The organism is Haloimpatiens massiliensis (genome assembly GCF_900184255.1).
GTDB lineage: Bacteria > Bacillota > Clostridia > Clostridiales > Clostridiaceae > Haloimpatiens > Haloimpatiens massiliensis.
This window is the reverse complement of the sequence record NZ_LT854637.1, coordinates 57,672-115,342: the sequence shown is the minus strand read 5'-3', so window position 1 is coordinate 115,342 and position 57,671 is coordinate 57,672. Positions and strand designations below refer to the sequence as shown.

54 protein-coding genes, 8 tRNA genes, 1 pseudogene and 3 riboswitches are annotated in these 57,671 nt (G+C 30.7%); of the genes and pseudogenes, 14 read left to right on the top strand and 49 right to left on the bottom strand.

Annotated features, from left to right (window positions below; all coding sequences use genetic code 11):
• Positions 1-41 precede the first annotated feature (41 nt).
• Positions 42-314 carry a cysteine-rich small domain-containing protein gene (locus tag C1715_RS03765; RefSeq protein ID WP_102399319.1) on the top strand — a complete coding sequence of 91 codons (273 nt, stop codon included), beginning with the start codon at positions 42-44 and terminating at the stop codon, positions 312-314.
• A gap of 85 nt (positions 315-399) precedes the next feature.
• Here C1715_RS03765 and C1715_RS03760 read toward each other — a convergent pair whose 3' ends face one another.
• The gene (locus C1715_RS03760; RefSeq protein WP_102399318.1) at positions 400-1,083 is read right to left on the bottom strand and encodes a response regulator; all 684 of its coding nucleotides are present in this window, start codon (positions 1,081-1,083) and stop codon (positions 400-402) included.
• A 196-nt stretch (positions 1,084-1,279) separates the two neighbouring features.
• Here C1715_RS03760 and C1715_RS19255 point away from each other — a divergent pair, with 196 nt between their 5' ends.
• A complete protein-coding gene (locus C1715_RS19255) occupies positions 1,280-1,423 on the top strand; it encodes a hypothetical protein (RefSeq protein ID WP_180963979.1) in 144 nt (47 codons plus the stop codon).
• Positions 1,424-1,604: 181 nt separating this feature from the next.
• Here the strand turns inward: C1715_RS19255 and C1715_RS03755 are convergent, their stop codons facing one another.
• Positions 1,605-2,141 (bottom strand): ribonuclease FAU-1 family protein, encoded by a 537-nt coding sequence (locus C1715_RS03755; protein ID WP_102399317.1) that lies wholly within the window; start codon positions 2,139-2,141, stop codon positions 1,605-1,607.
• 676 nt (positions 2,142-2,817) lie between these two features.
• Here C1715_RS03755 and hsp18 point away from each other — a divergent pair.
• Positions 2,818-3,258 (top strand): heat shock protein Hsp18, encoded by a 441-nt coding sequence (gene hsp18 / locus C1715_RS03750; RefSeq protein WP_102399316.1) that lies wholly within the window; start codon positions 2,818-2,820, stop codon positions 3,256-3,258.
• A gap of 171 nt (positions 3,259-3,429) precedes the next feature.
• Here the strand turns inward: hsp18 and C1715_RS03745 are convergent, their stop codons facing one another.
• The 23 genes from C1715_RS03745 to C1715_RS03635 form a co-directional block, all read right to left on the bottom strand.
• Positions 3,430-4,227, bottom strand: a complete 798-nt coding sequence (locus C1715_RS03745; RefSeq protein WP_102399315.1) for an acetyl-CoA carboxylase carboxyltransferase subunit alpha — start codon at positions 4,225-4,227, stop codon at positions 3,430-3,432.
• Positions 4,228-4,243: 16 nt separating this feature from the next.
• A complete protein-coding gene (gene accD / locus C1715_RS03740) occupies positions 4,244-5,107 on the bottom strand; it encodes an acetyl-CoA carboxylase, carboxyltransferase subunit beta (protein ID WP_102399314.1) in 864 nt (287 codons plus the stop codon).
• Positions 5,108-5,122: 15 nt separating this feature from the next.
• A complete protein-coding gene (locus tag C1715_RS03735; RefSeq protein ID WP_102399313.1) occupies positions 5,123-6,466 on the bottom strand; it encodes an acetyl-CoA carboxylase biotin carboxylase subunit in 1,344 nt (447 codons plus the stop codon).
• 153 nt (positions 6,467-6,619) lie between these two features.
• The gene (gene fabZ, locus C1715_RS03730) at positions 6,620-7,060 is read right to left on the bottom strand and encodes a 3-hydroxyacyl-ACP dehydratase FabZ (RefSeq protein WP_102399312.1); all 441 of its coding nucleotides are present in this window, start codon (positions 7,058-7,060) and stop codon (positions 6,620-6,622) included.
• A 185-nt stretch (positions 7,061-7,245) separates the two neighbouring features.
• A complete protein-coding gene (gene accB / locus C1715_RS03725; protein WP_102399491.1) occupies positions 7,246-7,746 on the bottom strand; it encodes an acetyl-CoA carboxylase biotin carboxyl carrier protein in 501 nt (166 codons plus the stop codon).
• Between the two features lies 1 nt (position 7,747).
• Positions 7,748-8,989, bottom strand: a complete 1,242-nt coding sequence (gene fabF, locus C1715_RS03720; protein WP_102399311.1) for a beta-ketoacyl-ACP synthase II — start codon at positions 8,987-8,989, stop codon at positions 7,748-7,750.
• A gap of 109 nt (positions 8,990-9,098) precedes the next feature.
• The gene (gene fabG / locus C1715_RS03715) at positions 9,099-9,839 is read right to left on the bottom strand and encodes a 3-oxoacyl-[acyl-carrier-protein] reductase (RefSeq protein WP_102399310.1); all 741 of its coding nucleotides are present in this window, start codon (positions 9,837-9,839) and stop codon (positions 9,099-9,101) included.
• 101 nt (positions 9,840-9,940) lie between these two features.
• Positions 9,941-10,873, bottom strand: coding sequence for an ACP S-malonyltransferase (gene fabD, locus C1715_RS03710; RefSeq protein ID WP_102399309.1), 933 nt, complete (start codon positions 10,871-10,873; stop codon positions 9,941-9,943).
• 84 nt (positions 10,874-10,957) lie between these two features.
• Positions 10,958-11,896, bottom strand: a complete 939-nt coding sequence (fabK, locus tag C1715_RS03705; protein WP_102399308.1) for an enoyl-[acyl-carrier-protein] reductase FabK — start codon at positions 11,894-11,896, stop codon at positions 10,958-10,960.
• 200 nt (positions 11,897-12,096) lie between these two features.
• On the bottom strand, positions 12,097-12,330 hold the full coding sequence (acpP, locus tag C1715_RS03700) for an acyl carrier protein (RefSeq protein ID WP_102399307.1): 234 nt from the start codon (positions 12,328-12,330) through the stop codon (positions 12,097-12,099).
• Positions 12,331-12,415: 85 nt separating this feature from the next.
• Entirely contained in the window at positions 12,416-13,402 is a 987-nt protein-coding gene (locus tag C1715_RS03695; protein WP_102399306.1) for a beta-ketoacyl-ACP synthase III, read from the bottom strand.
• A 77-nt stretch (positions 13,403-13,479) separates the two neighbouring features.
• Complete coding sequence (locus C1715_RS03690) at positions 13,480-13,932, bottom strand: MarR family winged helix-turn-helix transcriptional regulator (protein WP_102399305.1); 453 nt, start codon at positions 13,930-13,932, stop codon at positions 13,480-13,482.
• A gap of 370 nt (positions 13,933-14,302) precedes the next feature.
• Positions 14,303-15,091, bottom strand: coding sequence for a lysine 5,6-aminomutase subunit beta (gene kamE, locus C1715_RS03685; protein WP_102399304.1), 789 nt, complete (start codon positions 15,089-15,091; stop codon positions 14,303-14,305).
• On the bottom strand, positions 15,091-16,647 hold the full coding sequence (kamD, locus tag C1715_RS03680) for a lysine 5,6-aminomutase subunit alpha (RefSeq protein ID WP_102399303.1): 1,557 nt from the start codon (positions 16,645-16,647) through the stop codon (positions 15,091-15,093). The genes kamE and kamD overlap by 1 nt, the downstream gene beginning before the upstream one ends.
• Positions 16,637-18,118: a lysine 5,6-aminomutase reactivase ATPase KamC gene (gene kamC / locus C1715_RS03675; RefSeq protein ID WP_102399302.1), complete on the bottom strand. Its 1,482-nt coding sequence runs from the start codon at positions 18,116-18,118 to the stop codon at positions 16,637-16,639. Before kamC ends, kamD begins: the two co-directional genes overlap by 11 nt.
• Positions 18,119-19,147, bottom strand: coding sequence for a lysine 5,6-aminomutase reactivase subunit KamB (kamB, locus tag C1715_RS03670; RefSeq protein WP_102399301.1), 1,029 nt, complete (start codon positions 19,145-19,147; stop codon positions 18,119-18,121).
• Positions 19,137-20,396 (bottom strand): lysine 2,3-aminomutase, encoded by a 1,260-nt coding sequence (kamA, locus tag C1715_RS03665; protein ID WP_102399300.1) that lies wholly within the window; start codon positions 20,394-20,396, stop codon positions 19,137-19,139. The genes kamB and kamA overlap by 11 nt, the downstream gene beginning before the upstream one ends.
• A gap of 102 nt (positions 20,397-20,498) precedes the next feature.
• A complete protein-coding gene (gene kdd, locus C1715_RS03660; RefSeq protein WP_102399299.1) occupies positions 20,499-21,533 on the bottom strand; it encodes an L-erythro-3,5-diaminohexanoate dehydrogenase in 1,035 nt (344 codons plus the stop codon).
• Between the two features lie 13 nt (positions 21,534-21,546).
• On the bottom strand, positions 21,547-22,368 hold the full coding sequence (gene kce / locus C1715_RS03655; RefSeq protein ID WP_102399298.1) for a 3-keto-5-aminohexanoate cleavage enzyme: 822 nt from the start codon (positions 22,366-22,368) through the stop codon (positions 21,547-21,549).
• Between the two features lie 122 nt (positions 22,369-22,490).
• Positions 22,491-22,871 carry a 3-aminobutyryl-CoA ammonia lyase gene (gene kal, locus C1715_RS03650; RefSeq protein WP_102399297.1) on the bottom strand — a complete coding sequence of 127 codons (381 nt, stop codon included), beginning with the start codon at positions 22,869-22,871 and terminating at the stop codon, positions 22,491-22,493.
• 88 nt (positions 22,872-22,959) lie between these two features.
• A riboswitch (Lysine riboswitch) is annotated at positions 22,960-23,139 on the bottom strand.
• A 212-nt stretch (positions 23,140-23,351) separates the two neighbouring features.
• Positions 23,352-23,579 (bottom strand): small, acid-soluble spore protein, alpha/beta type, encoded by a 228-nt coding sequence (locus tag C1715_RS03645; protein ID WP_423240820.1) that lies wholly within the window; start codon positions 23,577-23,579, stop codon positions 23,352-23,354.
• A 184-nt stretch (positions 23,580-23,763) separates the two neighbouring features.
• Complete coding sequence (locus C1715_RS03640; RefSeq protein ID WP_102399296.1) at positions 23,764-24,636, bottom strand: DegV family protein; 873 nt, start codon at positions 24,634-24,636, stop codon at positions 23,764-23,766.
• Between the two features lie 293 nt (positions 24,637-24,929).
• A complete protein-coding gene (locus C1715_RS03635; RefSeq protein WP_102399295.1) occupies positions 24,930-26,108 on the bottom strand; it encodes a peptidoglycan DD-metalloendopeptidase family protein in 1,179 nt (392 codons plus the stop codon).
• Positions 26,109-26,388: 280 nt separating this feature from the next.
• Here C1715_RS03635 and C1715_RS03630 point away from each other — a divergent pair, with 280 nt between their 5' ends.
• Both C1715_RS03630 and C1715_RS03625 read left to right on the top strand, forming a co-directional pair.
• Complete coding sequence (locus tag C1715_RS03630) at positions 26,389-27,381, top strand: DnaD domain protein (RefSeq protein WP_102399294.1); 993 nt, start codon at positions 26,389-26,391, stop codon at positions 27,379-27,381.
• Complete coding sequence (locus tag C1715_RS03625; RefSeq protein ID WP_102399293.1) at positions 27,378-28,358, top strand: ATP-binding protein; 981 nt, start codon at positions 27,378-27,380, stop codon at positions 28,356-28,358. Before C1715_RS03630 ends, C1715_RS03625 begins: the two co-directional genes overlap by 4 nt.
• Positions 28,359-28,438: 80 nt before the next feature.
• Here C1715_RS03625 and C1715_RS03620 read toward each other — a convergent pair whose 3' ends face one another.
• From C1715_RS03620 to C1715_RS03570, 11 genes are all read right to left on the bottom strand, one after another.
• Positions 28,439-30,049, bottom strand: a complete 1,611-nt coding sequence (locus C1715_RS03620; RefSeq protein WP_102399292.1) for a hypothetical protein — start codon at positions 30,047-30,049, stop codon at positions 28,439-28,441.
• A gap of 220 nt (positions 30,050-30,269) precedes the next feature.
• Positions 30,270-30,345, bottom strand: a tRNA-Thr gene (locus tag C1715_RS03615).
• A gap of 5 nt (positions 30,346-30,350) precedes the next feature.
• Positions 30,351-30,427, bottom strand: a tRNA-Asp gene (locus C1715_RS03610).
• A gap of 21 nt (positions 30,428-30,448) precedes the next feature.
• A tRNA-Val gene (locus C1715_RS03605) sits at positions 30,449-30,524 on the bottom strand.
• Between the two features lie 5 nt (positions 30,525-30,529).
• Positions 30,530-30,604, bottom strand: a tRNA-Glu gene (locus C1715_RS03600).
• A 13-nt stretch (positions 30,605-30,617) separates the two neighbouring features.
• Positions 30,618-30,693 (bottom strand) — tRNA-Thr (locus C1715_RS03595).
• A gap of 6 nt (positions 30,694-30,699) precedes the next feature.
• A tRNA-Asp gene (locus C1715_RS03590) sits at positions 30,700-30,776 on the bottom strand.
• 8 nt (positions 30,777-30,784) lie between these two features.
• Positions 30,785-30,860, bottom strand: a tRNA-Val gene (locus tag C1715_RS03585).
• A 6-nt stretch (positions 30,861-30,866) separates the two neighbouring features.
• Positions 30,867-30,941: transfer RNA gene (locus C1715_RS03580), tRNA-Glu, on the bottom strand.
• A gap of 155 nt (positions 30,942-31,096) precedes the next feature.
• On the bottom strand, positions 31,097-31,909 hold the full coding sequence (locus C1715_RS03575) for a pyruvate, water dikinase regulatory protein (RefSeq protein WP_102399291.1): 813 nt from the start codon (positions 31,907-31,909) through the stop codon (positions 31,097-31,099).
• A 131-nt stretch (positions 31,910-32,040) separates the two neighbouring features.
• Positions 32,041-32,412 carry a CoA-binding protein gene (locus C1715_RS03570; RefSeq protein ID WP_102399290.1) on the bottom strand — a complete coding sequence of 124 codons (372 nt, stop codon included), beginning with the start codon at positions 32,410-32,412 and terminating at the stop codon, positions 32,041-32,043.
• 547 nt (positions 32,413-32,959) lie between these two features.
• Here C1715_RS03570 and C1715_RS03565 point away from each other — a divergent pair.
• Positions 32,960-33,817 (top strand): annotated as a pseudogene (locus C1715_RS03565) (RNA-guided endonuclease InsQ/TnpB family protein); the annotation flags it as partial.
• A 160-nt stretch (positions 33,818-33,977) separates the two neighbouring features.
• The gene (locus C1715_RS03560; protein ID WP_102399289.1) at positions 33,978-35,207 is read left to right on the top strand and encodes a BaiN/RdsA family NAD(P)/FAD-dependent oxidoreductase; all 1,230 of its coding nucleotides are present in this window, start codon (positions 33,978-33,980) and stop codon (positions 35,205-35,207) included.
• 1,024 nt (positions 35,208-36,231) lie between these two features.
• On the opposite strand, the gene C1715_RS03555 is transcribed toward C1715_RS03560, so the two are convergent.
• Complete coding sequence (locus tag C1715_RS03555) at positions 36,232-36,975, bottom strand: acyl-[acyl-carrier-protein] thioesterase (protein ID WP_102399288.1); 744 nt, start codon at positions 36,973-36,975, stop codon at positions 36,232-36,234.
• A gap of 293 nt (positions 36,976-37,268) precedes the next feature.
• On the opposite strand from C1715_RS03555, the gene C1715_RS03550 reads away from it, so the two are divergent.
• On the top strand, positions 37,269-37,883 hold the full coding sequence (locus tag C1715_RS03550) for an ECF transporter S component (protein WP_035293043.1): 615 nt from the start codon (positions 37,269-37,271) through the stop codon (positions 37,881-37,883).
• A gap of 202 nt (positions 37,884-38,085) precedes the next feature.
• On the opposite strand, the gene C1715_RS03545 is transcribed toward C1715_RS03550, so the two are convergent.
• The 3 genes from C1715_RS03545 to C1715_RS03535 all read right to left on the bottom strand — a co-directional run bounded on the left by C1715_RS03545 (position 38,086) and on the right by C1715_RS03535 (position 41,407).
• Positions 38,086-38,268 (bottom strand): DUF1858 domain-containing protein, encoded by a 183-nt coding sequence (locus tag C1715_RS03545; RefSeq protein ID WP_035293045.1) that lies wholly within the window; start codon positions 38,266-38,268, stop codon positions 38,086-38,088.
• Between the two features lie 287 nt (positions 38,269-38,555).
• Positions 38,556-39,842: an adenylosuccinate synthase gene (locus C1715_RS03540; RefSeq protein WP_102399287.1), complete on the bottom strand. Its 1,287-nt coding sequence runs from the start codon at positions 39,840-39,842 to the stop codon at positions 38,556-38,558.
• A gap of 155 nt (positions 39,843-39,997) precedes the next feature.
• Positions 39,998-41,407, bottom strand: a complete 1,410-nt coding sequence (locus tag C1715_RS03535) for an NAD(P)/FAD-dependent oxidoreductase (RefSeq protein ID WP_102399286.1) — start codon at positions 41,405-41,407, stop codon at positions 39,998-40,000.
• Between the two features lie 277 nt (positions 41,408-41,684).
• Here C1715_RS03535 and pgsA point away from each other — a divergent pair, with 277 nt between their 5' ends.
• A complete protein-coding gene (pgsA, locus tag C1715_RS03530; RefSeq protein WP_102399285.1) occupies positions 41,685-42,206 on the top strand; it encodes a CDP-diacylglycerol--glycerol-3-phosphate 3-phosphatidyltransferase in 522 nt (173 codons plus the stop codon).
• Between the two features lie 69 nt (positions 42,207-42,275).
• On the opposite strand, the gene C1715_RS03525 is transcribed toward pgsA, so the two are convergent.
• Both C1715_RS03525 and C1715_RS03520 read right to left on the bottom strand, forming a co-directional pair.
• Positions 42,276-42,488 (bottom strand): DUF3006 domain-containing protein, encoded by a 213-nt coding sequence (locus C1715_RS03525; RefSeq protein ID WP_102399284.1) that lies wholly within the window; start codon positions 42,486-42,488, stop codon positions 42,276-42,278.
• Between the two features lie 215 nt (positions 42,489-42,703).
• Positions 42,704-43,513, bottom strand: coding sequence for a M48 family metallopeptidase (locus tag C1715_RS03520; protein ID WP_102399283.1), 810 nt, complete (start codon positions 43,511-43,513; stop codon positions 42,704-42,706).
• 263 nt (positions 43,514-43,776) lie between these two features.
• On the opposite strand from C1715_RS03520, the gene C1715_RS03515 reads away from it, so the two are divergent.
• Together C1715_RS03515 and C1715_RS03510 are read left to right on the top strand one after the other, a co-directional pair.
• Complete coding sequence (locus C1715_RS03515) at positions 43,777-44,145, top strand: HsmA family protein (RefSeq protein WP_102399282.1); 369 nt, start codon at positions 43,777-43,779, stop codon at positions 44,143-44,145.
• 447 nt (positions 44,146-44,592) lie between these two features.
• Positions 44,593-45,783 carry an MFS transporter gene (locus C1715_RS03510; RefSeq protein WP_180963978.1) on the top strand — a complete coding sequence of 397 codons (1,191 nt, stop codon included), beginning with the start codon at positions 44,593-44,595 and terminating at the stop codon, positions 45,781-45,783.
• A gap of 586 nt (positions 45,784-46,369) precedes the next feature.
• On the opposite strand, the gene C1715_RS03505 is transcribed toward C1715_RS03510, so the two are convergent.
• The 5 genes from C1715_RS03505 to C1715_RS03485 form a co-directional block, all read right to left on the bottom strand.
• Positions 46,370-47,302: a MerR family transcriptional regulator gene (locus C1715_RS03505; RefSeq protein WP_102399280.1), complete on the bottom strand. Its 933-nt coding sequence runs from the start codon at positions 47,300-47,302 to the stop codon at positions 46,370-46,372.
• A 952-nt stretch (positions 47,303-48,254) separates the two neighbouring features.
• Positions 48,255-48,482 carry a hypothetical protein gene (locus C1715_RS03500; RefSeq protein WP_102399279.1) on the bottom strand — a complete coding sequence of 76 codons (228 nt, stop codon included), beginning with the start codon at positions 48,480-48,482 and terminating at the stop codon, positions 48,255-48,257.
• Positions 48,483-48,549: 67 nt separating this feature from the next.
• On the bottom strand, positions 48,550-49,374 hold the full coding sequence (locus tag C1715_RS03495) for a MetQ/NlpA family ABC transporter substrate-binding protein (protein WP_102399278.1): 825 nt from the start codon (positions 49,372-49,374) through the stop codon (positions 48,550-48,552).
• A gap of 93 nt (positions 49,375-49,467) precedes the next feature.
• A complete protein-coding gene (locus C1715_RS03490) occupies positions 49,468-50,109 on the bottom strand; it encodes a methionine ABC transporter permease (protein ID WP_180963977.1) in 642 nt (213 codons plus the stop codon).
• Complete coding sequence (locus C1715_RS03485) at positions 50,110-51,066, bottom strand: methionine ABC transporter ATP-binding protein (protein WP_102399488.1); 957 nt, start codon at positions 51,064-51,066, stop codon at positions 50,110-50,112.
• 136 nt (positions 51,067-51,202) lie between these two features.
• A riboswitch (SAM riboswitch) is annotated at positions 51,203-51,306 on the bottom strand.
• 135 nt (positions 51,307-51,441) lie between these two features.
• Positions 51,442-51,546, bottom strand: a riboswitch (SAM riboswitch).
• 268 nt (positions 51,547-51,814) lie between these two features.
• On the opposite strand from C1715_RS03485, the gene C1715_RS03480 reads away from it, so the two are divergent.
• Entirely contained in the window at positions 51,815-52,681 is an 867-nt protein-coding gene (locus C1715_RS03480; RefSeq protein WP_102399277.1) for a tRNA 2-thiocytidine biosynthesis TtcA family protein, read from the top strand.
• A 97-nt stretch (positions 52,682-52,778) separates the two neighbouring features.
• Here C1715_RS03480 and C1715_RS03475 read toward each other — a convergent pair whose 3' ends face one another.
• Positions 52,779-53,402, bottom strand: coding sequence for a DUF1836 domain-containing protein (locus C1715_RS03475; protein ID WP_102399276.1), 624 nt, complete (start codon positions 53,400-53,402; stop codon positions 52,779-52,781).
• Between the two features lie 505 nt (positions 53,403-53,907).
• Between C1715_RS03475 and trhA the strand changes: the two genes are divergently transcribed.
• Positions 53,908-54,558: a PAQR family membrane homeostasis protein TrhA gene (trhA, locus tag C1715_RS03470; protein WP_102399275.1), complete on the top strand. Its 651-nt coding sequence runs from the start codon at positions 53,908-53,910 to the stop codon at positions 54,556-54,558.
• 1,333 nt (positions 54,559-55,891) lie between these two features.
• Entirely contained in the window at positions 55,892-56,359 is a 468-nt protein-coding gene (locus C1715_RS03455; protein ID WP_102399272.1) for a DL-endopeptidase inhibitor IseA family protein, read from the top strand.
• Between the two features lie 85 nt (positions 56,360-56,444).
• Here the strand turns inward: C1715_RS03455 and C1715_RS03450 are convergent, their stop codons facing one another.
• Complete coding sequence (locus tag C1715_RS03450; RefSeq protein ID WP_102399271.1) at positions 56,445-57,332, bottom strand: 4Fe-4S binding protein; 888 nt, start codon at positions 57,330-57,332, stop codon at positions 56,445-56,447.
• Positions 57,333-57,671 lie beyond the last annotated feature (339 nt).

Below are 57,671 nucleotides of genomic sequence, written 5' to 3'. Positions count from 1 at the left end.
ATAATTTATGTAGAAGTATATTATAGATTGGAGTGAGAATCATGAGTGAAAACTATAAATTTTTCCAACACAAAAACTGCGAATACTTCCCTTGTCATAAAGTTAAAGATTCTTCTACTTTTAACTGCTTATTTTGTTTTTGCCCACTATATGGCTTAGGAGATAAATGCGGTGGAAACTTTAAATATACAGATAATGGTATAAAAGATTGTAGCAATTGTTTAGTTCCTCATTCTAAAAATGGTTATGAATATATAATGTCTAAAATGCCCGAGGTTATGAAACTAGCTTCAACTAATAGAAATAAAAAATAAGATTAAATTTTTACTGATTTACAATAATAAAAGCATATGTTGAATAGCTTGAATTCAACATATGCTTTTATTATATTTAAATACATTACTCAAACCTATCGTCAGAGTACTGCTTTCTATATTTATTCATTATATCCCTAAATATCTGTGCTGTAGACGGAGGTGTGACAGTTATAGCATTAGCCCCTGCATCTATGGCTCTCTTTATACTATCTTCATTAGGTCCACCTGTAGCTATTATAGGAATTTCTTTAAACTGTTCCCTTATTTTCTTTACTATCATAGGAGTTCTTTCTGCTCCACTTACATTTATTATATTAGCCCCCGCTTCTATACGTGACTTAATATCTTCATATTCTGAAACTACCGTTACCACTATAGGAATATCTATGGTTTCTCTCATATTTCTTATAACTTCATTAGGTGTGGGATTATTAACTACTACTCCCATGGCTCCTTTAAATTCTGCATCTAAGGCTAAGTTAACAACTCTTTTACCTGTAGTTATTCCCCCTCCAACTCCACAGAAAATTGGTATATCTGAAGATACCACTAACGCTTGAGTTATAATGGGTTGAGGAGTAAATGGATACACCGCAATAACAGCATCAGCATTAGTATTTCTTATTATGGCAACATCAGTTGAGAAAATAAACGATTTTAATCTTTTTCCAAATACTTTTATACCACTAGCATCTCTTATAACTGGCGGCAATTCTATGATATGATTTCTTAAAGCCCCCTTAACTTCTGGAACGAACTTTGCCAAGTTTTTCCCCTCCTTATACTTTATTTTTGGGACATTCAAATATTATTTTTAAGTTTATTTATTCATTTATTTTTTTATCTAATATTCAATAATTTACACCAAAAACGAATGAAAATCAATAATTTAACTAATAATATTACTATAGTTTTTTTAGTGTCCATAATCATTTGAAAATAACAATAAAAGGAGATAAATTATGTCTAAAAACCATAATAAAACCAACAAAAAAGTAGCAGAAGATATAGAAAATGCTTTTAAAGAACATAAAAGTAGTGAAACCTCTGTAAGTGGATTTAAAGAAAGGGATTTAGAACCTTCGAGAAAAAATTTAAAAAGATAAAACTATTTGTTTATAAAATGCATTAAATATTATTTATATATAATTTTACAATAATTATCAAAGGGAACTATAAAATTTTTTAATAGTTCTCTTATTTTTCTAGCTAATTTCTAGATTTTCATATTGATAATTATAACTCATAGCTATTCCCCTATAACTCCAAAGCTAATTTTACATATATTTATAATTTTTCTATATAATCCAAATATTGTTTACTTGAATTTAATATATTATTCTTACCCTCATTTATTTCTTTCACCAGTTTTTTAGTCTCATCCCAAGCTAACTTATATTCTACTTCGGTTACATCTCCCTTTTTAAAGGCTTCTTCCAATTCATCTCCATCTAAGATTACTAATTCACCTCTAGGAAGCACTACTATATCTAAATATAAATCGTCAAAATAAGGTATACCTTTTCTATTTATTCTAGGTTCTCTACATATATCAAAATACCACTGTATAATTTCTTTTTTATCATTTACCATAGTTGTAAGTGCATAGTTTTTTCCTTGTGGAAACTGCTGCATCCATAAATATCCCTTATCAGCTAAAAGCAATTGTTTCCCTAAAACTTCCTTTTTTAAAGGATCTGTAACCTCATCTATGTATATTGCTGAGATATACCCCTTAAAGTCTTCATTGTCTATATATGTTAATTTAAATCTCTTTTTTAGAACTCTTATCCAATTCTCTTTATCTGCAAATTTTCTTTTCATAAACTAACCACCTAACCCTTTATTAACCCTATTATTTACTTATATTATACCATTAACTCTTATTAGTTATAATTACTTATATATTTTTTTTAGATATATTTGTATTAGTTTCATATTAAAATTATATATTTGTAAATAAATTCAATTTATTTACAGATAAAGAACTTGTCAAAAACATACTTTCATATTCAAATATATTGATAAAAATTTTAATACTTAAGTTAGTAGCATACTGGCAACCTAAGTATACTATTATTGGAAATGTACATAATACTATCATAAATGTTTTTAATAACTAAATACATGCGGTTATGTCAAGAATACGAATATAGTAAAACCTAAGCTTTTACCTTCACCTGGTAAAATATCTAAGACAACTTAAAAAACTGAAAATAGGTAACTACCCTTCATATTAAAGGATAGTAAGACTTTGAAAAAATAAAACTAAAAATAGGTAATATTTTATGCTGTTGATACTATATTAAGTTTTACAAATACAAAACTTAAATATTAAGATTTCTGCAAAAATGTTAAAATACTTAAAATTAATACGATTTTCTAAGATTATCTTTTAAAATATCTTTATATCTAAATTTTATAGACTTTGACTTTCTTTGACCTTTATTGTATTATATATTTGTAATAAAAATTAAATATTTTGAGGAGGTTGTTATTTATGTTTGATTTAGTTCCTTTTAAAAGAAATAATATAGTGAAAAGAGATGATTATTTTAATAAATTCTTTGACAACTTCTTTAAAGATGATTTCTTTAGCTCCAATGAACTAATGGGAAATTCTTTTAGAGTTGATGTTAAAGAAACAGATACAAATTATATGATTGAAGCAGAATTACCAGGCATAAACAAAGAAGCTATAACTATAGAATATGCTAATAATTATCTTACAATTTCTGCTAAAAAACAAGATAGGCTAGAAGATAGTACTTCAAATTACGTAAGAAGGGAAATTTCCTATGGTGAATTTAAAAGAAGTTTCTATGTAGATAATGTAAATGATAAAGATATTAAAGCAGAATTTTCAAATGGAATACTAAAAATAAATCTTCCTAAAAAAGAAAAAGAAAGAACTAATACTAAAAAAATAGAAATTCAATAATCACTAAAAACTTCATCCCCCAATTAAATTAAAGACTTGAAGTTAAATTTAAAAATTCAAAGAGAGATAAGGACTTTAATCTTATGAAGTCCTTATCTCTCTTTACTTATATTTATCATATATTATCATAGAATCTAAATTAGCCCTCTAGACCTCTGACACTCTAGCCCTCTAATATACTCCCATTTCTCTAAATTTATTATATCTTCCTTCTAAAAGTTCTTCTGTAGATAATTTCTTTAACATTTTTAAAGTTTCTAATAAATTATTTTTAATATCTAAAGCAACATCCTCAACAGATTCGTGAGCTCCGCCTTGGGGCTCCTTTATTATCTTATCTATTATTCCTAAATCTTTAAGATCCTTAGCTGTTATTTTCATAATGTTAGCAGCTTCTTTTGCCCTAGAAGAATTCTTCCACAATATAGTTGCAAGTCCCTCTGGTGACAATATAGAATATATAGAGTTTTCAAGCATCCACACTTGGTCACCTACTGCTAGGGCAAGTGCTCCTCCGCTGCCACCTTCACCAATAACTATAGATATAATTGGTGTTTTTAATTTAGACATTTCTAATAAATTTCTAGCTATAGCTTCTCCTTGACCTCTCTCCTCAGCTCCTACACCACAAAATGCACCTGGAGTGTCTACAAAGCAAATTACAGGCCTTTTAAATTTTTCTGCCTGCTTCATAAGTCTTAAAGCCTTTCTATATCCTTCTGGATTTGCCATGCCAAAATTTCTCTTTATATTTTCTTTAGTATTTTTTCCTTTCTGCTGCCCTATTATGGTAACTGGAATATCCTCAAGCTCACCAATACCACCCACTGTGCAGCTGTCATCTCCAAAATATCTATCTCCGTGCAACTCTATAAAAGAATTAAATATTATATCTATATAATCAAGAGCGGTAGGTCTTTCTACCATTCTCGCTATTTTCAGCTTTTCCCAAGGGGTTATATTGCTCATTTTTTCACCTCCACAGCTATTTATGCATCCTAAGAATTTGTCCTAGAGTTCTCTTTAAATCAGCTCTACCAACTATTTTATCCACAAATCCTTTTTCTAGTAGAAACTCTGCAGTTTGAAATTCTTTAGGTAATGTTTGATTTATGGTTTGCTGAATTACTCTCTTTCCTGCAAAGCCTATAAGAGCTCCTGGTTCTGCAAGAATTATATCTCCAAGCATAGCAAAACTAGCTGTCACTCCACCTGTAGTTGGATCCGTAAGTACTGTTATATACAAAAGTCCTTCATCACTATGTTTGCCTAGAGCGCTACTAGTTTTAGCCATCTGCATAAGTGATACCATTCCCTCCTGCATTCTGGCTCCCCCTGAAGTGGTAAAAATTATTATAGGGAGTCTTTCTTTCGTTGCTCTTTCGATAGCTCTAGTAATTTTTTCACCTACTACAGCTCCCATACTTCCCATCATAAAATTACTATCCATAACTGCGATTATAGCTTTATATCCATGAATTCTACAAATTCCAGTAACTACTGCATCTTTTTCTCCGGATTTTTTTTCTTCCTTTGCTAACTTCTCCTGGTATCCCGGGAAATTAAGTATATTTTTACTTTCTATATTTGTATCCATCTCAATAAAAGTGCCTTCATCACAAATTAACTTTATTCTTTCTCTAGCACCTAATCTAAAATTATAATTACAATTTGTACATACATTTAAATTTCTTTTTACGTCTTCTTTATATATAATACTTCCACAGTTCTCACATTTTATCCACATTCCATCAGGTATACTAGGCTTTTTATTAACATTATCCACAATATTTTTCTCTTGAACTTGAATATATTTATCCTTTTTTAAAAGCTTTCTAAATTCAAACATAGGCCTTTACCTACCTTACTTTAAAAATTGACTTTCTATAAAGCCTGTGTGAAAATCTCCAGATACAAATTTCTCATTATTTAATATGTCGAATTGAAAATCTATATTTGTATCTACTCCCTCTATTATAAATTCTACAAGGGCCCTTCTCATCCTCATTATAGCTTCATCTCTAGTTTCTCCATAGACTATTAACTTTCCAATCATGGAATCATAGTTTGGAGGTATCTTATAACCTTGGTATACTGCAGAATCAAGTCTTACTCCTAATCCTCCAGGTACATAAAGATATTCTATCTCTCCAGGGCAAGGCATAAATCCCTTATTAGGATTTTCTGCATTTATTCTACATTCTATAGCATGACCTTTTATTTTTATATCTTCTTGCCTTAAAAGTAGCTTCTCTCCACTAGCTATTTTTATTTGCATTTTTATAAGATCTACTCCTGTAACCATTTCAGTTATAGGATGTTCTACCTGTATTCTAGTATTCATCTCCATAAAGTAGAAATCACCTCTACTATCTACTAAAAATTCAATGGTACCTGCATTACTATATCCTGCTGCCTTAGCTGCCCTAACAGCTATTTCTCCCATTTTGTTTCTAAGTTTTTCATCTATTACAGTAGATGGTGCTTCTTCTAGCACCTTTTGATTTCTTCTTTGAAGTGAACAATCTCTCTCTCCCAAATGAATCACATTTCCGTAATTGTCGGCTAATATCTGAAACTCAATATGTCTAGGTTTTTCTATAAATTTTTCAATATACATGCTGTCATCCCCAAAGGCTGCTTTTGCTTCACTTTTAGCACTTCTAAAGGAATTTAAGAATTCTCCCTCTTCTCTCACTATTCTTATTCCTCTTCCGCCTCCACCTGCAGAAGCCTTTATCATTACAGGAAAACCTATATCTTTGGCAATATAAAGTCCTTCTTCTTCATCACATACAGCACCCTCTGAACCTCGTATAACTGGAACCTGTGCCCCTTTCATCATTTCTTTTGCCTTTGATTTATTTCCCAAATTTTCTATTACATCAAAATCTGGTCCTATAAATACTATATTACACTCTTTGCACATGTGAGCAAACTTGCTATTTTCTGATAAAAATCCAAAGCCTGGATGTATAGCTTCTGCTCCTGTAAGCACTGTGGCACTTATTATATTTTCCATATTTAAATAACTATCCTTAGATTTAGCTGGTCCAATGCAAACTTTCTCATCTGCTAATTGAACATGAAGAGCATCCTTATCAGCTTGTGAATAAACCGCTACAGTCTCTATTCCCATCTCTCTACAAGCCCTTATTATTCTAACTGCAATTTCTCCTCTATTTGCAATTAATATCTTACTAAACAATTAAATCACCTCACCTTTTCTATTAATGTCCAATCACTAATCCTTATTTCTAAATATCTAATCTATAATAAATAACTAATAATTCTTCATTCTAATCCGTAACGCAATTACAATTTAGGGATTGGTGATTGTTGACTAGTGACTACCTTAAAACTAGCCTATAGCAAAAGTAAGCTCTCCTTCTGCTGCCTTTTCCCCATTTACTGTAGCTACTGCTTTTCCTATTCCCATAGGGCCTTTTCTTTTTATTATTTCCACTTCTAGTTTAAGTACATCTCCCGGTACCACTTTTCTTCTAAATCTAGCCTTATTTATTCCACCGAAATAACCTATCTTTCCTTTATACTCTTCTAAACTTAAAAGGGCTACTGCTCCCACCTGCGCCAATGCTTCTATTATTAAAACTCCCGGCATAACAGGTTCACCTGGAAAATGTCCTTGAAAAAAATATTCATTCATGGTGACATTTTTATATCCTACTGCTTTAATTCCTGGTTCCAATTCTTCTATTTTATCCACTAATAAAAATGGATATCTGTGAGGTATTATTTCCATTATTTCTTTTATATTAAGACTCCTACTTATAGTTTCCATAAATTATTACCTCCAAATAATATAGTTAGTGAATGAATTTAAGATTTTATATAAATAATATAATTTCTTAATTAATCTAGTATTTTTAGTTTACTTAATAAATTTATTACCTTGGGTAGATTTAGTTTATTTAATACTTTTAATCCTCAATCCTTAGAGTATCCCTTAGGACTGAGGATTTTATATTACCTTTTTCTTATTTTAAAAAGTGGTTGACCATATTCTACCATGTCTTCATTTTTCACAAGAATATCCACTATTTCCCCATCTACTTCCGCTTCTATATCATTCATAAGCTTCATAGCCTCTATTATACATAGTGTTTCTCCCTTTTTAACCACTGAACCTATATTTACAAAGTCATCCTTATCTGGAGATGGTGCTGCATAAAAAGTACCTACTATAGGTGATTTAACAATATCTATATTTTTATCATCCTGCTGTTTTAATTCTTTCTCTGTTTCTACCTGAACTTCCCTTTCTAATGCAACTTCCTTCTTAAAAGAATTTTCTTTTTTATTGTTTGCTGATATATTATGTGATATTAACTTAGAATTATTTTCTTCTACTAATACCTTTTCTTCTTTACCCATTTTTAGATGTATTCCATCTATCTCTATTTCAAAAGAAGTAAGCTTTGACTCACTAACAGTATTTATCAAATCACATATTTCTTTGTAATTCATACTATTTGTCATCCCATTTCTTTATTATTATAGTTGCATTATGACCTCCAAATCCAAGTGAATTGGATAATGCATAAGTTATATCTTCTTTTCTTCCTACATTAGGAACATAATCAAGATCACATTCTTCATCTTTTACCTTGTAGCCCACAGTTGGAGGTATAAATCCCTCTTGTACAGCCTTTATGCAAATTATAGCTTCTACTGCACCTGCAGCGCCTAAAAGGTGTCCTGTCATAGATTTTGTTGAACTTACAGGTATATTATAAGCCCTCTCTTTAAATACATTCTTTATAGCTGCTGTTTCAAATTTATCATTATATGGTGTACTTGTTCCATGAGCATTTATATAATCTATGTCCTCTTCTCTTATTCCTGCATCTTCTATAGCAAGCTTCATAGCTCTAGCGCCACCTTCTCCATCTGGTGCTGGTGAAGTTATATGATATGCATCACAAGTCATACTATAACCTTTCATTTCAGCGTATATTTTAGCACCTCTATTTTTAGCATGCTCTAGTGATTCCAATACAACAATTCCAGCTCCCTCACCAATTACAAATCCATCTCTCTCTTTATCAAAAGGAATAGATGCTCTCTTAGGATCTTCACTTTTACTTAGAGCAGTAAGTGACGCAAAACCTGCCACTGTAAGAGGCGTTATGGACCCTTCACTTCCCCCTGCTATTACTACATCCGCATAGCCATGCTCTATAAGTCTGAAAGCATCTCCTATGGCATTAGTACCTGTGGCACAAGCTGTAACTACAGTAGTGCATGGACCTTTAGCTCCAAATTTTATAGCTATATTTCCTGCAGCCATATTTCCTATTAACATAGGTATCATAAAAGGTGACACCCTAGAAGGTCCTTTTTCTAAAAGCTTTTTATGCTCCCCTTCCAATGTAAGTATTCCACCTACTCCTGAACCTACTAAAACCCCGACTCTTTCCTTATTTACTTTTTCTAAATCTAATCCTGAATCCTTTACTGCCTCTTCTGCAGCTACCATAGCTAGCTGACAATATCTATCCATTCTCTTAGCTTCTCTTCTATCCATGTAATCTTTAGGATCAAAATCTTTAACTTCTGCTGCAACCTTTACCTTTTGATCACTAGCATCAAATCCCTTTATAAAATCTATTCCTGACACTCCATTTTTTATATTATTCCAAAATGTATCTACATCATTACCTACAGGAGTAATTGCTCCTACTCCTGTAACAACTACTGCTCTCTTCATAACTTATCATCCCTCTATTCTTGATTCTCAATTCTTAATTCTTAATTTGTTAAAATTCCCTTATATGTTTTGACACCGTTTTTTCTATATAAACTGTCTACTTTAAATTCTACATAACCATTCCGCCATCTACATTTATAACCTGACCTGTTATATACTCTGCCTCATCACTAGCTAAAAATGTCACTGCATTAGCTACATCTTCTGGATTTCCTAATCTCTTTAGTGGAATAGTATTTACAGCTCCTTCTTTAACCTTTTCAGATAATACCGCTGTCATATCTGTGCTTATAAACCCTGGAGCCACTGCATTTACATTTATGCCTCTTGAAGCTAGTTCCTTAGCCGCAGATTTAGTCATACCTATAATTCCTGCTTTAGCTGCTGCATAGTTTATTTGTCCTTGATTTCCCACAAGACCAACTACAGAGGATATGTTTATTATTTTTCCACTTCTTTGCTTCATCATTATCTTGCTGGCATGTTTTAAACAGTTAAAAGCCCCTTTAAGATTTACTTCTATTACTTTATCAAACTCTTCTTCCTTCATTCTAAGTATTAAAGTATCCTTAGTTATTCCTGCATTATTTACAAGAATATCTACTGAACCCAACTGTTCAAAAGCTGTATTTACCATACTTTCTGCCTCTGAAAAAATGCTCACATCTCCTTCTATAGCTAAAGCCTTTACTCCTTTGGCTTCTATTTCTTTTACTAACTCTTCCGCTTTTTCTTTATTACTTCTATAATTTATAACTATATTAACTCCTTTTTCAGCCAGCTTTAAAGCTATTGCTCTTCCTATTCCTCTGCTAGCTCCTGTTACTATAGCATTCTTGCCTTTTAACACATAATCCACTCCTTTACCAAGTGATTCTTAGAAAAACTTATTCAAAGTGGTATTGGCTCTTATCTCTTTTGAGTATAGAGCCAACACACAGGGGATAAAAACTAACTTTCTAAAACACTTATAGCTTTTTCTAGTGAATCTAAATCCTCTATATTTACTACTCTTAACTTCCTATCTATCTTTTTTACAAAACCACTTAAAACTTTTCCTGGACCTATTTCTACAAATGTATCTACTCCATCTTCTATCATTTTATTAATAGTATGCTCCCACATTACTGAAGACATCACTTGCTTTTTTAAGTTTTCCTTTATTTCCTTGTATTTAACATAATCTCCTGTAACATTTGTTATAAGAGGAATTTGTAGTTCATCTATATGCACATGCTCCAATTCTTTATATAAGTTTTCTGCAGCATCCTTTAACATAGATGTATGAAAAGGTCCACTTACATCTAGCAATATAGCTCTTTTAGCCCCTTTGTCTTTTAATATATCTACTGCTAGCTCTACAGCCCTTATTTCCCCGGCAATTACTATTTGTCCTGGACAATTATAATTAGCAACTTCCACTATGCCTTCTTTTGAAGCTTCCACGCAACACTCTTTAACTATATCTTTGTCTAATCCTATAATAGCTGCCATAGTTCCTACTCCTTGAGGCACAGCTTCTTGCATCAATTTTCCTCTAGTTTTTACAAGCTTTACTGCATCTTCAAACTCAATTGCTCCACTAGAAACCAGTGCTGAATATTCTCCCAAACTTAGCCCCGCTACTATATCTGGCTTAATGCCCTTTGCTTCTATAGCTTTTAAAGCGGCTATACTTGTAGTCAATATAGCAGGTTGAGTATTTTCGGTTTTATCTAATTCTTTTTTAGGACCCTGAAAACATACATTCCTTATGCTAAACCCTAAAACTTCATCAGCCTTTTTAAACACTTCTCTAGAAGCATCTATATTTAATGCTAATTCCTTTCCCATGCCCACATATTGAGCACCTTGTCCTGAGAACAAAAACGCTATTTTGCCCATATTTAATCCTCCTAAAGTGTTCCTTTACATAATTAAATAATCTTTATATTAAAAAACGTCATAATTATAAAACTATTTATAAGACTATTTTTTTGCCATACTATTTATTATTTGTTCTGCTTCACTAAACATCTCCTGAACAATTTCCTTACAACTTCCTTTTTTAGATACAAGACCTGCTATTTGGCCAGCCATAACTGATCCACCTACCATATCACCCTCACGAGCAGCTTTTCTCAAAGCCCCTGCTCCTAATTTTTCAAATTGTTCTAAGGACGCATTTTGTTTTTCTAAAGTTACATATTTTCTTGATAGCTGATTTCTAAGTACTCTAACTGGATGACCTGTACTTCTTCCTGTTACTACTGAATCTATGTCCTTAGCTGCTATTACTTTTTCTTTATAATTTTCATGAACTGTACATTCATCTGCTACCAAAAATCTAGTTCCCACTTGTACACCTTCTGCTCCTAGCATAAAGGCTGCCGCCAATCCTCTTCCGTCTCCAATACCACCAGCACCTATTACTGGTATATTAACTGAGTCAACCACTTGTGGAAGTAGCGCCATAGTAGTTAGCTCCCCTATATGGCCACCTGCTTCACAGCCCTCAGCTATTATAGCATCGGCCCCTGCTTTTTCCATCCTTTTAGCTAGCGCAGTGGATGCAACCACTGGTATTACCTTTATATCATGTTGCTTCCACATGTCCATATACTTACCTGGATTACCTGCTCCTGTGGTTACAACCTTAACTCCTTCTTCGCAAACTAACTGAGCTATTTCATGTGCATTTTCGCTTAAAAGCATGATATTAACTCCAAAAGGCTTATCTGTGAGTTTCTTTGCCTTTCTTATTTCTTCTCTAACATAATCTGTTGGAGCATTTCCTGCTGCTATTATTCCAAGGCCTCCTGCATTGGCTACTGCTGCTGCTAAAGTTCCATCTGCAATCCACGCCATAGCTCCCTGAATTATTGGATACTTAATATTTATAATTTCACAAAATTTTGTATGAAACATCATAACACCTCTATATTTTCTGCTATAATATATTTGAACTATAATACCTAAACTTTTTTATTTTATATTTGGGGAAACCTATTTTGGTTTCCCTCTTTTTTATATATTTTATTAATTGCTATAAATATACCAAGCGGAATAGTCGTTACTAATTTATACTCTTATATAAATGCCAGCAATACTATTCCGTCTTAAATTTTTTACTTTTCTATTTTTAACTCTACGTACTTAACTATGTCGCCTACTGTTTTCATATTTTCAATGTCTTCATTTGGTATCTCAATACTGAATTCATCCTCTAAAGACATAACTATTTCAAATATTTCTAATGAATCTACTCCTAAATCATCTGTAAAAGTTGAACTTAATTGTACTTCCTCTTCTTCTATTGATAATTGCTCTGCTACTATTTTTTTTATTTTTTCAAAAACCATTTTTACTCCTCCTAAAATAATGAAATATTTTTATATATTTTATAAAACCATACCACTTTTATGAAATTTTATTTTTTTATTTGTGTTACCACTGTATAAGACTATAACCCCAAGTAAGTCCTCCTCCAAAAGCCACAAGTATAATTTTGTCACCTTTTTTTAGAAGTCCCTCCTTATTCATTTCATCTAGGGCAATAGGAATACTGGCACCAGAAGTATTTCCATATTTATTTAAGTTGATATAAAACTTACTTTCATTTACTCCTAATTTTTTAGCTGCAAAATCTATTATTCTTAAATTTGCTTGATGAGGAACTATATATTTTATATCTTCAATACTGCACCCAGTATTTTTAATTGTTTCCTTTACACTATCCACTATAGTAGTAACTGCAAATTTAAATATATCTTTTCCATTCATTCCTATCTTTAAGCTGTCTTGCATCTCTTTTTCTAAAAATTCCTTTTCTATATATGGATTTTCCACAAAAGCTGTTTTACAAGTTAAAGAAGACCATTTATCACCTTGTGATCCTAACTTTATATCTAATATTCCTTTCTTATCACTACAAGAAAGAACTGCAGCTCCAGCACCATCCCCAAATAATACACAAGTACTTCTATCCTTCCAATCCAATATTTTAGATAATACTTCTGCTCCTATTATCAATGCTTTTTTATATCTTCCACTTTTCATAAAGTTACTAGCTATCTCCATAGCATAAATAAATCCTGAACAAGCTGCAGATATATCAAAACATACTGCATTATTAGCTCCTATTGTGCTTTGAACAACACAAGCAGTAGATGGTACAAAATAATCTGGAGAAGTAGTAGCCACTATCATCAAATCAATATCTTCAACACTTATATTTGCATCTTTAATAGCCTCAATAGCTGCTTTAGCTGCCAAATTTGAAGTATTTTCTTCCTTAGTTATTCTTCTTTCCTTTATTCCAGTTCTACTACATATCCATTCATCATTAGTATCCATTATTTTTGATAAATCATCATTGCTTACAATTAACTCAGGAAGATAACTTCCTGTACCTATAATCTCTATATCTTTCATTTTTATACCTCTTATCTAAAGATATTTTACTTTTATAGCTATCTAAAACACTTAGTCTACCACTAAAACTTAAATAACTACTTATGAAGATGATATTTTTCTTTAAAGAAATTATTTAATTTATCCAAAGATTTTATTAGTATACCCTCTTCTTCTTTTGTCAATCCCTCTATAGTAGCTTTAACCATATCAGAATGAAATTTTTCGTGGACTCTGTAGGCTAATTTACCTTTTCTTGTTAGTTCTATCTTTACCACTCTTCTGTCCATTTCATCTCTTTTTCTTTCTACATAACCTTTTTTAACTAGATTATTTATAGCTGTAGTAAGAGTTCCTACTGTTATATCCAATGTTTTAGCTACTTCTGTCATAGTTTTCCTTTCATACATTCCTATAGCTTCTATAGTGTGTATTTCTGTAATAGATAATTCACTAAATGCCCCTTCTTTTAATGCCTTTTGCTCTATTTCCAATATATCGTTAAAAGTTTCTACTAAAAGTTCATTTAAAATGTTGTATGCTTCTTTCATGTTTATCACCACCATTAATTTTGACCATCAAATATTTTGATAATCAAAGTATATATGAATTAGGTTTTTATGTCAATAAATTTTTTGATTATTCTTCTAATTTTACCCAAAACATTTGAAAATTAATTCTTTGTTCACAAATAAAAGGCCGTGTAACTCTAGAACCTACCTTCTAAAGCCACACAGCCTCCTCAAAACTTTTATTATTTGCTTTCCTACCTATCTCACTAAATCACTAGCAAACTGGCACACTAGCCCTCTAATTTACTTCCTAGCACTCAGCCACCTAGCCAACTGGCCCACTAGCACTCTAGCACACTAGCCCTCTAAATTGCTTCCTAGCCCTCTAGCCCTCTAGCACACTAGCCCACTAAATAAGTCCTCTCTCCACTATATCCGTCACCGCAAAAGTAGCTACATCATCCGCATATTTTCCTGGTCCAAAGCCAGCATCATATCCTAATTCTTTAGCTAATTCATGAGTTATTCTTGGCCCTCCACATATCAAAACTATCTTATCTCTTAAACCCTCTGCCTCTAAAAGTTCTACAAGATTTGTTAAGTTTTGAATGTGTATATTCTTCTGCGTTACTGTTTGAGATACCAAAAGTACATCTGCTTTTACTTCTATCGCTTTCTTTATGAAGTCTTCATTTTCCACTTGGCTTCCTAGATTATACGCTTCTATCATCTGATATCTTTCAAGTCCGTAATGTCCTGCATAACCTTTCATGTTCATTACTGCATCTATTCCAACGGTATGAGCGTCTGTGCCAGTACTAGCACCTAATATTACTATCTTCCTCTTTATATGCTCTCTTACATACTTATCTACTTCTTCCATGGACATTGTATCAACTTCCACTGATTGAACATGAATAGATTCATAATCTATAGCTTCAACACAGCTTCCATAAGCTACAAAAAAAGTGAAGTTTTTGTCTAGAGCCTTATGATGTACTATAGATGGCTCTAACAAACCCATTTTTTTAACCAATTGTTTTGCTGCTTCTACAGCTTTATCTCCATCAGGCACCGGTAAAGTAAAGCTTAATTGTACTTTACCATCGTTCATGGTATCTCCATAAGGCTTAACCTTAGTTAGATCCAATGTTTTATCGAAATCCTTTTTATCTGTTGAATATAATCCCGCACTCATTACTTTTCACCTCCAAGCATTAGGTCAATAAATGGATTAAAGTACTTGGAATCTTTCTCCATAACACCTTCACGACCTTTTCCCCCATCTACAGGTCTCTTTATGTTTGCAAATTTACCTTTTTCTATGGTTGTAAATAATCCCTCTTTTTCTATATCCCTCAAAAGATTATATGCATTATTTAAAACCTCATCTGCTCTTTTTTGAATTATTCCCCCGTCCTTAAAGGTGATTTCACTTCCAAAGTCCTTCATGTTACTGAATATATATCTTGCATTTTCAATAGATAGAGCTCTATCAGACATAAATGGAGTATGAATTGCCTCTGTTAACATTCCAAGTAAATGAATCTTTTGTCCTGTCATTATAGTTACCATATTAAATAATGCATCCTGTACCTGACCTTTAAATATATCCCCTGTCATAAATTTAGTTGGAGGCATGTACTTTAAAGGTGCCTTAGGGAATATTTCTCTTGCCATTTGCGCTTGAGCTAATTCATATAAAAATCCATTTTCTAATTCTGGATCCATTTCAAAGGCATGACCTAATCCTTGTTGTTCTTCTGGCAATCCAGCCATTAAAGCAAATTGCTCATTTATTAATTGAGAAGCTAACACTGTGTGAGCTTCCTCTACTGCATCTGAAGTAGTTAAGTAGTTATCTTCTCCTGTGTTTATAATTACCCCTGCATACCCATTTATAGCTCTTGAGAAAAATTGATCTACTAAAGTTCTCTTCATATTTATATCTCTAAACAAAATCCCGTATAAAGCATCATTAAGCATTACATCAAGTCTTTCAAGAGCTCCCATAGCTGCTATTTCTGGCATACAAAGTCCTGAACAGTAATTACAAAGCCTTATATATCTATGAAGTTCTTCTCCCACTTCATCCAAAGCTTTTCTCATAAGTCTAAAATTTTCTTGAGTAGCTACAGTTCCGCCAAATCCTTCAGTGGTTTCACCATATGGTACATAGTCAAGAAGACTTTGACCTGTAGTTCTTATAACAGCAATTACATCTGCACCTTGTCTTGCTGCAGCCACTGCTTGCGTTATATCTTCATGTATATTACCTGTAGCAACTATTAAATATAAATAAGGTCCTTGTTTATCACCGAATTCTTCAAGCTTTGCTTCCCTTTTATTTCTGTTTTCTTTTATTTTCTTTACGTACTTTTTTGCTTCGGAAATTACTGCCATTTTTATTTCAAATTCATCATTCATAGGAAGTTTAGTTAAATCTAATTCTCCTTTAGACACCTTCTCAGCTATCTCTTGAGGTGTCAATTTTGTTTCAACCATAGCATTTCCTATAAAGTTAGCTGCTCCTAGTGAAAGTCCATTTCCTTTTTTAATATTATCTACTACTACATTTGGAAGTGGAACATTTAATTCATCTACTCCATCTATTCCTAAAAGCCTGCATACAGTTCTCTCTACAGCTACTGTTGTATGCCTATCTATAAAATTTTGAGTATCCTTAGCTATGTTTCTAGCACATTCTCTAGCTTTATTTACAACTTCCCAGTCTAAATTTAATTTACTTTCCATAGTCATCCCCCTTTTTATAAAATTCTTTTATGATGTCCACTATACCCTCTTCAATTCCAAGAAGCGTAGCTATATTTAAAGCGTCCTTAGGCACTTTATTTTTCCTAGATACCTTCTCCAACCTGTAATCCATATGCTCTTGGATTATTTCTACTGATGCCCCTTTATTTAAATCTATTTTTCTTTTCAAAATTTCAAAATTCACATTTTTAAGTCCTATAACTTGGTAGTGAACCATCCCCTTTTCAACTACCCCATCATAGTGAGTCGATATTAATGTTACTGAGTTAAATTTGTTTAAATATCTGCATAGCGCTTTTACAAGATAACATCCTTCCTTAGGATTTGTGCCCCTTGCAAATTCATCTAAAACAATAAATCCTTGCCATCTCTTAGCACATTCCATAACAGAATTAAGTTTAATTATCTCAGCACCAAAAGTACTTAATCCTTTAGATATAGACTGCATATCATCTGATATAAATCCTATAAAGTCAATATTTGGAATAATAGCCTCTTCACAAAACACAAAAAAACCCATATTGGCTAAAAAAACATTCAAAACCGTTGTTTTCAATGTTACACTTTTCCCCCCCATATTTGCTCCTGTTATGATAGATACTCCTTCTTTTAAGTCCACACTTATAGGGGTAAACTCCTTATCTTTCTTTTCTAGTAATTCCTTTATTTGAGGGTTTACTGCATTTTTTAAGCATATTCTCATATCATCACATATACATGGTTTTATTCCTCCATATTTTATTGATAGTTTCCCCTTAGCCATCAATAAATCTAGTTCCCCAATAATACGGATATCCTTATCCAATCTTTCTGTATATGAAGACAATTTTTTTGTTAATTCTTTTCTTATTCTAAATTCTTCCTTATCCTCTAAAACTACGTAATTTAGACGTTCCTCTTTCAATGTTTTTATCTTTTCTTCGTCCATCTCTATTAATATCCGCTCTTCTAAAGTCCTTTTCTTTTCTCTTATTTTTTTTAGATTATAAGAATACCCATCATAAATATAAAAAGTAGGCATTTTTTTATTTTCCGGATCCAATAATTTAAAAGCCTCATCTAGCCCTTCTAAATAAAGCTCAGGTATATCTAAATGTAAATTATCCATAGCATCTATAATTTCATTAACTAAGCTACAGAAACCTTTCATTTCAAAAAGCTCCACATCATCTAATGGATTTAGCTCATTACATCTCTTTATAGAACTTCTTATGTCCTTTACTTTACAAAAGGCACATTCAATTTTTCCGTACTCCACCTCATATTCCTGTAAGCTATTAGCTATTTTCTGTAAATTATTCAGCTCATGTATAAGCTTTTCTTTATCTTTTCTAAGGAAAGGCCTTAAATTTTTCTTTTCATCTCTTCCGTAACAAGTCATTACATTTAGCTCATCCATTATAAATTCAAATCCAACTTGAGTCTTTTGATTTTCATCTAAAAATCTCATTTAATCGCCTCCCATTACATCTACTACTGGTATACTTACTTTCCTTCTTATTTTTTCTATAAATTCATCTCTAGGAAACTCATATCCATAAGGAGACGTAGGGTTTACAGTTACACATATTACATTTATAGTGTTTATACCTTTTATTTTTCCCCCTAGTTTTTTAAATTTATGTAGAGTATCTTTTTTTATAAATATTTTCGTACCATCTTCTACTAATATAGTTTTGTCTTTGATTTTATCTGGGTATTTACATATATCCTCCAAAAACTTATCCGAAAGAATTCCCTTTACTACAATATATTTTGAATTTCCCCCTAATTTGTCTATCAATAGCTTAGCTCCTTCTAAAGCCATTAAAACATCTATCTTTTCTATACTTCCATCCCCATTTATTATTCCCAACTTATAATTTTCATATATTAAACTTGCCTTTTTCTTTATTTCTTCATCTTTTATACCTTCTATTGATAAATTTTTCAGTGTACTTACTGTACTGTCTACCACTTTGTTCATGTCTTTATCTAATGCTGCTCCCGTAGATAATATAGCAGCTTCCGTAATTATAGGACATGCACTACTTTTTCTGCTTATAGCACCATCTACTAAAACAATTTCACAACCAAATTCTAAAAGTTTATTGCATACATATGATATATATGCATTTATTGAAGGCCCTCCTAATTCTATATATCCGTCACTTAATGCTTTAACTATTATAACCTCTCCCATGGGCGTATTTATGCCCGTAGTATAAATTATTTCCCTTGTTATATCTCCATTTAATAGGCACTGTTTCGCTGTAGCTATTAACGTGCCCTTTTCTACATATATTTTAGGTTTCTCAGTGCTTGTAACCCTATCTACTTCTTCTCCATCTCTGCCTATGGAAGTAAGTCCAAGGGAGAGCTTCCCCCTTGAACTATCAATCAAATGATTTAATACAGTAGTTTTACCTACATTCTTATCCATACCTATTATAGATAAGCTATTGTATTTGTCTACAATATCTAGTAGGCTAATCTTCATTATGCCTACCTCTTAAATTTCTCTCAAGTCCTACAGGTTCCAATGACATTTTTTCATCTTTTATAAGTGAAACAACTCCTATTAGTTTATCTTTTCTCTTTTTCTCGCATACTTGACAATGACATTCTGAATGATAATTTTTCGGTTCCTTGTAAGTGGTTATAACACCTTCAAAATTTCTAAGGATAACTCTATTTTCTCCTTGAGATACTACATAGTTTGGCATTACAGGTATCTTACCACCACCACCAGGAGCATCTACTACAAAAGTAGGAACGCAGAAGCCTGATGTATGTCCTCTTAAACCTTCCATTATCTCTATGCCCTTAGCCACTGAAGTCCTAAAATGTTCAAGACCCATGGATAAGTCACATTGATAAATATAGTAAGGTCTTACTCTTATTTTTACCAGTTCATGAACTAGCTCTCTCATTACATGCACGCAATCGTTTACGCCTTTTAATAGAACTGATTGATTTCCAAGAGGCACCCCTGCATCTGCAAGTTTTGCACAAGCTCTTTTTGAATCCTCTGTTATTTCATTTGGATGGTTAAAATGAGTATTTAACCAAACCGGATGATATTTTTTAAGCATATTTACAAGATCGTCTGTAATCCTCATAGGAAGAACTACAGGTGCTCTTGAACCTATTCTTACTATTTCCACGTGAGGTATTGCTCTTAATTTCTTTATTATGTATTCCAAAACATCATCAGAAACTAAAAGAGCATCTCCACCGGATAATAAAACATCTCTTACAGAAGGTGTATTGGCTATATATTCTATAGCTTTATCTATTTGCTCCATTGGAAGAGATTTATCATTATGCCCTGCAAATCTTCTTCTTGTACAATGTCTACAATACATAGAACATTGGTCAGTTATTAAAAAAAGTACTCTGTCTGGATATCTATGTGTTATACCAGGCACTGGTGAATCTGTGTCTTCATGTAACGGGTCAAGTAAATCAGCCTCTGATTTATGCACTTCTAAAGCTGTTGGAATTGCTTCTTTTCTTATAGGGTCAAAAGGATCATTAATGTCAATTAAGGATAGGTAATATGGAGTTATTGCCATTCTTAAAGTGTTTGTACAAGTTCTTACTCCTTCCTCTTCTTCTGCAGTAAGAGGTATATATTTCTTAAGTTCCTCAACGTCTTCTATTCTATTCTTAACTTGCCACTTCCAGTCATACCATTCCTGGTCACTTACATTCGGAAATAATTCCTGCCTTCGATTTACCTTCAAGATAATTCCCCCCAATTATTACTTTATTACTTTTTTGCAACATTCCCCGTTTTTATGATTAGTTATAAAATATCCCTCTTGCCTAGGAAACTAGCTAATATTTTAGATATATCTTTCTTCAAATATTTTTCTTAAAGTTTCACTTTCTCTTAATTCTTGTAATGTTATCTCTGCATGATCTTTAGTATATCCATTTCCTACTATCATGGTAACGTCTTTTCCTACACCTTCTGCTCCAAGTGCCGCTTTTGTAAAACTTGTAGCCATTGAGAAGAAGTAAACTACCCCATTATCTCTAACTGGTAATATACAAGACATTTCAGTATTTGGTATATTTACACAACTTATAGATATGTCTACTTCTTTTCCTTTATTGACTTCCAATGTTTTATTTAAAACAGCCATTGGTTCTTGTGCACTAGTCACTATAGCTTTATGGCAAAATCCCCATTTTATTAGATTATCAGCTTGTTGTTGTTTTCTTACTAATGCTATTACATTACCAGTTGGTCCAACTCTCTTTTTAGCTTCATAGCAGCAAAGCATACCGGATTTCCCCGCAGCTCCCAATACTAAAACACTGTCTCCTGGTTTAACTAATTTGGCAGTTTGAGCTGGTGCTCCTGCTACATCTAAAGCTGCAAGCGCAAGGTTTTCTGACATGTCACTTGGAAGTTTTGCATATATTCCACTTTCAAATAATATTGCCTGTCCCTTTATGTCCACCCTATCTATTTCTGGTTTAACATCTAATATTTCTTGTATTTTCAATGGAGTAAGTGATAATGAAACTAAAGAAGCTATTTTATCCCCAACTTTTAAATCTCTATCTTTTAAATCTTCTCCTATTTTAGCAACTGTTCCTATAAACATTCCGCCTGAACCAGTTACAGGGTTTTGTTGTTTTCCTCTTTCACCTACTATTTCCATTATTTTCGCTTTAATTTTTTCTATGTTTCCACCGGCTTCTTCTTCAATTTGCGTAAAACTTGCTGAGTCTATGTTTAATGATTGAACATCTACTAATATTTCATTGCTGTATATTTCCATATTGTTGTCAATTTTATAAGCCGCTTGAGTTAACACTCCTTGTGGCTCAAGTACTCTGTGAGAACCGTATTTGCATCCTTTTTTCATAATGAATCCCCCTTTATTTTTTTAATCCTAATATTTCTCTTGCTTCATCTGGTGTAGCTATTTCTCTTCCAAACTCTTTTGCAAGTCTGACAGCTTTTTCTACAAGCTCTGCATTAGATTTAGCAAGTACTCCCTTTGATAAATAAATATTATCTTCATATCCAACTCTTACGTGGCCACCCATTAGTATAGCCATCACTGCCATTGGGAATTGATTTCTCCCTATACCAGATACTGTGAATGTGGAACCTTCTGGTATACTGCCTGCCATAAATACGAGATCTCTAGGCTCTGCACTTATGCCTCCATTAACACCCATAACAAAATTAAAATGCATTGGAGTCTTTATATATCCCTTTTTACAAAGTCTTTTAGCCATATCTATCATACCTTTGTCGAAAACTTCTACCTCTGGTTTTATTCCTAGAGCTATCATTTTTTCGCCAAATTCTTTTATTGTATTTTCAGTATTTACAAATATATCATCTCCCCCAAAATTACATGTACCGCAATCTAATGTAGCCATTTCGGGATTTAACTCTGTAGGTTGAAGTCTTTCAGCATTTGTCATGCCTACAGCTCCTCCAGTAGATGGTTGTATAATTACATCTGGACATCTTTTCTTAATTTCATCTATGCATGCCTTAAATCTTTCTTTTGATTGTGTTGGTGTGCCATCATCTTCTCTGACATGTAAATGGATTATACTTGCTCCTGCTTTATAAGCCTTTTCTGCTTCATCTCCTATTTCCTGCACAGTGTAAGGTACTGCAGGATTGTGTTCCTTAGTAACTTCTGCTCCACATATAGCTGCCGTTATTATAAGTTTTTCCAATGTATACACCCCCAAATTAGTGAGCTAGTGGTCTAGTGAACCAGTGGTCTAGTAAAACTTAACCTTATAGCTAATTACTACACTGGTATACTAGCTTACTAGCATATTATTATATTATTTTTTTACTTTCTCTGTTTTTCTTTTGGAACTACGCAAGTTCCACTGGCTTTACATACAACTATCGGTTTCTCTAAAACCTCTGCTGCTGAATCATTTAAGTCTGTTCTTGGTATTATAACCTTTCTTGCTTCAAAAACCATTTTCCTTGATGTGTTTCCTTCGCTTACTATTTCTCCCTCTGCCTCTATATAATCTCCTGCATAAACTGGTGCTAGAAACTCTACACTGTCGTAAGCTCTAAATAACCCTTCATCTCCATCATGTCTTATTAATAGTTCTGTAGCCACATCTCCGAAAAGCTGTAGCATTCTTGCCCCATCTACTAGATTTCCACCATAATGAGCGTCATGACTGCTCATTCTCATTCTTATTAAAGCTTTCATTTACATACCCCCAAGAAATATTTTATTAGCACTATAAAATATAAAGAGCTATTTATGCAATGAAAAGATTATATGCTCCCCTTTTCATTACATAAATAGCTCTTCACAACAAGAGTCATGACAATTAAGAAATATTTCCACTTCTTAACCAAAGGCATACTTAAGAACAAATAAACCCTTTCGGCAGGTAAACCCTTCATTTTTAACTTTGGAGGTTCTTCTCCTTAACATTTAAAAATTACCGTAAACCCGCTCCTCTATTTATGTACATTTTTTTAAGTTTGTTTTTTAATTCACAATATTATTATAATATTACTACTTATGGTAGTCAATATATTTTTCAGAAAATTAAAATGTTTATCATTATTTAGAATACATTGATTATTAAATAAAATAAGGATATAAGCCTATGTATTATGCTTATATCCCATACTTATATATACACTGTAATTAGTGATTTTAATTCTTTATATTTTTAATTTATTTTTTTCTCATTCTTTTTTCATTAGCGCTTTCTTTTTTACCTAATTTTTTTGATTCACCATTTGCACCTATTTCCTTTGACATTTCAACTTCCATGTCTCTCATTTCTGACTTTGTTTTTGGATTTACCTTCTTGTTATCCTTATTATTTTTATTGTTTTTATGTGCCATGAATTTTGTTACAGATGATGCCAAGCAGAGTACCTGTAACATTCCTCCCTTCATTTATGATTTTTATTTTGTAGCCACTTTCTCTTATAAATATATATTCCTTGGCATTTCAACGTGACTATAAACCATTAATTTTAATTTACCCTAAAAATAAAAAAGTATACATAAAAAATAGTTGCCCTGCTTTTACATATGCTTTAGGCAACTACTATCAACATTTTAAATTATATATAATTTTCTAAATTTCTCTACCTTTTCCTATAAAACATAAAGATAGCATGTCCGGCCCTGTATGAGAGGCTATAACTGGACCTACAAAATTTATCATAGTTTCTTTAACACCAAACTCTTCTTTAACTGACTTCTCTAAATATAGTGCATCCTCTAAGCAATCTCCATGACTTATCATAATTCGCTGATCTCCAGATTCTACAATCCTTTCTTTAAACTTCTCTAAAAGGTACTTTATAGCCTTCTTTCTTCCCCGTACATTTGTAACATTTACAAGCTTTCCTTCATTGTTTATAAATATAATTGGATTTATTTTCATTAATGTACCTATGGTAGCAGCAGTAGCAGATATCCTTCCCCCATACCTTAAATGCTTCAAAGTTCCTACCATAAACCAATGATTTATATTTAATTTATTACCTTCAATCCACTTTATTATTTCTTCCTTTGAGCACCCTTTTTTCATCATTTCTACTGCATTATATACCAATATGCCTTGGCCTATACACGCACTTTTACTATCTATTATAGTAATATCTGCATCCTTGTATTCTTCCAGTACACTTTCTCTAGCCATACTAGCACTGTTTACAGTACCACTTATACCAGAAGACATGCCTATATATATAATGGACTTATTTCCCTTAACAAGCTTAGTAAAAACTTCAGTAAACTGGTATATATTCACTTGAGAAGTAGTTGGCATTTCTCCATTTCTTAATCCATCATAAAATTGTCTATAAGTAAAGGTTTTTCCAAAATCATCTTTATAGTCACATTTATTGAAATGACAAGTTAGACTTACAAAGGGAACTTTATTTTCTTCAATATATGATAAAGGTAAATCACAACTTGAATCAGTCATTATTATAACGCTCATACGACCTTCTCCTTTTATGTAGATTTATTATTATATAATTACATTATATAGGAATTCTATATAATTTCAAAATATCCTTTAGGTACATGAAAATAAATAACAAGTCAAAGATGCTGGTATATTTTGTGCCAGACAAGGAAGCAGGTTCCGTCGCTAGTAGAACTATCGGTGGGTTCTGCTGACGCAGTATGACGCAAAATAGACTAGCATACTGACTTGTTATTTATTTGAATGTGCCTTACTTAAATTTAAATAAAACCACTATCTAAACATAGATAGTGGTTTTATTTAAGCTATTTCAAATACTCTATTGGATTTACAGGAGTGCCATTTTTTCTAACCTCAAAATGTAAATGAGGTCCAGTACTTCTTCCCGTACTCCCTACTCGTGCAATTAAATTATTTTCTTTTACTATATCGCCTTTTTTAACTAACAATTCACTACAATGGGCGTATCTCGTTTCTAGCCCCTCCCCGTGCTCGATTATAACAATCTTACCGTATCCATCCTGCCATCCTGCAAAAGTAATATTGCCTTCATATGCAGCATATATAGGACTTCCTGAACTTGAAGCAATATCTATTCCATTGTGCATTCTTCCCCATCTTCTACCAAAGCCAGAACTTACACTTCCTCTAGAGGGTTTTGAAAAACAAGCTATACCTAATACTGCAGGATTTTTACTACCTATCAATATTACTTTATCCTTACTACTTTTTAAAATTTTTTCCTCTACTGTTTTCTTACTAACTATTTTTTCATTTTTTACAGTTATTTTAGAGAATACATTTTTTAATCCTTTTTCACCTTGTTGTTGAATTTTTCTTTCCCCTTTCAGCATTTCACTAGAGGATTTCATTACAGTACTGGGCTCAATATCCTTTTTATCTTCTATTACTGATGTAAACTGAACATTTATAGTCTTATGATTATTTAAAATCTCTCCAGCAATTTTTTCTCTGGAAGATTTTCCATCAATACAAACTCTCCTTAAAGGCACTCTACATTTTTTCAGTTGCAAATTATCTATTTTAAAATCATTTATATCCTTTAATTTCAATATTTCCTTGTATTTATTTTTAACCTTATCTATGGCTATATTATATTCCGTAGAATTATCTAATGCCCCTAAATAATTTTCTTTACAAAATACACCATAAGTTTCTACAGTAATATTACTGTATTTAAAGTAATTCTTTATTATACTTTCCTCAGAAGATAACCTCTTTCTTTTCTTATTACTTTTAAAAATCACTTGATCCTTTCCTTCAATATTTGCAAATCTTCTATTTATACATTCATTTATCTCCTTTTCTACTTTAGCATAGGCTTCTTTATCTTGAACTGTACCTATGCTATTACCATTTAATAATACGTCATAAGACTTGTCACTAAATATGTTATAATATAATAAACATAAAGAAACAGTGACCAAGCATATGATAAAATAGTTTTTGCTTTTTTTACTCAAAACTTTTACCGTCTTTTCCGGTACAATATCTTTTAGGTGATATTATACAGACTTAACGGTCTTCAGCTCCTTTCACAATAATTTTGACCTCATAGGTCTAATAATTTATTTAGTAACTTTCTTAATATACCCTAAAAATGAAATTTTTATTTAATAATACAAATTTATTATTTGATATTTTAAAGATTTTGAGTTAAAATTCATTAGCAAAGATTATAATATTTTATCTAATAAAATTAATGCACACTATGTTATATAATTTAGGAAGGGTTGATTTTCCATGGGTACTTTCGTATTTAAAAATAAAATACATGAATATACGCCTGTAAGTAACATTTTTATAGAAAAATATATGCCTAAAGCTAGAGGTGAATTTGTTAAAGTTTACCTTTTAGGATTAAAATACTGCATTTCTGGTGAATTAGGAGTAAATTCTTCCATGATGGCCTCTACTCTGAATCTTTTAGAAAGTGATGTAATGAATGCACTAAATTATTGGAATGAAGAAGGCGTAATAAAACTAATTCCTATAGATAATATGGGTAACTTTAATATAGACTTTTTAGATTTAAAGGATAGTGGTGATGAAGAAGATATAGAGAAAATTAACTTATTAGAGGAACTAAATAAAAACTCTATAAAAGATATGCTTCAAGATATAGAAAAGCTTGTAGGAAGACCTCTATCCCCTAAGGAAATGACTATGTATTTAAGCTGGCAAAAAGACTTTAGCTTTACTCCTGAAATAATACTTCTTTTAATTCAGTATTGCATTTCTAAAGGTAAAACCGACTATAGATATATAGAAAAAATAGCTTTAGCTTGGAATGATGAAAATATAAAAAATGTAGAAGATGCTCAAAGCTACATAAAGAAACATGAAGATAAATGGATTAGAATAAGAAAAATATTAAATTATTTAGGAATAAAATCTACTGATATAATGAAACCTCAAGAACAAATGATGGATAAGTGGATAAATATTTATAAATTTCCTGTAGAAATTATATATAAAGCTTGTGACATTTGTTTTGAAAGAATAAACAAAGCTGACTTTAAATATATTGACGGAATACTAAACAGCTGGTTTAAGGAAAACTTAAAGACTTTAGAGGATATAGAAAAAAAAGATAAGAAAAAAACTAGCTCCTATTCACCCGCAAAAAAAGTATCATATAACAATGGTAAAAATAGTACCTTTAATGACTACTCTCAACGTAAGTACGATTACGATGATCTAGAAAAAAAATTATTAGGATGGGATAATGAATGATTAACACATACCAATCTCAAATACTAAAAATGTATGAAAACATAAGAGAAAAGGAAGAGAAAGCCTTAAAAGATAGAAAGGAAGAAGTATATAATAAAATACCTGGAATAAATGCTATAGAAAAAGAAATAGCTAAACTTTCTATACATTTATCCATAAATATATTAAATAATATTGAAAATAGGGATGAATACTTAAAGAATTTAAAAGAAAAGATAACAGATTTAAGAGTTCAGAAAACAGAACTTCTAGTTTCATCAGGATATCCACTAGACTACTTAGATATGCATTATAGATGTAATAAATGTAGCGATACTGGTTTTATAGGAAATATGAAATGTTCTTGTTATAAGAGATATCTAATTAAACTCCATTATAAAAATTCTGATCTAGAGACCTCCTTTAAAGAAAATAATTTTGATAATTTTAACATAAACCTATATGGTACTAGAAGAACTGACTCAGAAATAAAAAGTCCTAGAAAAAATATGGAAGAGATATTATATAGAGTAAAGTCTTATTTGAAAAATTTTTCTAAGGAAGATACAAATTTATTATTTTACGGTAGCTCTGGTACAGGTAAAACCTTTTTATCTCACTGTATAGCCAAATGGCTTATAGACAGAGGCTACTTTGTAGTATATAGAACTGCAAAAGAATTAATAGAGAATTTGCGTGATGCCCGCTTTAATGAAAATAAAACACTGGAGGATTTAATATTAAACTGTGACGTACTTATAATAGATGATTTAGGTACAGAACAAATAACAGACTTTTCTAAATCTGAATTATTTAATTTAATAAATTGGAAACTCCTAAAGGACAAAAGGATGCTTATTTCCACAAACTTATCTCTTGAAGAACTCTCCAAACACTATTCAGAAAGAATTACTTCAAGACTATTTGGTAACTTTGAACTATATAAATTTTATGGTGACGATATTAGAGTAAAAAAGAATTTAAATAAAATACGTTAATGAAATGTAAAATCCCAGCTTATAACAAACTGGGATTTTTGTATTAATATTGTTCTCAATTTACTTTTTATAAAATATATTTAATTTATTATATAAGGAGAAAAAATTAATACAGAAATAAATGTATCCATTACTAGAAATGGAAGATACTTCGCCACCGGAAGATCCTCTGTAAATTCCCTATAAAATAAGTATGAGTATACATAACAAAATAAACTTATACATACTAGGATAAACACTCCTACCATAGGAGAAACTAATTCTTTAGGCAAGAACATAAAGCTATTTTTATATACAGAAACATACATAGATAGAACTTTTATAAATGTTGTAACTACAAGAACTCCAATATATATGCCTTTTCTTTGCTTATCTGAAAATCTACTTAATAATAATGTGAATATACCCATTAAGGTTAGCCCTGGAAAAATCCATGCAGCTCCTATTAACAGTATAGATATTATACTATATGTAACTCCAGTAACCGTTTCTTGTAATGACATACTTTTTTCAAATTTTTTAAGTTTATTATTTTCCTTTTTATATTGTTCATTTGTTGAAGTCATATATAAGTTGTATGGACACTCAAAACCCTCATCTGATTTAGCTTGGAAATCACAGTATATTCCTATTTCTCCACAAATGTTTGCAAAAGTGGACAATTGTTTTGATTTTGAAAGAATTCCTTCCTGCTCATACTTACCATTACTTAATCTATATTCCATTACATCATCTTGCTCTTTATTTATGCCAAAAATTCTCCTCCCCTCTACTAGAATTTTCGCCTTGCCATTTATACAATTTGCACTGTTTATTTTTTTTAAGCCGATTCCAGGAAATTTAAGCTCTTTAAATTTATACTTAAATTCATCTTTGTTCTTTGGAATATTATCAATAGGAATCTGATATACTATATCGCCTCCGGTTTTAGGTACAAAGAAATACATAATTCCACCCTCTACAGCAAATTTAGTTTCAGGTGTAACTTGACCAAATCTAACTATCATATTGAATAAATCTCTTGAATGAGAAAATTCCCCATTCTCATAAAATGTACACATTTGAGTAACTTCCTGTACCTCCTGCCCTGTATAACATATTACATATTTACCATTATAATCTATTCCACTTATTCCTCCTGCACTTGGAACTTTTATAGATTTCTTATTTCCGGTTTTTATATCTATAAATTCCACTGAATCCTCATAAGTTCTTAAAATCATATTATCATTTATTTGTTTTAATTCTCTTAACTCTCCTATATTTTCTCTTTTTATTATATTAAACTTTTTGTCTAACTTAATCCGCTCTGAGGAATTACTATTTGAATGCTTTCCTACGTACTCAATGTAAAAATTATTCTCTTTATCTTTTACTAGTATTATTCCGTTTATACTATTTGCTTTTATACCTAAACTTTTTTCCTTTTTTTTATGTCCTAAATAATCTATTACTAAGATTTTTAATTTATTTTTGTCATTATAGGCAATAATATAATTTTTGTCTTCTTTGATAATTGCAGGAGTAGCACTTATGTAAGCTTGATCTAGAAACTTCCCCTTCCCCCACTTATTAGAAGGAGGCTGATTATTAATGTTCAAATTAACACTGTATTGATATGCTATTATACCGATTATTAATATTATACTTATTATTATAAAGCTCTTCGTTTTGACTCTATTTTTTTCCATACTCATACCCCCAAGTAATATATTATTGTAAAATATTATGTATTACTTACAAGATTCTATATTTATACTAATTTATCCTTTAAAAGATAGTATAAATCTTTATATGCAAACTCCCATCTTATACATAATAATACTATTAAATACTTAATATTATCTATAACATTAAATATTTAATATTACAAAAAAATAAAAAGTCTTAAGTAAAAATTACTTAAGACTTTGGAGCTGGCAATAGGAATCGAACCTACAACCTGCTGATTACAAGTCAGCTGCTCTGCCAATTGAGCCATGCCAGCTTATATGGCGACCCAGAAGGGACTCGAACCCTCGACCTCCGGCGTGACAGGCCGGCACTCTAACCAACTGAGCCACTGGGCCATATATATTTTTATAAATAAGTGGTGGGCACAACAGGGCTCGAACCTGTGACCCTCTGCTTGTAAGGCAGATGCTCTCCCAGCTGAGCTATGCGCCCACATATGGTGACTCCTAGGGGAATCGAACCCCTGTTACCACCGTGAAAGGGTGGTGTCTTAACCGCTTGACCAAGGAGCCAAATTATTTTTATTGGAGCTGGCAATAGGAATTGAACCTACAACCTGCTGATTACAAGTCAGCTGCTCTGCCAATTGAGCCATGCCAGCTTATAATGGCGACCCAGAAGGGACTCGAACCCTCGACCTCCGGCGTGACAGGCCGGCACTCTAACCAACTGAGCCACTGGGCCATATTATGTGGTGGGCACAACAGGGCTCGAACCTGTGACCCTCTGCTTGTAAGGCAGATGCTCTCCCAGCTGAGCTATGCGCCCACATAATGGTGACTCCTAGGGGAATCGAACCCCTGTTACCACCGTGAAAGGGTGGTGTCTTAACCGCTTGACCAAGGAGCCAAATTATTTATCAACGCTTTTTTCATTCTAGTCTGCCGCGCTGACAAATAATATAATACAAGATTATTCTCCATATGTCAACATATTTTTTTAAAACTTTTTAGCTTTTTTTAAAATTCCTTTTAATTTCTTCTCTAATTAATAGGATAGCCATGTTAGATACTCTTTTCTACCCATCCTATACTCTCCATTATAATAAGAGCAGTATCCTCTATAGCTCTTTGAGTTACATCTATAACCCTACATCCAAGTCTCTTAAATACTTTATCTAAAAAATCAAATTCTTCTAATATCCTTTCTTCATTGGCATAATTTATGTTAAAATGATCTCCTCCAAATTTTAAAAGTCTATGCTTGCGAATTTCAATAAGATGTAAAGGATTTATTGTAAGACCTATTATTTTTTTTCTATCTACTTGTAATAATTCATCTGGTACTGGAACTTCTGGCATTAACGGTACATTGAGAGCTTTTATACCTTTATTGGCCAAGTACATACATAAAGCTGTTTTCGAACTCCTAGAAAGACCTACTATAACTACATCTGCATTCTTTATTCCACTTACATCCTTACTATCATCATACTGCACGGCAAATTGCATAGCTTCAATTTTTTCATAATATTCATTATCTATATTCCACACAGCACCTGGCTCATATATAGGTTGCTCTCCTGTAATTTTAGCTGCTATATTCATACAGGGACTTAACACGTTATATACAAATATACCCTTTTCCATACATCTTTGTACTAAAAAATCTCTTATCTCCGGCAAAATTATATTTGAAATTACCATACATTTATCTGGCACATCTATAGTATTCATAAATTCATAAACATCTTCTAATGTCTTTATGTATGGAACTCTTTTTACATGCATTTTTACTTTAAATTGACTTGCTGTACCCTTAGCTACAAGTTCTGCTGTTTCCCCTATAGAGTCAGAGACGGCATATATTTTAAACATAATAGCACCCCCTGTTTTTTAATAATTTACACTGTCAATAATTCATACAAATTAAACACCAGTAATCACCAGCGCTTAACCTAAAAAGACTTTGCAGCTATGTATTTTTTTAAATACGTAAATCTAAATACTTACATATTAGATAACTGTACTAGCGCACAATCCTCTATAGCAATTATATTGTTTTCTTTGCAATAATTAATAATTTCTTCACTTTCTGCCCCAGGCTGAATTAGTACCTTATTAATAATTAAAGTCTTTGCTTCCTTAAGTATTTCTATACCTAAAGCAGGATTTATACATAAATCTATAACTTCTATTTGAAAAGGCACATCCTTTAAACTTTTATAAACGCCTTCCCCCTCCTTCTTAGGATGAATTCCCACTGCATTAAAACCTTTATTCCTTAACTTGTCTAAAATTTTATATGCATATTTACTCTGGTTTATAACGTCTCCTACTACTACCCAATTTTTATAATTTAATAATTCACTAGCTACCATAAACTCACTTGATTATTGATATTTTATAGTCCAAATATTTATCAAAAATCAAGTTTTTCACCTTCCTTTTTTATTATATTTACGTTTATTATATCCTAATTTTTATAATTGTATCAATGATGCACTTCTCATTTACTAATTCATCCATACAAAATCAACCAATGAATTAAAATGATCAATACTCAATGCTTAACTATTCCTTTCATTGAAAAAATATTATAAAATAATTATAATTAAACTAAATAGGATAAAATATTATTTGTATACTCTAATGCTTGTTGGTACCCTTCAAGCTTTTTTCTATAAATAGCCAAAAGGAGATATCTTTAGTTGTTTAAAATATAAATAAAAGTAATTAACTATAGTAAAATGTACTTATGAAAAGGAAGTGAGTACATTTGAAAAATAATAATTATAAACCAAATGAAGTTGTAGAGTTAATTAATGTATCAGTTAGAACATTACAAAGATAGGATAACGAAGGAATATTAAAAGCATTTAGAACACCAACAAATAGAAGATAGTATACTTACGAACAATATAAAGAAAATATAAGAAAAAGAAAAATCAAGATGTTAAAGCTTACTTTCCAAAGAACAATAAAACAGATTGGACTATTGAAAGACATAGGGTTAAAGTACCAACTTTAGGTTGGATTAGATTAAAAGAATTTGGATACATTCCAGTTAACTCTATAGTTAAAAGTGGTACAGTAAGTCAAAAAGCAGATAGATATTTTGTTTCAATTTTAGTTAAAGAAGCTATTAAAGTAAATAATAAACCTTACTCAGAAGGAATAGGCGTAGACCTTGGACTAAAGAATTTTGCAATTTGTAATAATGGCTTAACTAAAAAGAATATTAACAAAACTGAAACAGTTAAAAAAGAAGAAAAGAAACTAAAACGTGAGCAAAGAAAACTTTCAAGGAAATATGAAAGTTTAAAATTAAGAAATAAAAAAGAGAAAGGAGAAGCTACTCGTCAAAATATCCAAAAACAAATAGTAAAGGTACAAAAACTTCATCAAAGACTTACAAATATAAGAACTGATTACATAAATAAAACAGTAAATGAGTTAATAAAACAAAAACCAAGTTTTATAACTATTGAAGATTTAAATGTAAGTGGAATGATGAAGAATAGGCATTTAGCAAAGGCAATTGCTGGGCAAAAATTTTATGAATTTAGAATTAAACTTATTTCAAAAGCTAAACAAAATGGCATTGAGATAAGAATAGTTGATAGATTTTATCCAAGTAGTAAAATGTGTAGCTGTTGTGGAGCATATAAGAAAGATTTAAAACTATCTGATAGAGTTTATAAATGCAGTTGTGGGCTTTCTATTGATAGAGATTTAAATGCTTCAATAAATTTAGCCAATGCTAAAGAATATAAGATAGCTTAATTAAACAAGCACTTATATGTGTACCCAAGGCTATTTGGGGAATTAACGACTGTGGAGTGCTATACAAACTGTAGTAGCTTAGGCAAGGCAGAGTACGTTGAAGCAGTAACAATCTCAATATGGATACATTTGACCATGTTTTGAGTAGCAGCGATTGACTTTGAAATACGATATTATAATCATAGGTGCTGGTGCCTCTGGTATCACTGCTACCATCACAGCTAAAGATATGGGCTGTAATGTGGCACTTTTAGAAGGCAGTGATAGAATAGGTAAAAAAATACTCACCACAGGAAACGGCAGATGCAATATAACTAATGAGAATATAATTTCTTTAAGATATCATAGTAATAACCCTAAATTCTTTATGGATACTTTAAATAAGTTTACCTATGAGGATACTGTTAACTTTTTTTCCTCTCTAGGACTTCCTTTAGTAACCCTTGATGATGGCAAAATGTACCCTATGAGCCTACAGGCTTCTTCAGTTTTAGATGTGCTTAGACTTTCCATAAGTGAAAAAGGTATACCCTTGTATTTAAATACAAAAGTTAAGGAGGTAAGGTGTACTACAAATGGCTTTAAAATATACTCAAATAATGCCGAAATATTTCAATGCAAAAAATTAGTAATAGCTACTGGAGGGAAGTCTGCTGCTACCACTGGTTCAGATGGCTCTGGATTTAACATAACCAAATCACTAGGCCACCATATAATAAATCCTGTACCAGCTTTAGTACAACTTAAGCTTCAATATAATCATTTAAAGGCTCTCTCTGGAGTGAAATTTGATGGTTTTGCAGAAATTTTTGTAAATAGCAAGTCTATGAGAAAAGACTTTGGAGAAATACTTTTTACAGACTATGGTATATCAGGCCCTCCTATTTTACAACTAAGCAGGGTTGCTTCTTATAATTTAAGTGAAAAAAATGAAGTTACATTAAAAATAGATCTTATGCCCAAATTCTCCAAAGAATCATTAATAGAGTTCTTGGAAAATCATTGGGGCACCTTCAGCTATAGAGCTGTACAGGAATCTTTTATAGGAATAATAAACAAAAAGATAATACCTATACTTTTAAAAGAAGCTGGAGTTATAAATATACATAAACCTTGCTGGGATTTAGATTGGAAAGAAAAAAGTAATATATTTTCTCTACTTAAGGAATGGACCTTCACCGTATCAGGTACAAATGGCTTCAAGAATGCTCAGGTAACCGCCGGAGGAGTTGACACTACTGAGGTTAACCATATCACTTTAGAGTCTAAAATTGTACCTAATCTTTATTTCTGTGGAGAGGTTTTAGATGTGGATGGTGACTGTGGGGGATTTAATCTGCAATGGGCATGGAGTTCTGGAGTTGTAGCCGCTAAAAGCGCCGCAAAATGAGAAAATTATGATGTAAGTGCCATAAGAAAAATCTGTCTTTAAGTCCACAATAAATATATTTTATTAGACTGTTCGCAATACGCTAAGAAATTCTAATGTTTTCAAATTTCAATATCCTAAAGCTTTCAAACTCGCTTCTAACGGCGCTCAAACATGAAAGCTTCTTAACGGGTATTGAAATTTGAAAACAAAGAATTTCTAAGGCTAGCTCAATAGTCTAAAAAAATATATTTATTGTTACCTTAAAGACAGATTTTTCGGTTCATGCATAAGCTATCAAATGAGGAAGACAGCTAACTAAAGGATGATTTTCCTCCGCTATGCTACAGAAAATCTTTAATTGAATAAAAAATGTATAAATACAATAATTTGATAATAAAAACTATAATTACACTATTAATCGAATAATTATAGCTTTTTCTTTTAAGCCTTTACAATCTTTTATTGGCGTTAGCCAGTCTAAATATTAAAGCTAAGATTTATACAAGCCAATGCATTATGGCAAAATATATTAAATTTTATCCAATATTTTATTTTAATAATTATGTATTTACTAGTACCTAATTAAAGTGATTAATTGTATCTCCCAATTAGTGAAAATATTATTAATAACCGGGATTTAAGTTCTAAACGAAAGGCTACGCCTAAAAAGATTATGGGAGCCTTTTTATTTGTTTTATAAATTAAAGATTTTCCGTAACGTAGTGGAGGAAAATCATCCTTTAGTAGGCTTCTCCTCTCCAGCCATAAACATATTAAACTAAAAATCTGATTTTAATGTAGTAATAAATGTGGAATTGGAGACTATTGAACTAGCCTTAGAACTTCTTATGTCTCACAGTTAAAGAACCGTTAAGAAGCTTTCATGTTTGAACGAGGAACGAGTGAGTTTGAAAGCTTTAGGGGCTTTAACTGTGAGACATTTAGAAGTTCTTGGCGTATTGTGAACGGTCCCAAATTACACATTTATTACGGAATTAAAATCAGATTTTTCTTCAATGTATTATGTCGCAATTTATGCTTTCTATTTCCACATAGTTTGAAGAATTGCCAGCTCATTGTCACTTTTATCTTGTATCTTATGTAAACATACTATTCCATCTTCCTCTTCTAGAATTTGCGTACGAGCTTTTACAATATTTCCATAGGAAGTTTCCTTTTGGTAAGTTACTTTTACATTTTTAAGCTCATATTTTGTAACTACATCTCTAGGAACTGTTTCTATAGCCCAAGCTACATATTTTACGTTATTAACATGCCTATTAGTATCTATATCACCATATCTCACACTAAATTTATTTTCTACATCAATTTTATTCATTTTCTTTATTTTATCTATTTTAAGAGTCCTTTTTTCTTCTTTGTTGGTTTTAAATATATCATACATATAATCTGGTACACTTATAGCTTTTCTCTTCTCTGTATCTATTAAGAACCATATAGAATTTGCTTCCACTATCACTTCTCCGCTGCTATCTGTTATAGTAAATTTTCTGTAGGCGTAGAATTTTTTTATACCATAGGCCCAAGTTTTTACCTTTACTCTCTCATTATATGTTGGATATCTATTTATATCTATATCCCACTTATAAAGTACCCAAGCTATATGATGCTGATTTAAAAACTCCATGCCTATTTTTAGATCTTCAGTTTGTACCATAGCTATATCACCAAAATAATTCATAAGAGATGATATGAGTGCTCTTCCTTTATAATCTACTTCATAATAATGAACATTATACTCCTTTTCTGTTACTATTCCAGACATTTTAACACCCCCAGTAGTAAAATTTTATATATTTAATATGATACCAAATTTATGGGGATTTTAATACGTTTAATGAAAGTTTTTACTAAAAATTAAAAAAAAGTATTATAAAATACTTTTTTTTAATTAAACATTTTATTTACAGTTAAAACTATATTCCATTTATCATAGAAAAGTGGTAAAATACAATATGTTCAGCAGGTATTCTTTTGAAACTTAACTGAATAAAATTTAATAAGGATCACAGCAAATTCGTCTTGTATCCTTAAAGGAATAAGAACGGAGGTAGTATTATGAATTTAGAATCACGTAATAATGCAAATCTTTCTAACAGAAAGGCAAAAACTAGACAATTGACAGTTGTAGGTATGCTATCTGCTATATCCATCATTTTGGGCATAACAGGTTATGGTTTTATACCTCTTCCTGGGGTCAAAGCAACCATTATGCATGTTCCTGTTATCATAGGAGCTTTAATCGAAGGCCCTGTGGTAGGTATATGTATAGGACTTATATTTGGAATCTTTAGTGTGTTTCAAAACATGATGGTGCCATCACTTTTATCTTTTGCATTTATGAATCCATTAGTATCAGTGCTCCCTAGGGTTATAATACCAATAGTTGCCTACTATACTTACAAGGCAATCCCTATTAAAAATAAAAATAATCCTATAAAAATTGGCATAGGAGCAGCATTGGGTTCTTTAACTAACACCGTTGGTGTCTTGGGAATGATGTACTTATTATATGCTGCAGAGTTTGCAAAAGCTAGAAGTATTGATGCTTCTTTAGCAGGCAAGGCCATATTTGGTATTGGAGTTGCTAACGGAATTCCTGAGGCTATAGTAGCTGTAGCCATAACAATTCCTATAGTACTTGCAGTTAGAAAAATTGTAAAACATAAATAAACAGAACTCTTAGCTTCAGATGGAGTTTTTACTCCATCTGAAGGTTAGAGATCGTTATCCAGGGACGTAGCTGCCGTTATCTCCCACTTTGTTAGAAGTGGGAGTGTTACGGCAGGTAGTCATCGGATAAAAAAATAATAGCTAGTCAAAGATTTGCTTAAGTCTATGACTAGCTACTAATTTTCTAAAAACTCAACTAACATTATTTATTTAAAGCTTCTAATAATTTTTCTATATCCATTCCGTGAACCATAGCCGCTTCTTCTAAAGTTTCAGCTTGAGCTGATGGACATCCAACACAACCCATACCAAAGTTCATTAAAATTGGAGCTGCCTCTGGTTTTTTGCTTAATATTTCACCTATTGTCATGTCTTTAGTTATCATTTATATCACTCCCTTCTTTGCAATTTTTATTTTATCACAAAAACTAGGTAAAAACACCATAAATTTATCATATTATAGTTTTCAATATTAGTGTTTACACAAAAACCTATTTTGTTACTAAGAACTTAATGGAAGAAAAAAATTCTATGTTTATTTGAATTTAATTTGTGTTATAAGCTTATTACATCTTTGACTTATTATCTCTTTTCATATACCTAAAAAAGGCATATAACCTGCACATCACAGGCTACATACCTTTATTTAATCTCTTTAGTTAATTTGCTTAATTAAATTTCACTTACTTTTATAGTTTGATCTCTTCTTGGTCCTACAGAAACTATAGACACCTTAACTCCTGTAACTTCTTCTATTTTCTTCAAATAAATCTTAGCATTTTCCGGAAGCTCTTCGTATTTTCTAGCATCCTTAATACTTTCATCCCAACCATCAAACTCTTCATAAACAGGCTCACATTGAGCTAGTTTTTTTAGACTTGCTGGGAAGTAGTCTATAACTTCTCCATTGCACTTGTAGCCTACACAAACCTTTATTTTTTCAAGACCTGCTAAAGTATCTATTTTAGTTACTGCAAAGCTTGTAAGTCCTGATATTCTTGCAGAACTTTTTAGAATTACAAGGTCAAGCCACCCACATCTTCTAGCTCTTCCTGTAGTAACTCCAAATTCATGACCTTTTTCTCTTAACCAATCACCCATTTCATCTTCTAGCTCTGTTGGGAAAGGTCCCTTTCCTACTCTTGTAGTGTAAGCTTTAGCAATGCCTACAGCACTATTTAGCATAGTAGGTCCAACACCGCCTCCAGTACAAACACCGCCAGCTATAGTGTTTGAAGATGTTACAAATGGATATGTTCCGTAGTCTATGTCAAGCAGTGTTCCTTGAGCACCCTCAAATAAAACATTCTTACCAGATTTTATAGCATCGTGTACAGTTACAGATATATCTTTTACAAATGGTCTCATTCTCTCTGCAAAATCTAAATATCTTTCGTATATTTCATTAAAATCTAAAGCTTCTCCGCCTAAAACTTTAGTTATAAATGGATTTTTTATATCTAAAGCAGCTTGTAATTTTTCTTTAAATGTATCTTCTTCTAAAATATCACATACTCTTATGCCGCTTCTTTCCATTTTATCTGTATAACAAGGTCCTATTCCCTTTCCCGTAGTTCCTATGTCATTTTTCCCTCTTTTGCTTTCCTTTAACTTATCCAATATCTTGTGGTATGGCATTATTAGTTGTGCTCTATCGCTTATTAAAAGCTTTTCTGGAGTAACTCTTACTCCTAATCCCTCTAAATAATCTATTTCGCTAAATAAAGCTTCTGGGTCCACTACTACACCATTACCTATCACATTTAATTTATTATCATACAATATACCTGATGGTATTAAGTGAAGCTTATATTGTTTATCGCCTACCTCTACAGTATGTCCTGCGTTATTTCCTCCTTGGAATCTAACAACTACCTGAGCCTCTTCTGCTAAGTAATCAGTCATCTTTCCTTTTCCTTCGTCTCCCCATTGGGCACCTAAAATTACAAATGAAGACATATAAATTCCTCGCTTTCTTACCTCTTTAATATAAGAGTATTTCTAACCATAATTTAAAGTAATCTTAATTAATATATGATTTAAATTTTTAACAAATTATATTATACACTTTTTACGAACATTTGCATACTTTTTTTAAAAATCCTTCATGATTTTTATGCTCTAGACGTAATGTCCCTAGCCACTACTACTCCTGTAGTAGATGCCTGCATCAAACCTCTTGTTATTCCAGCTCCATCTCCTATTGTATATAGATTTTCTATAGATGTTTTGAAATTATCATCTGTAGCAAACTTGCTTGAATAAAATTTAACCTCCACACCATAAAGTAGTGTGTTTTTACTGTATAAGCCTGGCGCAATATTGTCAAAAGCTTTAAGAGCTTCAACTATGGAAACTAAATGCCTTTGAGGAAGCACAAAGCTTAAGTCTCCTGGTACTGCTGATTTAAGAGTAGGTATTGTAGTTGATTTTTTAATTCTTGATGCATTAGTTCTCCTTCCCTTTAATAAATCCCCTAATCTTTGCACCATTATTCTATCATCCGCAAGCATATTACCAAGTTTTGCAATGTATTTGCCATACTCTATAGGCTGATTAAAAGGCTCTGTAAAGGATGTAGAAACAAGCACTGCAAAGTTCGTGTTTTCTGTTCTAAGTTCCTTTTGAGAATAACTATGACCATTAACTACAGCTATTTTGCCATCATCATAGTGTTCCTCTGAAACCACTCCACCCGGATTCATGCAGAAAGTTCTAACTTTATTATCAAAGGTATCTGAATAGTAAACTAGTTTAGCTTCATATAGGTCTTTTGTTAAGTGGTCCATAACAGAATTAGGTACCTCCACTCTGACTCCTATATCTACTGCATTGTTTGTGACCTTTAAGTCCAATTTTTTAGCTTGATTAGAAAGCCACTCTGCTCCACCTCTTCCTGGCGCTACTACAACGAACTTTCCATTTATTTGCTTTTCCTCACCCTTATTTAATACCTTGACTCCTGCTGCCTTATTATCCTCAACTATTATATCTAAAGCTTCTGTTAGCTCACTAAATTCTGTATTTGTTTTCTCTACTAGATAATGATACATTCCTTTTAAAACTTCATAGGCCTTTTCTGTACCCAAATGTCTTACAGGGCATTCTACAAGCCTTATATTGTGCTTACTTGCTCCATATTTTATTTCCTCAACTCTTTCATTATTAATCCCGTGAATTTCTTTATTTGCTCCAAAATTCAAGTAAATCTCATCGCAGTAATCTATAAGTTCTTTAGCCTGTTTTTCTGTATAATAATCTAAAAGCCTTCCGCCCACTTCTGGACTTAAAGATAGCTTACCATCTGAAAAGGCACCTGCTCCAGACCATCCATAGGTTATGCCACAAGGCTTACATCCCACACATTTTCCAGTAGTTCTTGCAGGACATTTTCTATTTTCTATATTTCTGCCCTTGTCAATTATTAATAAACTCAAATTAGGATTCTTTTTAGTAACTTCTAATGCAGTAAATATTCCTGCTGGACCTGCTCCTATAATAATAACATCATAATTATTTTTCATAGGTTATCACCTCCTTATTTATAGTAGCAAACAGAATTTACAGAGTCAATAATAAATACGAATATTTTTTATTTTTTTTACTGTTATGTTCGTATTTGATGCTTTTACTTTTATTTTTCAAAAATAATGGATAATTTCATTCAATATTTTAAATATTAAAGGTTTATATGCTATAATTAGTTATTGTTACATGTATAAACGTAAAATATTATTTTCATTATATATTGTTTTCATTAGGGAATAATATTATTAATACTTTTGGAAAGGATGTGATTCCGTGAACATTCCAAATATATTAACAGTTTTTAGACTTGCGTTAGTCCCAGCTTTTGCATATATTTTCTTTTCACCTATAAAAAACAGCCTTTTTCTTTCCATAGCCATATTTTTAATAGCTGGAGCCACAGACGTACTGGATGGCTATATTGCTAGAAAGCACAATTTAGTTACTCGATTTGGAATAGTTATGGATCCTTTAGCTGATAAACTTATGCTTGTAACTGTTTTATATTGTCTTACTGTGAAAAACTATATAGTGTCTTGGGTACTTTGGGTAATAATATTAAAAGAACTTTCAATGATAATAGGCGGTACTTTACTTCTGAATAAAGATATGGTGATTCCATCTAATATATTTGGGAAGATTTCCACTCTTTTATTTTATTTATCTATATTTATTTTAATATTTAGCGAATATTTAGGAAAGATACTTATATATGTGGCAGTAGCCAGTGCTATAGTAGCATTTTTTAACTACCTAATTATTTATAATAAAAATGTCAATAAAGTAAAATATTAAAAGTCCTATCTACTTAAGATAGGACTTTTAATATTTTACTTTTTTATGATAATTCTTTATATAGCTGCTCTATTCTTCCCACATATCCTCTACCATTTTCTCTATCTCATCTTTTCTTCTTTTGGTTTCGTCTACATCCACTTTTATTTCTTCTCCTATATTAATTACATCTCCCTCTTTTGCTTCCTTAGGTATTTTAGCTCTTTCTATATCTATCATTTTTTCATTATCTAATTCAACCACTGCAAAATTTCCTTCAAACCTGTCAATTATTCCTTTCATCTTATCATCCCCTCCAATTTTTATTGTATTACTTATGATATATCGTTTATACTAGCATTTTTGTAAATTGTATAAAATCAAATATTATTACAAATGTATCTTTAATTATATCAATTAATAAATAACTTAATCGCAATTAACTTACTTACCATTAAGTTATTTTAAGTACTCTATTATAGGATAATAGGTTAAATTATACCGTTAATCTCTTCAAATTATAATTGGCACAAATGTCCATTTTCTTTAAGCCACTTTCTCCTATATTGATAATCTGGAATAACCTTCGCCACTTCCATCCAAAAATCTCTAGAGTGATCCATATGCCTAATATGGCAAAGTTCATGCACTATAACGTAATCTATTATATATGGTGGTGCCATTATGAGTTTCCAATTTAGAGTTATATTTCTCTTAGATGAGCAGCTGCCCCATAAAGTCTTTACTTCTTTCACCGTTATCCTATTCGGGTAGATCTCCATATTTTTAGAAAAGAACTCCATTCTTTCTTTAAAAAAATTCAGTGCCTTTTTAAAGTAAAATTCTTTTATAACTTCCTTCATATACTTTCTTCTAGTTTTGTTGTCATCTAAATTATTGACAATAATAACGTATAAATTACCCCCCTCTATATACACATTCTCACTATTATATTTACTTTCTTTTAATTGTTTATCAAAGAAATCAATTACCAAAATATCTTTATCTAAAAAACATTTACCATCATCACAATTTTTAAAACAATTTAATATTCTTAAAGTATATTCTTTTCCCAGTAAATAAAACTTTTCTCCATTTTCAAATCTTCTACATATTTTTTCAAGCTGTCTTTCTTTCATTAACTCTAACTTTTTCAAAATCCATTCAGCTCTTTTTTCTAATATTTCATCTATATAAATACTTTTTAAATTAGCAGGCGTAGATATTATAACATGCGCTTCCTCAGTTACAGTTATACCTATAGTTTTTCGCTTACTTCTTTTTAATGTATATTTTATTTCCTTTCCATTGTAAATAAAACTATTCATGAAATCCTCTCCTAGTTTATATATAAATATAACTTATTTCTATACAATTTTGTTAACTGAACATGGTTATATACTAGACTTTCCCTCATTAATATTCAAGTTTTTTTAAATATACCTTTATTTATTTATTGACAATTATAAATTAAACTTTTATAATGAACATAGTTCATTCAAAGATTAAAATACTCCATAACATATCATATAAGATATGTTTTTTGTTAAAATTTAATGAACGTAGTTCATTCAAAAAGGAGGGTATACAAGTGCTAATTTATGCAATACTTTTTATTAATTTAGCTCTTATATTTTACACTATAGGAGTTTGGAGTGAAAAAAAACAAGGCACATTAAAAAAATGGCATGTTATTATATTTTGGGTAGGTTTGATTTGTGACACTTTAGGCACTACTGCCATGGGTAAAATAGCTAGTACTAATTTTAAATTTAATTTTCATGGCATAACAGGATTACTAGCAATACTATTAATGCTTTTCCATGCATTATGGGCATCAATAGTATTGTTCAAAAATAATAAAGAAATGAAATTAAAATTCCATAAATTTAGTATAATAGTCTGGATTATTTGGTTAGTTCCTTTTTTATCTGGAGCAATATTCGGAATGACAAGATGATTTAATTTATCCACTTTATAGATCTAGGTATATTCAAAAAAACTTATTTGTGTTATAATTTTAAATATTATTCTATGTAAATATTTAAAGTATTATAATATTGTAGATATAATTTTATTATTTAGTAAGACTTTGTTTTATGCAAACATTAGAGGAGGTGTAAAGATGGACTTAAAAGTTAGTTTCTGTATGCAAGATTATCTTGCTATAGTTCAGAACGTAACATTTAATTTTGGGTACTTTAGGGAAAGTGCGTCCAAAATTAAATATTATGTAAACTAACTTGAAGTAGCATCTTTATACTTTTTTCGGTTGAAATATATTATTATAACCTCATTAAACCTAAGTAGAAAGACTCTACTTAGGTTTTTTTATACGCACTAGGGATGGGTGGGCTAATGTAACACTTTCAGTAAACTTTAAATGCGTTATTATGGAGGTTTTAAAATGGATTATAAAAAAAATTTACGAAGAAATATAAATTTAAATTATCTGTTTATTTTTCTAAACAGATTAGACTTAACTCAAGGAGTATGGATGATATATCTAGCTAGTAAAGGTTTGTCCCTTGCTAAACTTGGTCTACTAGAAGGTATATTTCATACAACTTCTTTTCTTATGGAAGTACCTACAGGTGCTGTTGCAGATATTTACGGAAGAAATGTCAGCAGAACCTTAGGACGAGTATTCTGTATTATAAGTAATATTGTATTGATTTTCTCCACCAACTTTTATCTATTTGCTCTTTCTTTCGCAATACTAGCCATATCTTATAACTTAGAATCTGGCGCTGGAGAAGCTCTGATTTATGATTCTCTTAAAGAGTTGGGCGAAGAAAAAAGCTATATGAAAATAAATGGATTTAATGAAATGATATTAGAGATAAGTTGTATATTTGCTCTTATGCTAGGAGGATATTTAGCTCACAAAAACTATCTATGGCCCTTTGCCTTAAGTGCTGTTTTTGCAGGCATAGCTCTTTTAGAGTCCACGTTATTTCAAGAACCTAATGTGGGTAGAAACAAAGATTTAGATAATATACATCCCTTTAAAATTTTTAAAAACCAAACTTTAAATAGCTTTAAAATAGTAAAAGATACTAAGAAAATATCCTTACTTATTGTATTTGCAGAAGTTATGTCAGTGTTTGGAACAAGCCTCTTTTACTATTTACAAAATTACTGGAAAAGTAATGGCTTAAATGAATTTAAAATAGGAATTATATTTGCCATTTCCTCATTAATAAATGCATTTATAGCTCCTCATGTTCATAAAATAGAACAGCTTTTTAAAGAACGTCTTTTATTAATTTTTTTACCTATAGTTACATGTATTTTCATATGGTGCATAGCTTTCACAAACTATTCCTATGCATTTTTCATAGCTATAGAAATACTGCAAACTATAATGTATATTGTAACCAGTGATTATTTAAACAAACTTATTCCCAGCGAAAACAGAGCAACTATTCTATCTTTTCAAAGCATGGTGTTTAGCTTTTTTATGATATTTCTATTCCCCCTCATAGGAAAAATAGGAGATCTATTCTCTCTAAATGCCGCTTTTAAGTTTCTAGGAATTATTTCTGGAATTTTTGCTGTACTCAATGTTTTCATAATCTGTTGTGACAATAATTAAGAATATTATGAAGTAATACATTGAAGAAAAATCTGATTTTAATTCCGTAATAAATGTGTAATTTGGGACTGTTCACAATACGCCAAGAACTTCTAAATGTCTCACAGTTAAAGCCCCTAAAGCTTTCAAACTCACTCGTTCCTCGTTCAAACATGAAAGCTTCTTAACGTGTCTTTAACTGTGAGACATAAGAAGTTCTAAGGCTAGTTCAATAGTCCCAAATTCCACATTTATTACTACATTAAAATCAGATTTTTAGTTTAATATGTATGTGTTTTGGGAGGAGAAGCCTACTAAAGGATAATTTTCCTCCGCTTCGCTATGGAAAATCTTTTATTTATAAAAAAGAGAACGCTCATAATATTTTTTAGGCGTAGCCTTTCGTTTAATCTACAATCCTAGTTATTAATAATATTTTAATTAATTATGGGATATAAATAGTCAATTTGATTAATAACTAGTGCATACCAAATTATTGAAATATTAAATAAAACTTAATATTTCTTGGCGTATTGCGAACAGTCTTAAAAAATACATTTATTGTGGACTTAAAGACAGATTTTTCTTATGGCACTTGCTTCACAATTTATGCTAACAGTTCACTAAGGTTCGTGCCTGCTTCTTTTTCTGCCTCACTTAATATTTCCCTAGCTATTTCTCTAAATTTTCTATAATCATCATTGAGCTTCTCTAAATATAAATCAAACTGATTTCCCTTTCCTCCTACACTATTCATAAGGTCTGCTCCTTTTTTCAAGTTATCCACATAATTATCTCTAAAGTTTTTATCATTTCTTAAAGATTTCAAGAAATTCACATTAGATTCTTCGACTTCCTTCATAGTCTTTTCATCTCTATTTAATACATTTTTTACAAATTGATTTTTAGTATTTATAAACTCATCTAAAGCTTCTTCTCCCATGTTATCTATCATTTTAATAAATGGATGATTTTCCTCTGCTTCTTCTAAATTGTCTAGATATTCCACCATATTTAACCATGTTTTTCTCTTTTCATCACTGTCTATACATATATCTAGAAATGCTCCATAGTTTGCCACAAACATTTTGCCAAAGCTACCAGGGAAGGTTCTCATAATAGCCTCCCCAATGTATTCTTTTTTGTCTTCTAGAGAAAGCTCCAAACTTTTATTTAATTTATTTATACTGTTACCTACCTCTTCAACGTTTTTATAATCACCAAACTCTTTTTCTAAAAAACTCTGTACAACACTTTTAGTGTTTTGAAGATTTGCTATTTCATTTTGTATTTTTTCTAATTTTTCTTTCATAACCTCTGGAATTGTTTTAACTCCATCCATCACATCTTTTATGCTTTTTGTACTAATATCTAAATTTCTTAGTGCACCAATTAAATTTAATTTAATTATATCTTCTTTACCAAATTCTCTATAATTATTTTCTGGATTTTTCTCAGGACATATAAGCCCCTCGCTCTCATAATACTTTATAGCTTTTTTAGTTAATCCAGTCTTTTGAGATGCTTCCTTGATATTCATTTTACTACCTCCACACCGTATATATTACATATGAATATGTTCTTTATATTTGACTTAATTAGTAAAATTTAAATAATTTCTATCTTTACATATTCACATGTTAACTATAATATATTCCTATCTCCAAGGTGCAAGTCAACACAAAAAATTAAACAACCGATTCACATATGCCCTAATCACATATGAATCGGTTGTTAAGCAGATCCTAATTCTTTCATAAAACTTTCATCTGTTATTTGAATTCTAAAACCTTCCTTTCCCTATAGTCTTCCTAGAAAAATTTCTTCCTTGAAGCTACACATATTAAACTAAAATCTTTTAATAAGCTTATAATTAATTACAGCTTTATTATTAAATGACTTGTGTTTCTAATAATATATTAATCTACTAATTAAATAAATTATTAATCATTATTTACCACTTACTAATTCACCTTTAAATCTCTTAAACAACTTATCTCTTATTTACTAAATTACTTATTTATAAGGTTTAGAGATTTTCACTAAATTTTTAATTACTGAATACATAACCTTTAGGGTTATTGTAAGAATTAGGATCTACGAATGTAGAAATTTTTTGACTATCCCATGGGTCTGTACCTTCACTTTCTATAAATTAGTGATTTAATAATACTCGGTAAATAAATTAATTTTTTGGTGGTCTCACTCCTTTCTATCACTCCCTATATTTTTTAAAACTCCATTGAATCTTTGATATAATGAAGTTTTACTGGAGCAACTATTGTTTTGTTTTTGTTATTATAATAATATAATATTCTGATAATTTTGTCAACGGTTTTTGATAACTTTTTCAAGAATTTTTTGTATATTGAAATGTAGCCATGTGTATCTTTCATTTTTAATTATTAAAAACTACAAACTAAGAATCTTTTATAATTCCTAATTTGCAGCCTTATCTTTGACTATACACTATCCTTATATACTCTAAATCGTTAATTTTTATTATTTTTTTTTGAATTATTATTTATGTTGTTATTCTGTAAAATTGATTCTAAACTCTGCTGCTGAGCAGCTATAATTAATATTATACATCCTACACCTGTAATAAAATTTCCTAAAACATTTAATTCGTTTGCATTTTTATTTTCTGATAAAGCAATAGCAACAACAGCTGCTAACGCTGCTAATTCCTTGGGACTGCAGTCGTTTATGTCTGACACTTTATCATACCACCTCTAGAGCAATCATAATATATTAAATGCTATTAGGATTATTTTTGTTACAATTTTAAAAAGCTGGCACTATGCTACCTTTATACTTTTCTTCTATAAATTTTTTAATTTCAGGTGAAGTTAAAACCTTTGATAACGCTTTTATATATTTTTTATCCTTATCTTCTTTTCTAACAGCTATTATATTTGCATAAGGTGAATCCTTATCTTCAAGAACTAAAGCATCTTTTGTTGGATTTAATTTTGCTTCAATAGCAAAATTAGTGTTTATAACTGCAGCATCTACATCTGGAAGTATTCTTGGAAGTTGTGGTGCATCTACTTCTGTTATTTTTAAATTCTTTTTATTTTCTGTAATATCTAGTTTGGAAATAATTTCTCCATCCTTAACCTTTATAAGTCCAGCACTTTGTAAAACTTTAAGAGCTCTTGAACCATTAGTTGGATCATTTGGGACTGCTATCTCTGCACCATCTTTTATATCTTTTATGTCCTTTAATTTCTTTGAGTATACTCCCATAGGCTCAATATGAACTTTTACAGTATAGTCTAAGTCTAATTTTTTTTCTTTTACAGTCTTATTTAAAAATGGAACATGTTGAAAGAAATTAGCATCTAATTGACCTTCTGCAAGGGCTATGTTAGGTGTTTGATAATCTGTGAACTCTACTATTTTTATAGTGTACCCTTCTTTTTTAATTAATTCCCCAGCCTTTTCTAATATTTCTCTATGAGGCACTGGTGATGCTCCCACTACTATTTCTTTCTTATCCTTATCCCCCTCTGTACTCTTTTTGTCTCCTTCTGCTTTTGCCCCACAACCTATTATTGCTGTGCTTAGAAATAAAACTCCTAGCAATGCACATATTTTCTTTTTCATTTTAAAATTCCTCCTTTTAATTTATCTAAAACTTAGTATTTATAAACTCTCCTTTAGCTTGCTACACTGAAACTGGAAATTCTTAACTAAAATTTATTTACTTAATCTTTTATATGCAATATCTCCAATCCCTTGAATTAACTGCACAAGAATCACTAATATTATTATGGTATATACCATTACTTGGGTATCAAACCTATAGTAACCGTATTTAATAGCTACATCACCTAATCCACCAGCTCCTACAACTCCTGCCATAGCTGAATAACCAATTAAATTTATTACAGTTAAAGTTATTCCTCGAACCATTGATGGAAAAGCTTCTGGAAATATTACCTTAATTAATATTTGAAAAGTATTAGCTCCAAAAGACTTAGCTGCTTCTATAAGCCCATGTTCTACTTCCTTTAAAGAAGATTCCATGACCCTTGCTGCAAAGGGAAATGCTCCTATAGTGAGTGGCACCACTGCTGCTGTTCTACCTATGCTTTTACCCACTATAACTTTAGTAAGAGGAATAACTGCTATCATAAGTATTATGAATGGAAAAGATCTTAATATATTTATAAATCCATCTACTATGCGATAAATAAATTTATTAGGTTTAAGCCCTTTCTCATCAGTTACAACTAAAACAACTCCAAATATTAGTCCGATTAGAAGTGTAAAAGCCGTAGAATAGCCTACCATATAAATTGTGTCTTTTAATGCTGGAATAAAAACCTCATTAATCAATTAAACCACTTCCCATCTTATATTTTTTGAATCTAGATAACCGCATATATCTTGCTTATGTTCTTTGTTTACATTTATAATTAAGCTTCCTAAAACTTCTTGTCTAAAGTTTTCTAGCTTTCCCCATACTATAGAAAAATCTATCTGAAGTTCTCTAGCCATGGAAGTAATTATTGATTGATTACTTACTTCAGAAGGGAAGAAGATCTTTATATTAAATCCATGCTCTGGCAAAAGCTCGTCCCCACATAATAGATCTCTTAATTCTCCTTCTGGGGTTAGAAACAGTTCCTTAACTAGTCCAGAATCCTTAATTTTTCCATCCTTCATAAGCACTATTCTATTACATACTTGCTTTATAACTTCCATCTGATGTGTAACTATAATTACTGTTATGGCAAGCTTCTCACTTATTTCTTTTATAAGATTTAATATTGAGTTTGTAGTTTGAGGATCTAATGCTGATGTAGCCTCATCACATAATAATATCTTTGGTTCTAAAGCCAGTGCTCTGGCAATAGCTACTCTCTGTTTTTGTCCACCACTTAACTGATTAGGCTTGCTTTTAGCTTTATTTTCAAGACCTACAAGTTTTAAAAATTCTTTAACTTTTTTATCAATATATACCTTGTCTTTCTTCCACACCTTAAGTGGAAGGGCCACATTGTCATATACATTCTTAGAATTCAATAAATTAAAATTTTGAAATATCATGCCCATATTTTTTCTTAAATCTCTCATTTTTTTGCCGCTTAAATTTGTTACTTCCGCCCCCATTACTCTAATACTACCTTGCTCATAGCGCTCTAGCCCATTTAGACATCTAAGCAAAGTAGACTTTCCAGCTCCACTGTGCCCTATAATTCCAAAAATTTCACCTTTATTTACACTTAAGCTTACATTCTTAAGGACTTTAGCATTTCCAAAGCTCTTATTTACATTAACAACCTCTATAATACTTGAATTTGAATAACTATTTTCCATTCTTCTACCTCCTTAAGGCTTAACCCTGAATTTAAAAACTTAATTATTATTTCCAAAGAAATATTTCATATATAAGAAAAGACCCGAGAATATCTCGAGCCTTGAAATATCCTCATCTTTCGGCAATGCCGCTGGATTTAGCACCTTTACTGCTTTTTACAGTATGGTTGCTGAGCTTCATAGGGCCAGTCCCTCCACATCTCTTGATAAGTTCTCTATTAAATTTTTTAAAAACTTTGCTAACAATTTTCAGATTTCTCGTCACTGTTTTCAATAATAATTCTATGAACTAACTACTTATAAAAAATTAAAAGCCTGAGGATATCCTCAGGCTAAACCTTCACTGTATCCTCATCTTTCGGCAATTGCCGCTGGATTTAGCACCTTTATTGCTTTTTGCAATATGGTTGCTGAGCTTCATAGGGCCAGTCCCTCCGCATCTCTTGATAAGATATAATATTTATTTTTAAATCGTTATTTAAGATTATATTAGCTTTTTTTTATAATGTCAACATATTTTTTGCGTTAAAAGTGAATTTTATAATTAAACATATAATAATATTTTCATCGTTCGTGTAATTGCCTAAATATGTATCCAGTGCTATAATCACTTATTGCGTAGTGGAATCACTGGTTTTATTACCAGTAATAATTCCTAATCTATAAAAGACTTTTTGTGTTAAAATTGAAATAATGTTTTATGAAAAGTGAGGTGTTTTTTATGAGTAATGTTGCAGGCAGTGGCTGTGAAATATTAGTACCCTTTAATGAAAGAAAGCCTCTTAAGGAAATTGAGAGAAGTCTAGTAAAAACCTATAGAAAAAATATATGGTCCAAATTTATTAAAGCCATAAAGGATTATAAATTAGTAGAAGATGGAGATAAAATAGCTGTAGCCATTTCCGGTGGAAAAGACAGTTTATTAATGGCTAAACTATTTCAAGAACTTCAACGTCATGGCCAAATGAAATTTGATTTGGAATTTATAGCTATGGACCCCGGTTATCATGAGGATATAAAAAAATTACTAATAGACAACTGTGAGTATTTAAATATTCCTATTAACATATTTGAATCTGGTATATTTGAAATAGTAGATAATATAGCACAAGACTATCCTTGTTATATGTGTGCAAGAATGCGCAGAGGGGCATTATATTCAAAAGCACAAGAATTAGGATGTAACAAACTAGCTCTTGGGCATCATTTTGATGATGTTATAGAAACAACCTTATTAAATGTATTGTATTCTGGAAATTTTAAAACCATGCTTCCAAAATTAAAATCTTCCAACTTTAAGGGATTACATTTAATAAGACCATTATACTATATTAATGAACGTCATATTCAGCGTTTTACTCAAAATAGCGGCATTTGGCCTCTTAATTGTGCATGCATGGTTGCAGCTAAAAAAATAGGAAATAAACGTTATGAAATTAAAGAATTAATTAAGCAAATGAAACAAAATTTTAAAGACGTAGATAAATCCATATTTAGAGCTGCCCAAAATGTTAACATGGACTCAATTTTAGGTTGGGAAAAGGATGGAAAAAAACATTCTTATTTAGATTTTTATGATGAAGATTAAATTTTAAAAATAGAAGGAGCTGGATGAATATATTACTAGATTATAAAAATTTAAATTATTATTACTCTAGATTATTACTTCTCCTGCTCTTACCCTTTTATTTCTTATTATTGTCCATATCTTTAAAAAAAGTATCTATTATTTTTTCTGCCATTCTCTTTTGAATACTGGCTGCATTTATTAATAAAAGCACCATTAACAGTAACTTAGCCCTTTCATCTTTTTCATCTGCATTTGAAGAATTATAAAACTCTTCTCCTATTTCCTCTAAACTTTTTTCGAAACCTTCCTTGATTTCCATTTCCTTACCGTTTTTTAATTCTAAGAATTTAGAGTAAATATTACACAAGTATTCATTATTCTCTTTATCCTGTGGCCCCTCTTGTAATTGTTTTAATAATGGACTTAATAAAAGACTTATATCATTTATTGATAAAATTTGTTTTAAACTATATATTAAGTTTAATAATATAATATTTTCCTTAGTGTATTTTTTATTTTTTACTGGAAGTAGTATCCTTGCCTTAGCGTAGTTATTTATCATAGTTTTAGTTAATATTTTTTCTTCTTCTTCACGCTTTAAACTGCTTAATTTATCATCAAAAAAACTAGTTACTTGATCCATGTATAAATCCACACAAGGTATATCATGAATTTTTATATCTTCAATTACACAAACTTCATCTATAAGCTTCTTAAGTTTTTCTTCATCTAAATACATAATACCACCTCAATTATAAATTATTAATAATTCACTAATATTAGTATAGCACTATATAGTATCCCTTACTATACAAATACATATTTATATAATAAATCATAATATATATCGAAAATTAAAGTTCACACTGTATATTTTAATTTATTTGCAGATTACTATTGATTTTATCCCTAAATTACTCTATTTAAAACTTGAAGATTAGTAATTACTATTGTAGTATATGAATATACCATTATATAGTTTTTAAAACTACGTGTTGGCATGTGTTTATTTTTCTTAACTCCTTATATATGATAAAAAATTTATAATAATGATTATCCCTCAAAAGCATTACATTACCTGAATTATGAAATTTCTCTGGAATGACTTGCATAAGAAGCAAAAGAACTGTTTAAATTTATTGTTCCGAGCTCTTATGCAAGTCATGGAGGAGAAATTTCATAATTCCACTACATTGTACCTTATTGTGGAGTAATCATAATAATTATTAAAGGATGTGTTTAATTTGATTAGAAAAATGAGAGAACCTGTAAGCGGCTTAACTCATCTTTTAGGTGTCGGTCTTTCTATCTTAGGGCTTATACTTTTAATACACAATTCTCTTGTATTTTCAAAACCTTACTACATACCAGGTTTTGTGATATTTGGTGTTAGCTCCATATTACTTTACACAGCTAGTTCCGTATATCATTTATTATCAGTACAAGAAAAAATCATAAAAGTTTTAAGAAGAGTAGATCATTCCATGATATATATACTCATTGCAGGAACATATACACCTATATGTCTAATTGCATTAAAAGGAACCTTAAGCAAAGTACTTTTTATAACCATCTGGACTTTAGCAGCAGTTGGTATTATGCTAAAAATCTTTTGGTTTAATGCACCAAGATGGCTTTCTACTCTGTTCTATGTAATTATGGGATGGATTGCCGTAATAGCTATATATCCTCTTTGGAAAACCCTATCACCATCAGGAATATTTTGGCTTATAGCTGGTGGATTATCTTATACCATCGGTGCAGTAATTTATGCTACTAAAAGACCAAGAATAGCTTCCAAAATCTTTGGATTTCATGAAATATTTCATTTGTTTGTGATGCTAGGGAGTTTCTGTCACTTTTGGATGATGCTTAAATATGTAATGTTTGTATAAAAATATTTAAAAATCAAATATATAAAAACTGCTTTTAATTTTGTAAGTAATTAATATTAGGAACTATTAACATTGATAACCTTGTAATAATTTACTTATGTTATTAGAGGCAGTTTTTTATTTAAATTCAAACTTAAACATTAACTTTTCTGTTACTATTTAGCAACTAGTTCTTAACCACTAAAATAGTTTTATTGAATATACTATTAGTATACAGTGAAGAATGCATTAAGTCTTATAATAATGTTTCTAAAAAATTATTAATTTTAACTATTATATTGATTAAATATATTTGTTAAAGTTAATAATCTAAATAAGCTTTTATTTTTTACATAGTTATAAATTATTTTTAAGCTATTATAATAATTATTTAAATTATAAGGAGGATCTTATCATGTTCTTTAAATTTAACAAAAAGTCTTTATCTTATTTTATTTTAGTAATCTGTTTTACCTCATTAATAGGGGTTGCTTCATTATCAAACACTAGGGCTGCATCAACTACTGATTTTAAGAAAACGAATGCAACCTTAAAAAACGCCCCTTCAACAAAAAATAATAGTATTACTTCTGAAACTAGTATACTAGCTAAAGATTCTAGTAAACCACTAGCTACTTCACCAGTAAAAAATATTAAATCTTATAACACTAAAAAATATACTTTAAAGCTTGAAAACAAAAACTTAATTAATCAACAAAAAAATTCAAATATTTCAATTAATAATATCAAGTGTGACAACAAAAATACTGCTAAAAAAATTAACAATATCAAAACTAATGACAAAAGTGTTATTAAAAGAAATAATACCATTTCTAATAAGGANCATAGACTTTTTTATTTTCTAAATGTGATTGATGAAATTGACACTTTTCTATAGGATTTTTAGCCCGTGACGAAGGCTTTGTCTTCTTACAGATAGTATCATCAATAATCACATAAATAGGCTTTCCTGTATCACGAGATAACTGCCAAATTTTATTAACTGCGAACTTTTGTAATGCTCTCAAAATATAATCTTCATTCCATGGGCTTTTGGATAAAAATTGACCTATGGATGTTCTATAAGTACTCTGATAGCAACTTTCAGCTATATGAATAACTTTGCCATCATACCCACGACCTACGGCTGCAAAGATAAATTCACAAACATGTTTTAATTGAGGCAGTGTTAAATATAATGATAATCCAAGTTTAATTATGAAATTGTTAATCTCTTTATTATATGGTATATTATTTTCTGTAGACATTTATATTCATCCTTTGTTTATGTTTTCTGACAGAAATATAATACACTAGGATATTATGAATGTCTATTTTTATTCCATAATTTGTTATGAAATTTGCTCATTTAAAGAAGGAAATTATAAATTTATTATCTAATTCATACAAGAGCATGAGGAATTTGGAGAGCTTCTATATAAATCATCCACCATTCCAAGAATTTAATAATTATACTTATATGAAAATGCCTAAAAGCATAACATCTCATGAATTGCTTGTTGCTTATTTAAATAAAAATCTTAATTTAAATAAATACTTTACTAATGATTATATTGAAAGATTAACAAATTATGTTTTTAACAAAAAAATTGATGGGCAATATTATATGTCGGTAGGACAATTTGGTCAAATTTTTAATATGAAAAATGCTAAAATAACATCAACAAAATATGAAGGTAATAAACTATATGTAACTTTCCAAGGATACTATGATGAAATTGACTTTAAAACTGAAAAAGCTACTTTAGTTTTTGATGGAACAAATTGGCTAGTAGATACTGCTACTTTTTCACCTTGGTAAAATTTAATGCAAATAAAAAGGGGTTTTGAATAGTTCCCAAAACCTCTTTTTATTTATATTAAAAAAATATAATTTTTACTGGATTTTATAATAATTTAAAACCAAGCTCTCCTTCTATCTTTGATTTTCCTATTGTATCAATCATATCTCCAAATCTTTCTTTTGTATTTCCATTTTCCTTATAGAAAAGTATAGATTTCTCTAGTATGTCCATAACCTCTTCCTTTGAGAAAATTCCTTGTATGGCCTGTCCTGGTCTCGTTTTTTTGCCCCATTTACCACCTAGATATACTTTAAATCCTTCCTTTTCAACTGCTGTAGCATCAAAATAGCATGCCTCTAAGCATTTGCCACAATTAACACATTTCTCCCTATCTATTGTTGGCTTTTGCCCTTCTTTTTTATTTATAGCTCCATGAACACAAGCTTTCTCCATTCCACAATTGTTACATGCTTTGCACTTATCTTCTTCTATTCTGATCTTTCTCTGGCCTACTATGCCAAAATCATTTAAATCTGGCTTAATACAGTTGTTGGGACATCCTCCAATACCTATTTTAAATTTATGAGGAAGAGAAATGCCTCTCCATCCTTCATAAAAAGTATTGTGTATTTCCTCTGCTAAAGCTTGAGTATCTGCTAAGCCATAGACACAAACTGTTCCCTTGCAAGCGGTTACTGGTCTTATCTTATCCCCAGTACCACCACTATATAATCCTAATTCTTTTAATTCTTCTTTTACCTTTTCTATATTTTCATACTCTATCCATGGGATTTCTACTGTAAGTCTTGTGGTGTAACTTACATATCCCCTTCCATATTTCTCAGCAATTTCACTAATTTTTTTCATCTCTTCAGCTGTATTACATCCATTCTTCGTTATAACTCTACAAGCAAAATAACCATCTTGTCTTTGAGGTAAAAATCCTTGTCCTTTTAATTTTTTCTTTTCTTCAGCTGTTATATTTCTCATATCTAATTCCCCCATATTTAATTTTTAGTTTTGCACTAAACTATGCTATATTTAATAATTATTTTATCTGTAACAACTACTCTACCTTCGGTAGCCATTTTATTTTTAATAACTACCTCATCTTTAATAGCTATTATATTTTCACTTATTACAAAGTAAACTTTTCATTCACTTAGTTTCGCTGAAATAGAAATTTCTTGGTTAAATAAAATCCTAACTACAGTTATAGCATACTACTACATATATAATAAATCCAATAAGGATTTATTATGGGGATATAATGAGATTTTATAACAAAAACATTACCCAAAACTAAAAAAACTTTTTAAATTTATCTAT

Bases quoted from the DNA above. Each gene is read 5' to 3' on its own strand.
- C1715_RS03555 (WP_102399288.1), bottom strand. From the start codon at position 36,975: ATGTCTGGAATAGTAACAGAAAAGGAGTATAATGTTCATTATTATGAA.
- kamC (WP_102399302.1), bottom strand. From the start codon at position 18,118: ATGAGATTTTTAGATGAAAATCAAAAGACTCAAGTTGGATTTGAATTT.
- C1715_RS03625 (WP_102399293.1), top strand. From the start codon at position 27,378: ATGATTAACACATACCAATCTCAAATACTAAAAATGTATGAAAACATA.
- C1715_RS03450 (WP_102399271.1), bottom strand. From the start codon at position 57,332: ATGAGAAATATAACAGCTGAAGAAAAGAAAAAATTAAAAGGACAAGGA.
- kamD (WP_102399303.1), bottom strand. From the start codon at position 16,647: ATGGAAAGTAAATTAAATTTAGACTGGGAAGTTGTAAATAAAGCTAGA.
- C1715_RS03575 (WP_102399291.1), bottom strand. From the start codon at position 31,909: ATGTTTAAAATATATGCCGTCTCTGACTCTATAGGGGAAACAGCAGAA.
- fabF (WP_102399311.1), bottom strand. From the start codon at position 8,989: ATGAAGAGAGCAGTAGTTGTTACAGGAGTAGGAGCAATTACTCCTGTA.
- C1715_RS03695 (WP_102399306.1), bottom strand. From the start codon at position 13,402: ATGAAAGATATAGAGATTATAGGTACAGGAAGTTATCTTCCTGAGTTA.
- C1715_RS03455 (WP_102399272.1), top strand. From the start codon at position 55,892: ATGAAATTTGCTCATTTAAAGAAGGAAATTATAAATTTATTATCTAAT.
- fabD (WP_102399309.1), bottom strand. From the start codon at position 10,873: ATGGGCAAAATAGCGTTTTTGTTCTCAGGACAAGGTGCTCAATATGTG.
- hsp18 (WP_102399316.1), top strand. From the start codon at position 2,818: ATGTTTGATTTAGTTCCTTTTAAAAGAAATAATATAGTGAAAAGAGAT.
- C1715_RS03620 (WP_102399292.1), bottom strand. From the start codon at position 30,049: ATGGAAAAAAATAGAGTCAAAACGAAGAGCTTTATAATAATAAGTATA.
- C1715_RS03545 (WP_035293045.1), bottom strand. From the start codon at position 38,268: ATGATAACTAAAGACATGACAATAGGTGAAATATTAAGCAAAAAACCA.
- C1715_RS03550 (WP_035293043.1), top strand. From the start codon at position 37,269: ATGAATTTAGAATCACGTAATAATGCAAATCTTTCTAACAGAAAGGCA.
- C1715_RS03745 (WP_102399315.1), bottom strand. From the start codon at position 4,227: ATGAGCAATATAACCCCTTGGGAAAAGCTGAAAATAGCGAGAATGGTA.
- kal (WP_102399297.1), bottom strand. From the start codon at position 22,871: ATGAAAGCTTTAATAAGAATGAGAATGAGCAGTCATGACGCTCATTAT.
- C1715_RS03480 (WP_102399277.1), top strand. From the start codon at position 51,815: ATGAGTAATGTTGCAGGCAGTGGCTGTGAAATATTAGTACCCTTTAAT.
- C1715_RS03765 (WP_102399319.1), top strand. From the start codon at position 42: ATGAGTGAAAACTATAAATTTTTCCAACACAAAAACTGCGAATACTTC.
- C1715_RS03535 (WP_102399286.1), bottom strand. From the start codon at position 41,407: ATGAAAAATAATTATGATGTTATTATTATAGGAGCAGGTCCAGCAGGA.
- accD (WP_102399314.1), bottom strand. From the start codon at position 5,107: ATGTTTGAATTTAGAAAGCTTTTAAAAAAGGATAAATATATTCAAGTT.
- C1715_RS03630 (WP_102399294.1), top strand. From the start codon at position 26,389: ATGGGTACTTTCGTATTTAAAAATAAAATACATGAATATACGCCTGTA.
- C1715_RS03510 (WP_180963978.1), top strand. From the start codon at position 44,593: ATGGATTATAAAAAAAATTTACGAAGAAATATAAATTTAAATTATCTG.
- C1715_RS03525 (WP_102399284.1), bottom strand. From the start codon at position 42,488: ATGAAAGGAATAATTGACAGGTTTGAAGGAAATTTTGCAGTGGTTGAA.
- C1715_RS03690 (WP_102399305.1), bottom strand. From the start codon at position 13,932: ATGAAAGAAGCATACAACATTTTAAATGAACTTTTAGTAGAAACTTTT.
- C1715_RS03505 (WP_102399280.1), bottom strand. From the start codon at position 47,302: ATGAATATCAAGGAAGCATCTCAAAAGACTGGATTAACTAAAAAAGCT.
- C1715_RS19255 (WP_180963979.1), top strand. From the start codon at position 1,280: ATGTCTAAAAACCATAATAAAACCAACAAAAAAGTAGCAGAAGATATA.
- accB (WP_102399491.1), bottom strand. From the start codon at position 7,746: ATGAATTACAAAGAAATATGTGATTTGATAAATACTGTTAGTGAGTCA.
- C1715_RS03645 (WP_423240820.1), bottom strand. From the start codon at position 23,579: ATGAAGGGAGGAATGTTACAGGTACTCTGCTTGGCATCATCTGTAACA.
- fabZ (WP_102399312.1), bottom strand. From the start codon at position 7,060: ATGGAAACTATAAGTAGGAGTCTTAATATAAAAGAAATAATGGAAATA.
- acpP (WP_102399307.1), bottom strand. From the start codon at position 12,330: ATGGTTTTTGAAAAAATAAAAAAAATAGTAGCAGAGCAATTATCAATA.
- C1715_RS03640 (WP_102399296.1), bottom strand. From the start codon at position 24,636: ATGAGCGTTATAATAATGACTGATTCAAGTTGTGATTTACCTTTATCA.
- C1715_RS03495 (WP_102399278.1), bottom strand. From the start codon at position 49,374: ATGAAAAAGAAAATATGTGCATTGCTAGGAGTTTTATTTCTAAGCACA.
- C1715_RS03520 (WP_102399283.1), bottom strand. From the start codon at position 43,513: ATGAATAGTTTTATTTACAATGGAAAGGAAATAAAATATACATTAAAA.
- C1715_RS03475 (WP_102399276.1), bottom strand. From the start codon at position 53,402: ATGTATTTAGATGAAGAAAAACTTAAGAAGCTTATAGATGAAGTTTGT.
- C1715_RS03755 (WP_102399317.1), bottom strand. From the start codon at position 2,141: ATGAAAAGAAAATTTGCAGATAAAGAGAATTGGATAAGAGTTCTAAAA.
- kamB (WP_102399301.1), bottom strand. From the start codon at position 19,147: ATGAAGATTAGCCTACTAGATATTGTAGACAAATACAATAGCTTATCT.
- kdd (WP_102399299.1), bottom strand. From the start codon at position 21,533: ATGAAAAAAGGATGCAAATACGGTTCTCACAGAGTACTTGAGCCACAA.
- C1715_RS03570 (WP_102399290.1), bottom strand. From the start codon at position 32,412: ATGGTAGCTAGTGAATTATTAAATTATAAAAATTGGGTAGTAGTAGGA.
- fabK (WP_102399308.1), bottom strand. From the start codon at position 11,896: ATGTTTCATACAAAATTTTGTGAAATTATAAATATTAAGTATCCAATA.
- kamE (WP_102399304.1), bottom strand. From the start codon at position 15,091: ATGAGTGCGGGATTATATTCAACAGATAAAAAGGATTTCGATAAAACA.
- C1715_RS03540 (WP_102399287.1), bottom strand. From the start codon at position 39,842: ATGTCTTCATTTGTAATTTTAGGTGCCCAATGGGGAGACGAAGGAAAA.